Below are 53,330 nucleotides of genomic sequence, written 5' to 3'. Positions count from 1 at the left end.
ATCCTGTGCACGGTCTTCGCGATGATCCGTTGGGCACGGGTCGAGCGGGCGATGCGGGAACGGCGGCCGCTGCCCGCCTTCTCCGCGGGGTTCATCCTCGCCGGGGCACTCCTGATCATCGGCGTGCTCCTGGGGTTCACACTGGTGCTCTGAGCGGCTCGACAGGGCAGACTTCACCTATGACTGAGCTCAAGCCTGTCCCTCACGGGCTGCTGCAGGCCTTCCGGGCGTACGAGAGCGCCCTGATGTCCGACGACGTCGCCGCTCTCGACGCGCTCGTCGCCGACTCCCCGACCACGCTGCACGGCGATGCCGCCGGACTCCTCATCGGCCACGAGCAGATCGCGGCCTCCCACGGGACGCGCGGCGGCGCGCCGAAGCGGCGCATCGTGCAGACCCACGTGCAGGTGATCGACGAGGACCATGCGCTGATCGTGGCCGTCACCGAGCTCGACCGCGGTGGCCGCGGGCTGCAGACGCAGCTGTGGGCACGAGACCCGGTGCGGATCGAGTACGGCGGCTGGCAGGTCACCGCGGCCCACGTCTCGGTGCCCGCCCCTGCCTTCGACAGCCGGATCTGGCGGGTCGTCGGCGACCCGCTGGTCTCCTCCCACACCGCCGACGGCGCGCTCTCGGGCGAGACCGTGGCGGTCAAGGACCTCTTCGCGGTGGCCGGCTTCGCGGTCGGCGCCGGAAGCCCGTCGTGGCTCGAGCAGGCACCGGTGGCCTCGTCCCACGCCGCCGCGGTGGCCTCGCTGCTGGACGCGGGGGCGTCGGTCCGTGGGATCGCCCGCACCGAGGAGTTCGCCTACTCGCTGTCCGGGCTCAACGCCCACTACGGCGCGCCGCCCAACCCGAAGGCGCCCGGCCGCATCCCCGGCGGCTCCTCGTCGGGGCCGGCGACCGCGGTCGCGCTCGGCCAGGCCTCGATCGGGCTCGGCACCGACACCGGCGGCTCGATCCGGGTCCCCGCCGCCTACCAGGGCCTCTACGGCATCCGTACGTCCCACGGGGCCGTCTCCCGGGAGGGTCTGCTCCCGCTCGCCAAGGCCTTCGACACCGTCGGCTGGATGACGCGCTCGGCCTTCCTGCTGCAGGCGGTGGGTGACGTACTGCTGCCGGAGTCGCCCGCGCCGGTTCCCGTCGAGGAGATCCACCTGGTGCCGTCGCTGGTCGGCCTCGCCGCGGAGGACGTCGCCACCGCGGTGAGCGAGGCCCTGCCCGAGGCCAAGCCGTTGGAGTGGGATCCGGCCAGACTGGACGAGTGGCGTCAGGCCTTCATCACCGGCCAGGCCTACCAGGCGTGGCAGGCCCACGGAGCCTGGCTCGAGACCCGCCTGGACACGCTCGGCGAGGCCGTGCGCGGGCGGTTCGAGATGGCTCGGACCGTGACCCGGGCGCAGGCCGACGAGGCTCGCGCCGTGCTCTCCCAGGCCCGCGCGGAGATCCTCGAGGTCGTCGGCGACCGGGTCCTCGCCTATCCCAGCGCCTCGACCGTGGCGCCGACCGCGGCCGATGCCGTCGGCGTCCGCGACGACACCCTGCGGCTCACCTGCATCGCCGGTATCGCCGGACTCCCGGCCGTCTCGATACCGGTGCGCACTCCCACCAACCTCCCCGCCGGTCTCTGCCTGGTCGCCGCGCCCGGCCGTGACCGCGACCTGCTCGCCCTGGCTCAGCGGCTGGCCGAGTAGTCGTCCGGGCCGTTACACAACGGCAACCTGTGTTTCGGCCACCGAAACGCTCGTTTCATAGGCTGTCGGGGTGACGACGCTCGCCGATTTCAACGCCCTGCCGGCCGCCGAGGCGGAAGCCTTCGTCGCGCCGTGTGTCGCCATCCCTTCCTGGGCGACCGGTCTGGCCGCGGGTCGTCCCTACACAGACGTCGATGACCTTCTCACGACCGCCGAACGGCTGGGCGCTGCCTGGACCGACGAGGAGGTCGAGGGGGCGCTGGCCGACCATCCCCGGATCGGTGAGCGCCACGCCGGCGACGGCGCGAGCGCGGCGCTCTCGGCCCGGGAGCAGGCCGGGGTCGACCCGGCCGACGTCGGGGTGCAGGCCCGGCTGAGGGTGGGCAACGCGGCCTACGAGGAGAAGTTCGGACGGATCTACCTGGTGCGGGCCGCGGGTCGGAGCGCCGAGGAGATGCTCGCGCTGCTCGAGGAGCGGCTGGAGAACGACCCGGCTACCGAAATCGCGGTGACCAAGGATCAACTCGCCGAGATCGCGTTGCTGCGGCTGCGAGGCTTGGTCACATGACCACCGTCTCCACGCACGTCCTCGACGCCGCGCTCGGCCGGCCTGCCGCCGGGCTCGCGGTGATCCTCATCCTTCCCGACGACAGCGCACGTACCGCGACGACCGACTCCGACGGCCGGGTGCGGTTCGAGGGCGAGGTGCCACCCGGACCGCACACGCTCACCTTCACGACCGGCCCCTGGTTCGCCGAGCAGGACCGCGAGACCTTCTTCCCGGAGGTGAGCGTCGGGTTCACCGTCACCGCCGGCGAGCACCACCACGTCGCCCTCCTGCTCAGCCCGTTCTCCTACACGACCTATCGAGGAAGCTGATGTCGATCACTCTTGGCCCCAACCAGCACGGCAAGGCGGAGGTACGCCTGGTCAAGGTCGACCGGGACGGCGCACGACACACCATCCACGACCTGAACGTGACCACCCAGCTCCGCGGTGACTTCGCGGCCGCCTTCACCGAGGGCGACAACGTGCACGTGCACGCCACCGACACCCAGAAGAACGTCGTCTACGCGAAGGCCAAGGAGCTCGGCATCACCTCCCCGGAAGGGTTCCTGCTCGACCTCACCGCCCACTGGGCCGCGCAGCCCTGGGTCACCGGGTCGGTGATGAAGGCGGAGTCGTACGCCTGGGACCGCATCTCGGCGAACGACTTCTCGTTCGCCCGGCGCGGGCAGGAGACGCGTACGGCGGCCGTGAACCGCTTCGACGAGCGGACCTTCGTCCTGTCCGGCCTGAGCGACCTGGTGGTACTCAAGTCGACCGGGTCGGAGTTCCACGGCTTCCCGCGCGACCGCTACACCACCCTCGCCGAGACGACCGACCGGATCCTGGCGACCTCGATCACCGCGTGGTGGCGCTGGGAGGCCCACCCGGAGGACTGGAACGCGGCGTACGACCGGATCCGCACGATCATGCTCCAGACGTTCGCGGAGGTGCACTCGCTCGCGCTGCAGCAGACCATCTACGAGATGGGCAAGGCGGTCATGGAAGCGTTCGAGGGGATCGCGGAGTTCAAGATCTCCTGCCCCAACAAGCACCACTTCCTCGTCGACCTCTCCCCCTTCGACCTGGAGAATCCGAACGAGGTCTTCTTCGCCGCCGATCGTCCCTACGGCCTGATCGAGGCGGCCCTGCAGCGCGACGGTTCGACGGAGCCGGACGCGTGGGCGTCGGTGCCCGGCTTCGCATGAGCGCGGACCAGCGGATCGACCGGCGGATCGCCCTGACCTACCCGTCGCTCTCGCCCCAGGAACGCAAGGCTGCCGACACGCTCCTCGAGCACCTCGACGACCTGGCGACCTACCGCGCGGCCGAGCTGGCCTCGCTCGCCGAGGTCTCCAAGGCGACGATGAGCCGGCTCTTCCGGTCCTTGGGGTTCGACGGGTTCGACGAGGTACGCGACCACCTGCGGGGGCTGCGTACGGCTGGTGAGCCGCGGCGCGTCGAGGGCGCCCCCGACCTGAGCGCGCACGCCGAGAACGAGGCGGCCGCGATCGCGCGCGCGGTGACGCAGGCCGGCATCGCCGAGGCGGTCGCGGCCATCTCCGGGGCGAGCGACGTGATGATCGCCGGCTGGCGCAACTCCTACCCGGTCGCGCTCCATCTGCGCCAGCAGCTCACCCAGACCCGCGAGCGGGTCACCCTCGCCCCGGCGCCCGGCCAGGTCATCGGCGAGGAGCTGGCCGAGCTCGGCGACGGTTCGGTGGTGATCGCGGTCGGGCTCCGGCGCCGGCCACCTGGCTTCGGCGAGTTCGTCGACGCCGCCGCGGCCTCCGGGAGCACGGTGATCGTGATCGCCGACCCGACCGGGACGGTCCACCTGGGGCGCGCCGACATCGGGCTGGAGTGCCCGGTCCAGGGCGGCCTCGCCTTCGACTCCCTGGCGGCGCCGATGTCGCTGGCGAGCGTGCTCGCCGACGGTGTGCTCCACCAGCGCGGCCGCTCCGGACGCGACCGCGTGTCCGCGATCAGCGCCACCTACGATCGGCTCCACGAGGTCGAGTGACAACGGGAGCACAATGACAGTAGAGACATCGATTCTCGGGCCTGTGCGAGGGGGAATCATGACCGACACCATGTGGCTGGAGCAGGCGGTCGCGCTGGCCGTCCGCAACGTCAACAACGGCGGTGGCCCGTTCGGTGCCATCATCCTCCGCGACGGCATCCTGCTCGGCACCGGCCAGAACCGCGTCACCCGCGACCTGGACCCGAGCGCCCACGCCGAGATCGTCGCGATCCGCTCGGCGTGCAAGGAGGCCGACAGCTTCTCGCTGGCCGGCTGCACCCTCTACACCTCGTGCGAACCCTGCCCGATGTGCCTGGCGACCGCGCTGTGGGCACGCCTGGACCGCGTCGTCTACGCGGCCGACCGTGACGACGCGGCCAAGGGCGGGTTCGACGACCGCGCCTTCTACGACCTGTTCGGCACCGGGCGCGCCAACGAGCACCACGACTGGCCGACCAAGGTCGACGAGCTGCGGATCCCCCAGGCGTACGACCCGTTCGACGCGTGGCTCGCCAAACAGGACCGCACCGACTACTGACCTGCCGAGGCGTCACCCGCGCAGGCCGAGGCGTCACGTACGTCGGCCGAGTGGGCACCAGAGTGCCCACTCGGCCGACGGGAGTGACGCCTCGCGCGACGGGGGTGACGCTTCGGCGCTAGCGGGTTGTCATCCCCATCCGCTCCAGCGCAACCGACTCCAGGAGCTGGACGAGGTTGTAGAGCACGAGCGTGACCACGGTGATGATCGCGACGGCGGCCCACAGGTCGTCGAAGCGGGCGGCGGCGGGGAACTTCTGGATGTTGCCGCCGATGCCCTTCCCGGTCGAGAGCCACTCGGCCAGGAGCGCACCGGTCACTGCGCCGGGCACCGAGACCCGGGCGGCGGCGAAGACCGACGGGAGCGCGCCGGGCAGCGACACCTTGCGGATCGCGGTGAGCCGCGAGCCGCCGTAGACGGCGACCAGGTCCAACGACTGGGGCGACGCCTGCGAGAGCCCGAACAGGACGGCCGCCAGCGCCGGGAAGAGCACCACGATGATCCCGAGCACCACGACCGAAGCGGCAGAGGCGCGACCGGTGATCAGCATGACCACAGGCGCGATCGCGACCAGCGGGATCGAGCGCAGCAGCAGCGCCAGCGGCATCACGCCGGCCTCGACCGTACGCGACAGGTTGAACAGCACCGCCGCGACCACCGCGAGCGCCATCCCGGCGACGAAGCCGAGCCCGGCGTCCTTCAACGTCACCCAGGTCAGCGGGAACAGCTCTGCCCGGTGGGCGGCGGCGTCCGGACCCGTGAAGAGATGGTCCACGACGTCCAGCGGACCCTTCGCGACGAACTCCGAGACGCTGGAGAACGACACGAACGCCTGCCAGAGCACGGCCACGATCGCCAGCGCGGCGAGGGTGTGCAGCACCGGCCCGATAACGGCGCGTGACAGTGATCCAGCACCCGATCTCATCCGGACCTCCCTGCGACCCATGGCGTCACCAGACGCGAGACCAGCCCCAGCAGCAGATAGCCGGTCAGGGCGACCAGGGCACAGACCAGGAAGACGGCCCAGAGCCGCTCCGGGTCGGGTTTGCCCTGCAGCACGATCAGCGTGCGCCCGACCCCACGGTCGGTGGAGCCGAGATACTCACCGAGGACCGCTCCCAGGATCGCCGTCGGCACCGCGATCTGCAGCGCGTTGAGGATCGCCGGGACGGCCGCGACGAGACGTACCTTCACCAGCTGCGTCCACACCGACCCGCCGTAGACCCGGACGACATCGAGCGAGGCGCGGTCGGCCGACTTGAAGCCCAGCACGGCGCCGACGACGGTCGTGAAGAAGACCATCAGCGCAGCCAGGAAGATCGAGGTCTTCGAGGGGTCCCCCGGCTGCTCGGCGCCACCCAGGACGACGATCGAGATGCCGCCGACGGCGACCACGGGCAGGCAGTACGTCGTCACCGCGATCTGCATGACGACCGGCTCCAGCCACGGCACCAGCAGCACCAGCGAGGCCAGCAGCAGCGCGATCAGGTTGCCCCACAGGAAGCCGATCGACGCCTCCATCAGCGTCTCCCGGAGCACACCGTCCCAGAACGCAGACGGGCCGGCGGCCGCCATCTCGGAGAGCACCGTCCACGGCGGTGGCACCGGCGTGAACCCGGTCCCGGCATCGGGCGGGAACCCGAGCACGGCCACGACCGCCCAGAGCACGAAGAGGGTGACCACGCCGACGATCCCGGCGAGCCAGCCCGGCACCCGCATCAAGACTCCGCCTCGGCGCGCCCGTCGTCCCCGAAGAGCAGCTCGGAGGCCCGGTCGGCGAGCGCGTGGAACTCCGGCGTACGCATCATCTCGGGCGTGCGCGGCCGGGGAAGGTCGACCTCGATGATCTCCTTGATCCGGCCCGGTCGCGGCGACATCACCGCGACCCGGTCGGAGAGGAAGATCGCCTCGTTCACGCCGTGAGTGACCAGCAGCGTCGTCGCCGGCTTCTCGGTCCAGATCCGGAGCAGCTCGAGGTTGAGGTTCTGCCGGGTCATGTCGTCGAGCGCACCGAACGGCTCGTCGAGCAGGAGCACGGACGGCTTGAGCGCGAGCGCCCGGGCGATCGAGACACGCTGGCGCATCCCGCCGGAGAGCTGCGCGGGACGGGCCTTCTCGAAGCCCTCCAGTCCGACGAGCTTGATCAGCTCGTGGATGTAGTCCATGTCGGGACGCCGTCCGGCGACCTCGAAGACGAGCTTGATGTTGCCCACCACCGAGCGCCACGGCAGCAGCGCGTGGTCCTGGAACGCGATCCCCAGCTCGGAGTCACGCCGCAGGTCGGCGGGGGCCTTCCCGTCGACGTACGCCTCTCCGCTGGTCGGAGTCTCCAGGCCCGCGAGGATCCGCAGGATCGTCGACTTGCCGCAGCCGGAGGGGCCCAGCAGGGCGAGGAACGAGCCCTGGTCGGTGTGGAGCTCGGTGTCCTTCAGCGCGGTGACAGCCTTGTTCCCCGAGCCGAAGACCTTGCTGATTCCTGAGAGTTGGATGCCGTCAGCCATGACTACTTCTGGTAGGCCTTCAGCTCGGGGTTCTCCTCGTAGATCTCGTCGATGATCGAGGTGTCGAACAGGTCCTCGACGGTCACCTCCCAGCCGGCGGCGGCGAGCGAGTCGACGGTCTGCTGCTGGAGCTCCTCGGAGATGGTGAACAGGCCGTTCTTCTCGGTCTCCGGGGTCGAGATCAGCTTCTGCGACTCCTCCAGGCCGCGCTTGGTCTTGACCGGGTCGAGCTCACCGAAGCTGGCCTCGAGACCGTCGGAGTCGGTGGCCGCCTCGTTGTAGTGGGTCGTGACGACCTTGACCACCTCCTCGGCCGGGTTCTTGAAGGTCTCGGTCCAGCCCTTGATCTCCGCGGTCAGCAGCGCCTTGAGGAGGTCGCGGTTCTCGGCGAGGTACTGGTCGGTGACGGTGTAGGTCTCGGCGACGTACGGCACGCCGTTCTCGGCGTAGGGCAGGTTGGTGACCTCATGGCCGGCGAGCTCGACGGTGATCGACTCGTTGGTCAGGTAGGCCATGAAGCCGTCGACCTGGCCCTCCATCAGCGGCGTCGGGTCGAACTCGACCGGGACGACGGTGATGTTGTCCTTCTTCTCCTCGAGGCCGTTGGCCGCGAGGATCGCCTTGAAGACGTTGACGTTGGAGTCCTGGACGCCGATCTTCTTGCCCTTGAGGTCGGCCGGCGTCGCGATGTTGCCGCCGTCCTTGAGGGAGAGGATGGTGAACGGGTTCTTCTGGAAGGTGGCGCCGATGATCTTCAGCGGCGCGTCCTGCTCGGCGATCGCGGAGCCGACCGAGGCGGCGTCGTTGATGGCCACCTGGACCTTGCCGGAGAGCAGCTTGGCGACACCGGTGTCGGGGCCGGAGATGCCGTTGACCGCGTCGAAGCCGGCTTCCTTGTAGTAGCCCTTGTCCTCGGCGTAGTACTCGCCGGCGAACTCCTCGTTCTTGATCCAGGAGTACTGCATCGAGATCGTCCCGAAGCCCTCCTCCTTGCCGCCATCGTCGGAGTCGGATCCACAGGCGGCCAGCGTGGTGGCGGCCATGACGGACATGAGGGCCGCAGCGGCCCGGAGTCGTACTGACTTACGTCGCGAGGTCCGAGAGGCGGGGGTAGACATCGAAACGAGTTCCCTTCGAGGAGTTTCACGCACAGGTCCCGGGGACCGTAGCGACCGGAGGTTTCAGGTGCTGGCACCAGCGTTTCGGCGTTGTAACGACCCTTTCAGGAAGAACTGTCAAACGTAGTGTTCGTTCCAGGGCGATCCCGAGCCACGGCGTCCGCTGGACAAGAATGCCGTGGCTGTTGTCTAGTTACCCAACGCGCGTACGCCGCAGCCGCTGTGCTGTGCGACACACCAGATCGGGCCGTTATCGGTTCGTGATCGCGCCGAGACCATTCGGTGACCGCTCTAGGTCGTACGTCGCAGCAGCGGCGGGTGCAGGTGCTCGGCCGAGCCCCGGCGGAAGAGCTGGGCCGGACGGCCGCCGTCCCGGGTCGTGGTGGCACCGGTCGGCTCGAGGAACGCCTCGGTCTTGGTGACCTTGCGGTGGAAGTTGCGGGGGTCGAGCCGCGCACCCCAGACGATCTCGTAGACCCGGCGCAGCTCGGCGACGGTGAACTCCTCGGCGCAGAACGCCGCGCCCAGCGGTGAGTACTCCAGCTTCGAGCGGGCGCGCTCGACGCCGTCGCGGAGGATCTCCGCGTGGTCGAAGGCGAGCCCGTCGCCGGCGAGCAGGTCGTCGACCGGACACCACTGCGCGTCCGCAGCGTCCGATCCCGCGGCCGGCACCGGGAGGTCGGGGGCCAGCGCGAGGTAGGCGACGGTGACCACCCGCGCCCGCGGGTCCCGCCCCGGAGAGCCGTACGTCGCCAGCTGCTCGACATGCACGCTGCCCGGCCGCAGGCCGGTCTCCTCGGCCAGCTCACGCGCCGCCGCCTCCTCGAGGCCCTCGTCCTCGAGGACGAACCCGCCCGGAAGCGCCCACGCGCCTCGAAAAGGCTCGATGCCGCGGCGTACGACCAGGGCGCAGAGCGCCTCGTCACGGACGGTGAGCACGACGAGGTCGACGGTGACGGCGACTTTGCCCACGTGGCCTTGGAGGTGCTCCATGGGCCGATCTTGCACCAATCGTCATCTTGACGACAAGCGCGCCACGCCTTATCGTCATTCTGACGCTAATAATCCGCATGCACAGACAGGGAGTCTGAGATGGCCGACATCGCCCGCTACCCGTTCCTCCGCCACCTGCGCGGGAGCACCACGACCCACGTCCAGCACCTGCACAACGGCACCGTCCGCCACAGCGGCGTCGGCGCCTCGTTCTGGTACCGCCCGCTCTCCGCGGTCCTCTCCGAGGTGCCCGTCGACGACCGCGAGCTGCCGCTGCTCTTCCACGCACGCACCGCGGACTTCCAGGACCTGACCACGCAGGCCACGGTCAGCTTCCGCATCGTCGACCCGGCGGCGGTCGCCGGCCGCATCGACTTCTCCATCGACCCCGAGAACGGTCGCTGGCGCGGCAGCCCCCTCGATCAGGTCGCCGGACTGCTGACCGAGACCGCGCAGCAGTACGCCCTCAACCTCATCGCCGGGCGCAGCCTGGCGGACGTGCTCGCCGGCGGCGTCGGACCGGTGCGCGACGCGATCGCGGCCGGACTCGGTGGCGACGAGCGCCTCGCCGCCACCGGCCTCGCGATCCTGGGCGTGCGGGTCGTCGCGCTGCGGCCCGAGCCCGAGGTGGAGAAGGCGCTCCTCACCCCGACGCGCGAGCGCGTGCAGGCGGACGCCGACAAGGCGACGTACGAACGGCGCGCGACAGCGGTCGAGCGCGAGCGGGCCATCTCCGAGAACGAGCTGCAGAACAAGATCGAGCTCGCCCGCCGCGAGGAGCAGCTGGTCAGCCAGCAGGGTGCCAACGCGCGGCGCAGCGCCGAGGAGAAGGCCGCCGCGGCCCGGATCGCAACCGCGGCCGAAGCCGAGCGCACCCAGGTGCTGGCCGAGGCGAACGCCCAGGCCACCCGGGCCACCGGGCTGGCGAAGGCCGACGCCGAGGCCGCCGCACTGGCCGCCTACCGCGACCTGCCGGAGGCGGTCCTGCTCGGCCTCGCGCTCAAGGAGCTGGCCGCCAACCTGCCCCAGATCGAGCACCTGGCGCTCACCCCGGACCTGCTCGCGCCGGTCCTCGCCAAGCTCGGCGCGCGGAGCGACGCATGAGCGTCGCCCCTCGCGTGGTGCTGGTCCACCGGGCCACCGAGCTGGAGGAGCTCGTCGCGCGTCACGGCACCCTCGGCCAGGTCGGCTTCTTCCTCTCCACACGAGGCCGCGACCTGGCCGAGGTGCAGGGTCGCCACGAGGCGCTGAAGTCGGCGATCGCGCAGGTCAGCGCCGCGATCCCGCTCGACTGGCGACAGGGATCGGTCGAGCGGGGCGATCTCGACCGGTTCCTCTTCGCCCCCGAGGACATCGTGGTCGTGGTCGGCCAGGACGGCCTGGTCGCCAACGTCGCGAAGTACCTCGACGGGCAGCCGGTGATCGGGATCGACCCCGAGCCCGGCCGCAACGCCGGCGTGCTCGTCCGCTACCCGCCCCGCGCCGCCGCCGACCTGATCCGCTCCACCGGCACCTGCGAGGAGCGGACCATGGTCGAGGCGCTCGCCGACGACGGCCAGTCGCTGGTCGCGCTCAACGAGGTGTACGTCGGCCAGGCCACCCACCAGACCGCCCGCTACCGGCTCACCGTGGGCGGCCGGACCGAGTCGCAGGCCTCCTCCGGCCTGATCGTCGCGACCGGCACGGGTGCCACCGGCTGGGCTCGCTCGGCCTGGGTCGAGCGACACAGCACGCTCACGCTTCCCGCGCCGACATCGCCGGACCTGGCCTGGTTCGTGCGGGAGGCGTGGCCCTCGCCCGCCACCGGGACGACCCAGACCGAGGGAACCCTGGCGGACGCAAGGCAGACAGGTGACTGCCTCACGATCGAGGTGGAGTCCGACCGTCTGGTCGCCTTCGGCGACGGCATCGAGACCGACACGCTCGCGTTGTCCTGGGGCCAGCAGGTCGTCGTACGCCGCGCCGAGCGGAGACTGCGCCTGGTCTCAGGCTGAGGCGATCGCTCCGGCGGCTGCGGCGAGATCGGCCACCCCCGCAGCGAGCTCGTCGGGCCGGTCCGTGGCCAGGTCCAGGTGGAACCCGAACAGCGAGGAGTCGACGAGGGTGACGATCCGGCCGGCTCGCTCGGGTGGCGCACCACAGGCGGTGATGTAGTCGCGCAGCGCGGCGTACCAGAGCTCATTGGTCTCCCGGACGACCGAGCGGTAGGGCTCCATCCCGATCAGCCCGGTCGCGGCCGCCTGCAGGTAGATCTGCAGGCAGCTGTGCAACGGGTCGGTGCGGTAGGCCCGCCACAGCGCCTCCACCCCGGCGCGTACGTCCTCGGCCGGCTCCAGCGCGGCGACCGCCGCCACGGAGAGCTCGTTGGTGCGCGCCACCACCGCGGCGACGAGCTCGTCGCGGCCGCCGAAGTGGTAGATCAGCATCCGGTCGCTGGTGCCGATCGCGGCCGCCAGCGGACGCAGGGTCAGCCCGATCAGCCCGTGCTTGTGAACGTGCTCGACCACCTGCTCGAGGAGCTCCTCCTTGCGGTCCATGGAAAGCATTATGCCGAACATGTAGCGACTGCTACATTTCTGTCTGATGTAGCGGTCGCTACACGCGCCTCAGGAGGACCCCACCCATGTACGCCGCAACCCTGCTCGTCGTCGCGATCGCGATCGAGGTCGCCAGCACCGCGCTGCTCCCCCGCACCGAGGGATTCCGCAACCTGCCCTGGTCGATCGCCGTCCTGGCCGGCTACGGGGCCTCGATCTGGCTGCTGTCTGTGGTCGTCGAGCGGATGCCGGTCTCGGTGGCGTACGCCATCTGGTCAGGCCTCGGCACCGCCCTGGTCGCGGGCATCGGCGTGATGTTCCTCGGTGAGCACCTCACCGCGGCGAAGGCCGGCTTCCTGGCGATGATCGTCGTGGGCGTCGTCGGCCTGAACCTCTCCGGCGCCCACTGATCCCCGGGTCAGATCGCCGCTGCCGCGGCCCGGCCCGCCGCACGCCCCGAGAACAGGCAGCCGCCGAGGAACGTGCCCTCGAGCGCGTTGTAGCCCATCATCCCGCCGCCGCCGAAGCCGGAGACCTCGCCGGCCGCGTAGAGCCCGGGCAGCGGGGTGCCGGCCGAGGTCAGGCAGCGGCCCGACAGGTCGGTCTCCAGCCCGCCGAGGGTCTTGCGGGAGAGGATGTGGAGCTTGACCGCGATCAGCGGGCCGGCCTCGGGGTCGAGGATCCGGTGGGGCCTGGCGGTGCGCTGCAGCTTGTCGCCGCGGTAGTGGCGGGCGGCGTACAGCGCGGTGATCTGGGCGTCCTTGGTGAAGTTGTTGGCGATCTCGCGGTCGCGGGCCTCGATGATCCGGCGCAGCTCGGCCTCGTCGATCTGCGGGCCGGTCGGGTCCTTCTCGGCGAGGCCGTTCATGCCGTGGACAAGGGCGGTGAGGTTCTCGGCGACGACGAAGTCCTCGCCGTGCTCCATGAAGCTCCTCACCGGGCCGGGCCCCTTGCGCGCGCGCTCGGCGAGCAGCTTGAGGTCCTTGCCGGTCAGGTCGGGGTTCTGCTCCGAGCCGGAGAGCGCGAACTCCTTCTTTATGATCTTCTCGGTCAGCACGAACCAGGAGTAGTCGTAGCCGGTCTGGCGCAGGTGCTTGAGCGTGCCGAGGGTGTCGAAGCCGGGGAAGAACGGCGCCGGCAGTCGCTTGCCGGTCGCGTCCAGCCACAGCGAGGACGGGCCGGGCAGGATCCGGATGCCGTGGTTGGCCCAGATCGAGTCCCAGTTGCGGATGCCCTCGACGTAGTGCCACATCCGGTCGTCGTTGATGATCCGGGCGCCGGTCGCGCCGGTGATGGCGAGCATCCGGCCGTCCACGTGGGCGGGTACGCCGGACACCATCGACTTCGGAGGGGTGCCGAGCCGGGCCGGCCAGTGCTTGCGGACCAGGTCGTGGTCTCCGCCGATGCCGCCGGAGGTGACGATCACCGCCTGGCCACCGAGCTCGAAGTCCTCGACCTCCGTGCGGGAGGACGCCTGCCCGCGCTCGACGTCGCTGGGCTCGAGCACCTTGCCGCGTACGCCGACGACGGCCCCGTCCTCGACCACGAGGTGGTCCACGCGGTGCCGGAAGGCGAAGGTGATCCGGCCGGTGTCGGCGTGGGCACGCACCCGCCGCTCGAACGGCTCGACCACGCCGGGACCCGTCCCCCAGGTGATGTGGAAGCGGGGCACCGAGTTGCCGTGACCGTCGGCGCGGCCGTCACCGCGCTCGGCCCAGCCGACGACCGGGAAGATCCGGTGGCCCATCTGGTGCAGCCACGACCGTTTCTCGCCCGCCGCGAAGTCGAGGTACGCCTCCGCCCACCGCCGCGGCCACAGGTCCTCATCACGGTCGAACTGGGCGGATCCCATCCAGTCCTGGAGCGCCAGCTCGGGTGAGTCCTTGATCCCCATCCGGCGCTGTTCGGGGCTGTCGACGAGGAAGAGACCACCCAGGCTCCAGAAGGCCTGGCCTCCGAGCGACTGCTCGGGCTCCTGGTCGACGAGCAGAACACTCTTACCCGCGTCGGCGGCCTCAGCCGCTGCCACCAGGCCGGCGAGGCCGGCTCCCACCACGATCACGTCGGCGTGCCGTTGAATGTCCGCAGTCATGTCGGCAGATCCTGCCACCTCAGATACCGGTGGGTACATGGAATCTGTCGCCCGACCGTTCCGCCAGGTGGACAGATGTCGGACTCGCACCCCGAAGCCGCCGCCGATCGGTGTCGGAACGGATAGGTTTTTTGCTCGTGATCGACCCCAAGGTGACCGCGCGCAGGCAGCAGAAGTGGGTCCAACGCGGCATCGACCGCACCGAGACCTGGCTGGCCCGCAGCGGCAGCAGCCTGGGTCCGCTGATCCCGCACATCGCCTCGTCGATGGTGCTCACCGGGGACGAGGACCACGGCTGGATCCCGCAGGGTCTGGCGTACTCGCCGGAAGCTGACCTGCTCCTGCAGGGCTACTACGGCGACAAGCTCGGCTCGGCCCTCGCCCTGGTCGACAAGCCGTCGGGCGAGCTCATCAACGCGGTCTACCTGGGCGGCCCGAAGGGCAGCGTCAGCGGCCCGGTCAAAGCCGGCGGCGTCGCGGTCATCGGCGACGAGGTCTACGTGTGCCGCGAGGGCAACCCGCCCCGCCTCTACCGCTACTCACTGACCGAGATCATCCACGCCGAACCGCTCTCCACCGTCTCCACGGTCTCCCCGCTGGTCGCCCTCGCCGCCGGCTCCTACCTCGCCGCCGGCAAGGACCTGCTCTACGTCGGCTCCCACGCCAACAACCGCCTCTACAAGTACATCCGCAAGGACGACTCCTGGCAGATCAAGACCCCGATCGGCGTACGCACCCCCGTCGGCACCCAGGGCGTCGTGGTCCGCGAGGAGGAGTACGTCTTCAGCGTCTCCCGCGGCCCGACCAGGCGCAGCCAGCTGATCGTGCAGGACCGGGTCACGATCCGTCCCCGCGCTCTGCAGTGGCTCCCCACCCTGGCCGAGGGCGTCGCCGAGGTCGGCGACGAGTTCTACGTGACGTACCAGTCGGGCGCCCGGCCCTACTCCCGCGGCAACTCGGCCCGGGGCCAGGCCTGGCCCTCCGCCCACATGACCCGGACACCCCTGGCCAAGCTCGGTCTGGAGCCGCGGAAGCCGGCCGACTCCTGACCGGCTTCGTCGTCAGGCCGGCCAGTCGGTGATATCGGCGTACTCCTCGCCATGCCGCTTCAGCCACCCCGCGACGTACGGGCAATGCGGAATGATCCGCTTCCCCTTCGCCTTCACGTCGGCCAGCGCGAACGCCACCAGCTTCGACGCGAGCCCCTGCCCGTTGTAGGCCTCCCCCACCTCGGTGTGCACGAAGTCGACGTGCTCGTCGTCGGGCAGCCGGTAGGCCGCGAGCCCCGCGACGGTCTCGCCGTCGAGGATCTCGTAGCGGTGCCTGGACGGGTTGTCTACGTACTTGATGTCGGTCACAGTCCTCATTCTTCACTGGGCTGTCAAAAGGGTTGCCAGGGGTTGGTCATTCTCTTGGGCTGGTGGCCGCCGACCCGTTACGGAGGGTGTTCTCGACGAACCCCGGAGTCAAGGACGGCCTTCGGCCGCCGGCTTCGCCGGCCGCTTCGCGGTCCTGGACACCGGGCTCCGCCGAGAAATTTTGGCTGGCTATCGGGTCGGCGGCGGCAGTTTGGCGCAGCAGAATTCAGGTTGGGCGCGGGCTTGGGGACCGGGGCCAGCGGCTCCTGGCAGGCAGAAGCGTTCTCGTGCCTTTACTAGACGATGACACCTTGTGAAGGATTCACAAGGGACGAGCCAGTGCCCTCAGTACCTCAGGTACGTCGGGTGAACCGGATCCGACCGTCCGGGAGCCGTTCATAGCCGTAGTTGGGGTCGTGGATCCGGCGATGGTCCCTCGAACACAACAGCACCATGTGGCCAGGTCGATGCGGCCGCCTTCGGACCACGGTTTCAGGTGATGGGCCTCGGTCCACGCGGCTGGTGCGTCGCAGTCTTCGGCCTGACAACACTTGTCACGTAGCCGGAGTGCGCGGTGTTGGATCGGATGCGCCAACCGGGCCGTCCTTCCGAAGTCGAGGATCTCGGAGTCGGTGCCCAGCACCACCGGGACGAGGTCGGCGTTGCACGCCAACCTTCGAGCCTCCGCCGCGGTGATCTGGTCGCCGTCGAACCCGAGGGCGGCGGTGCCGAGGTCGGCACGCAGCTGGTCCAAGGTCATGGTGATGAACACCGTGGTGCCGTGGCCACCATGCCTGGGGAGCTGGTCGACGTCGTAAGTCTCAACCACCCGGCCGAACGCCTGGCCCAGCAGCCGGTCATACGGGGCTTTGACGCCCTTGTCCTCGGCCGAGAGCTTCCGCGGCTGAGCGAGGGAGTCCAGGATCGTCCGCAGCCGGACCCCAACCGCGCGAGAGACCCTTGCGTGGATGTCGATGGTGCCGTCGCCGTTGTCCCGCGATTGGAAGAAGGTGCGCCGCTGCGCCCGCTCCTCCTCCCGCTGAAGAGTTTTCGCCTCAGCGGCCTCGAACCGTTCCGGGTCGATCTCGGCGAGGATCCGCTTCCCGACGATCTTGAGTTCGTTGGCGGTCAGCCGGGTGGCGTAGTCGACCAGCAGCTTCTCGGCGAGGGCCAAGTCCTCTGTGCTGGCGGCCGGGTCGGCTCGATCGCGTCGAGAGCCTTGGTGATCACCCGGGCCTTGTCGTGCGAGACCACACCCTCAGCCAAACCGGCGGCCACGAGGTCGTACTTCGCCACCCCGGCAGCGAGCTTGACCTGCGACCGGGCCACGGCCTTGTCGACCAACAGCTCAGCACGCATCCAGCCGGAGGCGTCCTTGGCGCCGGTCTCCTCGGCGATATCACCCGCGGTCGCGAGCACCCGCAGCTTCAACGCAGCCTGTTGAGCCTGCAGCTTCTCGAGCCGCTCGAGGAGGTCCTTCTTCTGCCCGGTCCGCCAATACGCCGGATCACTGGCGAGCAGGTCCTGAACCGAGGATTCGATGGCCGTCAGGGCAGCGTCGACCATGTCGCCGGGGTTGGTGCCCCAGTGGTCGATCCCGCTCCCGAGACTCATCGCTTCCTGCCCTTCAAGGGTGTGCTGTGATAGTCCCTATTCTACTCCGGAACCACCCCTGGGAGAACCTGTTTTCCCAGGTCAACCCCGATTTTCGCGGTCAGCGAAACAACCTCATCTGCTGCGCCACACCCGGGCCGCCGCCCCGATAGCCAGCCAAATCTTTTCTCGCCGGGCCCCGGTGTCAAGGACCGCGTAAGCGGCCGGCGAAGCCGGCGGCCGAAGGCCGTCCTTTACTCCGGGGTCCGGCGAGAACACCCTCAAGGAAAGGGTCGGCGGCCCACATCAACCACGAGTAACAACCAGGGCCGCGACCGACATCAGCCCCGCAACCCCACCCACCGAGGCGTAACACCCCGATAAGCCTCGTACGCCTCCCCGAACCCCATCGCCAGAGCCCGCTCCTCCGCAGGAATCTGAGTGCGATCGATGACAGCGACGAACGCCGCGACAGGCACGAACGACACCAGACCACCCCGATAAACCGCGTGGGCGGCGAGAAGACCGGCCATGCCGACGTACATCGGATTGCGGGTGTAGCGGAACGGCCCGTCGGTGACGACCGCGGTGGCACGCTCGGGCTCGAGCGGGTTGAAGGTGGTGTCCTTGTGCTTGAACGCACGAGCCGCGCTGCCGGCGAGATACACCGACCCGGCAGCCACGAGCCCCGCCCCCACGGACCGCACGACCGTCGGCCGGCGACCACGGGAGAGCAGATGCTGGGCGACCAGGCCCACGACGACATAGACGGGCGGCGGCACCTTCGGCATGCCTCCACCGTAGCCCCGCACCAGGCGCCCGGACCCCCTCTTTCTTGGGTAAGGAGAGGTCAGTGCAGCAGCGCCCGCACCAGCCGCTCGGCGACGTCCGGGGCGGGCTCGGTGCGCTCGAGGGAGTAGAGGACGAAGCCACCGACCAGGGCGCGTACGAACTCCGTGACCGGGAGGTCGGCAGGCAGCTGGCCGGCCGCGACGGCGGCCTCGATGCGGGTGGAGACGGTCGCGGTGATGCCGAGGGCGTCGTTGAGACGGGTGCCGATGTCGGGGCTCTCGCACGCCGCCGCGACGAGCGAGCGGACGAGGCCGTCGTTGCCGGGCTCGGCGACGAGGTCGACGAGGCTCTGCATCCACGCGATCAGGTCGGCACGGATGTCACCGGTGTCGGGCACCACCGGGTGGTCCGGCAGCAGCTTGTCCTCGATCAGGGCGTCCGCGACGACCGCGCTCTTCGAGGACCACCAGCGGTAGATCGTCTGCTTGGAGACACCCGCCTGGGCCGCGATGCCCTCGATGGTGAGGTGGTCATAGCCTTGGGTCGCGAAGAGCCGCCCGGTCGCGTCGAGGACCGCCATGCGAGCCTCTTCGCTGCGTACGGCACCTCGACGGCGCACTCCTGCTGACGCTGGCATGAACGGCATCTTAAGAGCCCGCACGACCTCATGGCCAAGGCACAGGTGTGACCCAGGACTCGCTCAGCGACTCTTGTCCAGCGGCGATCAGGTGATTAACTGGACGCACCGTTGCGAATTACCGGAGGGATGCCGCCATGGCGGAGCTGTTGTATCGACTGGGCAAGACGGCCGCGCGCCGCGCCTGGCTTGTGATCCTTGCCTGGGTGCTGGCGCTGTCCGGCGCCGCCGGGGCGTACGTCGCCTGGTCCGGCGAGCTCACCACCAGCTTCGACATCCCGGGGCTGCCCTCGTCGAAGGTCGTCGACGAGCTCCAGAAGGACCTGCCCGATCTCGCCGGCGGCTCCGGCACGATCGCCTTCCAGACCGAGGACGGCACCCCGCTCAGCGAGACCCAGAAGGAGGAGATCCAGGCGCTCATCACCAGCGCCGAGGACCTCCCCGACGTCGCCGCGGTCACCGACCCCTTCCAGACCGAGGCCCAGCGCGAGGCGCAGGCCGAGAAGGTCGCCGAGGGCCAGGCCCAGTTCGAGGCCGGCCGCACCCGCCTCGACGCCGCTCAGGCGAAGCTCGACAAGGCGCAGACCGACATCGACAAGGCCCGCGCCCAGCTCCAGGCCGCCGGGATGCCGACCACCCAGATCGACGCCCGGCAGGCCGCTCTCGACAAGCAGCAGGCCAAGCTCGACGACAGCGCCGCCGATCTCGAGGCCAACACCGCCAAGGCCGAGAACGGCGCCGAGCTGCTCGAGCTCTCCGAGGAGATCCGGATGGTCTCCGCCGACGGCTCGGCCGCCCTGGTCAACGTCGCCTACTCCGTCGGCCGCCTGGAGATCTCAGAGGGGACCAAGAAGGCCACCGTCGACCACTTCACCGACACCCCGATCGACGGCGTCGAGGTCGGCGTCTCCTCCGACATCTCCCAGGAGGCGCCCAACCCGATGGGACCGGGTGAGATCGTCGGCGTCGGCGTCGCCGCCATCGTCCTGCTGGTCATGCTCGGCACCATCATCGGCGCCGGGGTCCCGCTCGTCACCGCGCTGACCGGCGTCGGCATCGGAGCACTCGGCGCCCTCTCCCTCTCCGGCGTCGTCCAGATGGCCTCGATGACCCCGATCCTGGGGCTGATGCTCGGCCTGGCGGTCGGCATCGACTACTCGCTCTTCATCCTCAACCGCCACCGCAAGCAGCTGCTCCACGGCTCCGACGTCGCCGAGTCGATCGCGCTCGCCAACGGCACCGCCGGCACCGCCGTCGTATTCGCCGGCTCCACCGTGATCGTGGCCCTGGTCGCGCTCAACATGACCGGCATCCCCTTCCTCGGCCTGATGGGCTCGGTCGGCGCCGCCTGCGTCGCGATCGCAGTCCTGGTCGCGATCACCCTGACCCCGGCCGTCCTCGGCCTGGTCGGCGGCCGCATCGTCTCCAAGCGCGCCCGGAAGAAGATCGCGAAGCAGGACGCCGCCGAGGCCCACGCCAAGCCGATGCCCATCTGGCGCGCGCTGGTCACCGTCGTCGCCTCCGTGGTCGTCCTGCTCGCCCTCGCGGTCCCCGCGCTCGACATGCGCCTCGGCCTGCCCGACGGCGGCTCCGAGCCCGAGGGCTCGCTGGCCAAGACCGCCTACACGATCACCGAGGACAGCTTCGGTCCCGGCGCCAACGGTCCGCTGCTGGTCGCCGCCGAGCTGCCCGAGGGGCTCGACGAGGCCGGCGTCCAGCAGGCCCAGCTGACCGTCGCCAAGGCGCTGGCGGACCTCGACGACGTACGTGCCGTGGCTCCGGCCGCGGTCTCCGAGAACGGTCGCACGGCCGCCTTCCAGGTCGTCCCCGAGGAGGGCCCCAACAGCGTCTCCACCAACGAGCTGGTCGACGCGATCCGCGACCTGCCGCCGGTGAACGGCGACATCACCCTCGGCGTCGCCGGGGCCACCGCGGTCGCCATCGACGTGTCGCAGGGGCTCAACGACGTACTCCTCCCCTACCTCGGCGTCGTCGTCGGCCTCTCCCTGCTGATCCTGATCCTGGTCTTCCGCTCGATCCTGGTCCCGCTCATCGCGACCGGTGGCTTCGTGCTCTCGCTGCTGGCGACGTACGGCGTGGTGGTCGCGGTCTTCCAGAAGGGCATCGGCGCGGAGTGGATCGGCATCGACAGCACCGGCCCCATCCTGAGCTTCCTGCCGATCCTGCTCGTCGGGATCCTCTTCGGCCTGGCGATGGACTACCAGCTGTTCCTCGCCTCCGGCATGCGGGAGGCGTACGTCCACGGCGCCCCGCCCCGCGTCGCGGTTGCCCAGGGCTTCCGTGCCGGGCGTTCGGTCGTGATCGCCGCCGGCCTGATCATGGTCTCGGTCTTCGGCGGGTTCATCTTCGCCGAGTCGGTGATGATCCGCTCGATGGGCTTCGGGCTCGCGCTCGGGGTGCTGCTGGACGCGTTCATCGTCCGGATGCTGCTGATGCCCGCGCTGATGCACCTGCTCGGCCGCTCGGCCTGGTGGCTGCCGACGTGGCTCGACCGCATCCTCCCGAACGTCGACGTCGAGGGTGCTGCGCTCGAGCGCGCCCACGGCCCCGTCGAGGCCGACGGGGCCACGGTCAGGCGCGAGAAGATCTCGGTCTGAGCGACCGTCGGTGGTCGCCGGTAGGGTCGCTCACGTGATGGAGTTGACCCCGGAGCTGGAAGTCCTGCGCCGCGTCTTCGGCTACGACGAGTTCCGCGGCGACCAAGCCGAGATCGTCGCGCACGTGGCCACGGGCGGCGACGCCCTCGTCCTGATGCCGACCGGCGGCGGCAAGTCGCTGTGCTACCAGATCCCGTCCCTGGTCAGGCCCGGGACCGGGGTGGTCATCTCGCCGCTGATCGCGCTCATGCAGGACCAGGTCGACGCGCTCTCCGCCCTCGGCGTGCGCGCCGGATTCCTCAACTCCACCCAGATGCCTCACGAGCGGCAGCAGGTGGAGCAGGCCCTGCTCGCCGGCGAGCTGGACCTCCTCTACCTCGCCCCCGAGCGGCTCCGGGTCCCCGACACCGGCCGGCTGCTCGACCAGGCCAAGATCTCGCTGTTCGCGATCGACGAGGCCCACTGCGTCTCCCAGTGGGGCCACGACTTCCGCCCCGACTACCTGCAGCTCTCCCACCTCCACGAGCGCTGGCCGGAGGTGCCGCGGATCGCGCTGACCGCGACCGCCACCGCGGAGACCCGCCGGGAGATCGCCTCCCGGCTCGACCTGGAGGACGCCCGCCACTTCGTGGCCTCCTTCGACCGGCCCAACATCCAGTACCGGATCGCCCCGAAGGACAAGCCGGCCAAGCAGCTCGTCGACCTGATCCGCACCGAGCACCCGGGCGAGGCCGGCATCGTCTACTGCCTCTCCCGCGCCTCGGTCGAGCGCACCGCCGCCTCCCTGGTCGGCCAGGGCATCCCGGCGCTCCCCTACCACGCGGGGCTCGACGCCCGGACCCGCGCGGACAACCAGTCCCGCTTCCTGCGCGAGGACGGCATCGTCATGGTCGCCACCATCGCCTTCGGGATGGGCATCGACAAGCCCGACGTACGCTTCGTGGCCCATCTCGACCTGCCCAAGTCGGTCGAGGGCTACTACCAGGAGACCGGCCGGGCCGGGCGTGACGGGCTGCCCTCGACCGCGTGGCTGGCCTACGGGCTGGCCGACGTCGTCCAGCAGCGGCAGATGATCGAGACCTCCGAGGGCGACCGCGCCCACAAGCACCGGCTCGGCCAGCACCTCAACGCGATGCTCGCGCTGTGCGAGACCGTCGACTGCCGGCGGGTGCAGCTGCTGCGCTACTTCGGCCAGTCCGCCGAGCGCTGCGGCAACTGCGACACCTGCCTGACGCCGCCGGAGTCGTGGGACGGCACGGTCCCCGCCCAGAAGGTGCTGTCCACGGTCATCCGGCTCGACCGTGAGCGCAACGGCCAGCGGTTCGGCGCCGGCCAGATCGTCGACATCCTGCGCGGCAAGGAGACCGAGAAGGTCCGCCAGTTCCGCCACGACGAGCTCTCCGTCTTCGGGATCGGCACCGATCTGGCCGAGTCCGACTGGCACTCGGTCATCCGCCAACTGCTGGCCCGCGAGATGCTCACGGTCGACACCCGCTACGGCGTCTTCTCGGTCGCCGAGGCGGCCGGCCCGGTGCTGCGCGGCGAGCAGCAGCTCATGCTCCGCAAGGAACCGCCCCGACAGGCCCGCCGCAGCGGCTCCGGCGAGCGGAAGCCGAAGGTGGCGGCGGCCGACCTGTCGCCCGAGGCCGCCGAGGTCTTCGAGCGCCTGCGGGCGTGGCGCGGCGAGGTCGCCAAGGAGCAGGGGGTCCCGGCGTACGTCGTCTTCCACGACGCCACCCTGCGCGAGATCGCCACCCGGCTGCCGGCCAGCCGCGAGGAGCTCGGGACGATCAGCGGGATCGGCGAGGCGAAGCTGGAGAAGTACGCCGACGGCGTGCTCGGCGTGCTCTAGGCGGCCAGCTTCTCGGTCCGTTCGTAACTGGCGGGCACGAGCGTGCGTTCGGCCGCCAGCTCCTGCTCGGCACGTTCTCGCGCGATCGCCTCGGTATCCCACCAGACCAGCAACCGCAGCAGCAGACCGCCGGTGAGCAGGCCCGCGAACAGGTCGCTGGCCCAGTGCCAACCGAGGGTGTAGGAGACGGCGACCGCGTTCAGCGCGATCACGCCGACCCCGGCGGCGAGGACACGCACGGTGGTCCGCGAGACCGCGGTGTAGCGCGCGATCAGGTAGACGGCGGTGCCGTAGATCAGGACCGCCTCGGCCGCGTGGCCGGAGGGGTAGCTGATGCCGTGCCAGCCGTCCTTCAGGATCCCGCCGGCGAAGAACTCCGCGTCCCGCTCCGTCGGGGCGGGGCGCGCAAGGAGCACCTTCGTGCCGCCGACGCCCAGGTAGAACGCCGCCTCGGCGGCCGCGGCGCAGATGATCGGCCGCAGGCTGCGACGCCGGACGGCGATCGCGACCGCGACCGCGATGAGCACCGGCAGACAGACCGCCTGCCCCGCGATCGGGTCGAGGACGTGCTGGAGGACGTAGTGCACCTCGGGCGGAAGCATCCGGGCCCAGTATTCGTGGCCGTGGACGTCGAGGTCCTGCAGCGGTCCGGCGGCGAGGACGGTGAGGAGCACCAGCGCGCCGCCCAGCACTGATACCGATATGAGCCTCCGAGATCGGTTCACAGTCACACGACGCTAGTTGCCCCCGGCAACCTGCGCCCGAGCCGGTTTCCCTACGGGTGGCCTGGGTCACGTCGGTAGGCTCCGCGCGGTGAGTTCAGAGGTCTGGTACGTCAGCTACGGGTCGAACATGTGTCGCGACCGCCTCAGCGCCTACCTCCTCGGCGGCCAGCCGGTAGGAGCCCGGCAGTCCTACGTCGGGGCGCGTACGCCGTCGATGCCGCTCGAGGACGTCGCCGTCGACCTTCCCGGACGGCTCTATTTCGCGGGCGAGTCGCGCACCTGGACGGGCGGCGTGGCGTTCTACGACCACGACGCCCCCGGCTCCTGGACCGCGGCCCGCGCCTACCGGATGACCGCCGAGCAGTTCGCCGACATCGCCGCCCAGGAGATGAACCGGCTGCCGGCACCCGGCGACCCGATCGAGAAGGTCGTCATCGACGGCCTCGAGAACGGCCGCCACGAGGCCGGCCCAGGACACTACGAGACGCTGATCGAGGTCGGCCGCCGCGACGGTCTCCCCATGCTCACCTTCACCGCGCCCCACGGGTTCGACGCGGTCGAGCACACCCGGCCCGCGGAGGCGTACGTCGCGATGCTGACCCGCGGGCTCCACGAGGCCCGCGGCTGGGACCGGCACCGGGCCGAGGCGTACGTGTGGGAGCGCTGCTGACGGCCACCCGCATGCGGCCCGCTAGCCTGCCCGCATGAAGATCGGACAGGCGGACGAGCGCGCGCTCCTCGAGGGCATGGTCGACATCCAGCGCGAGCAGGTCAGCGGCATCCTCGCGGACCTCGACGACGAGGAGGCGCGCCGGAAGCTGGTCCCGTCGCTGACCACGCCGCTCGGGTTGGTCAAGCACGCGACGTTCGTCGAGAAGGTGTGGTTCCACGCGCGGGTCGCGGGCGTCTCCCGCAAGGAGATCGGGCTGCCCGACACCATCGACGAGAGCTTCGTCCTCGACGACGAGGACACGGTCGAGTCGATCCGGTCCGCCTACGAAGCCGCCTGCGCCCACTCGCGCGAGGTCGCGGCCGAGCACGAGCTCGACGAGGAGTTCGACTGGCACGGCAACAAGGTGTCGCTGCGGTTCATCTACGCCCACATGATCCAGGAGCTGGCCCGCCACGCCGGCCACGGCGACATCCTCGTCGAGCAGATCCAGGCCGCCCGGAACGCCTGACCCTTCCGCCAGGCAAAATGGTTCGTACGCCGCCGCCACCCTGCCCGAGAATGGGACGGTGCCGACCCTTAGCCAGTTCGCCGCCTTCGCGCTCGCGTCCGTCATCTTCATCCTGATCCCCGGCCCGAGCGTGCTCTTCGCCCTCGGCCGTGCCCTGACCGCAGGCCGCCGCGAGGCCGTGCTCGCCGTCGGCGGCAACGCGCTCGGCCAGTTCGGTCAGGTCCTGGCGGTGGCCGTCGGGCTCGGCGCGCTCGTGGCGGCCTCCGCGACCGCGTTCACCGTGGTGAAGCTGGTGGGGGCGGCGTACGTCGTCTATCTCGGCATCCAGGCGATCCGTCACCGTGCCGACGCCCGGGCGGCCCTCGATGGCGAGGACGTCGCGCGGACGACCGCCTGGGGCGCGATCCGCACCGGGATGATCGTCGGGGCGACCAACCCGAAGACGATCGTCTTCCACCTGGCCTTCCTGCCGCAGTTCATCGACACCTCCGCGCCGGCGATGCCCCAGATCCTGCTGCTCGGCGCGATCTTCTCGGCGATGGCCTTCGTCTGCGACTCCGGCTGGGTGGTGGCCGCCAGCCGGGCCAAGGCCTGGTTCGCCCGCAAGCCCAAGCGGCTCGACAGCCTCGGTGCCGGTGGTGGCGTCCTCATGATCGGCCTCGGGGCGACCATGGCCACCGCCTCCCACGGGGCCTGACGAATTCCGAGACAGGAGCGCCCCGGTCGCAGAGACTGGGACCCATGCGGACTCCATGGAGAATCTCGGGCTTCATCGCGGCTGCGATCGCCTCACTCGTCATCACCACAGGGACCTCGGTCACCACGGCCCACGCCGAGGAGGAGCGCCAGGATCCGCTCCTCGCGTTCAACCACGCATGGGCGATGGTCGACCGGGAGACCGCCGATGCGATCGAGCACTCCGAGTATCTGGGCCAGTTCGCCGACCGCCGGATCAGCACCGGCAACGACGGCACCTCGAGTTGGACCGGTCGCTACCTGCTCGGCAAGGAGACCTATCTCGAGTTCTTCGGGCCGGGCGACGCCCCCGACGCGGTCGCGGGTGACACCGGGCTCGCCGTCTCGGCGGACGACGACGGCGACCTGGCCGTCGCGACCGACAACCTGCACGACCTCGGCGTCGACCCGGTCGAGTTCACCCAGGTGACCGACCTCGGTGACGGCAAGCCGATCCCGTGGTTCGACGTCACCTACACGACCGCGACCCACGACACCTTCTTCTCCTGGGCGATGGAGTATCGCGACGAGTTCCTCAGCGACCCGCGGCTCTCCTTCCCGCCGCCCGCCTACGAGGGCGACGTCAGTCGCGACCGCTACAACCGCGACCGCTACCTCGACCACCAGATGCGCGATGTCATCGGCATCCAGATCGCCACGACCGAGGCCGACATCGAGAAGATGGTCCCGCTGTGGCGCGCCGCCGGGATCACCATCCGGGTGCTGAAGGACGGCGGCGTCCTCGCCTTCGACGGCATGACCACGATCCGCCTGCTCCCCGTGCCGGCCGAGGAGGCGGGCGTACGCCACATCGTCCTCGCCCTCAACGAGCCGGCCGAGGAGCCCCACACCGAGACCATCGGCAACTCGACGCTGCACGTCGGGCCGGGGGCGTACGCGCTGTGGACCTTCGACCCGATCGAGGCCGAGCCGGCCACCCGGTCCAGCGGCGCCGGCGAACCGCTCCATCCCGCCTTCGGCGGCTGAGCGCCGCTCCCCGTCGGGGCGACGCTGTCGGCTCATGCCCGGGAAGGGCATGATGGCGTCGGATCCGACGGGATGAAGGCAGACGACGATGGCGGGCAACAGCCGACAGGCCGGCACGAGCGTGACCAGTCGCGCCCTGGCGATCCTGAGCGCCTTCGACGAGCAGCACCGGACGCTGTCGCTCAGCGACATCGCCACTCGCGCAGACCTTCCGCTCGCCACGACGCACCGGCTCCTGGGCGAGCTTCACCGCTGGGGCGCGCTGGACCGGCTGCCGTCGGGTGAGTACGTCATCGGCCGCAGGATCTGGGACATCGGCCACCTCGCACCGACCGAGACCGGGCTCCGTCAGGTGGCCGAGCCCTTCCTCCACGACCTCTACGGCGCGACCCTCGCGACCGTGCACCTGGCCGTACGCGAGGGGACCGAGGTGGTCTACCTCGACCGCCTGCGTGGCAACCAGTCGGTCCCGGTCGTGAGCAAGGTCGGCGGGCGCCTGCCGCTGCACACCACCGGGGTCGGCAAGGTCCTCCTCGCCCACGCTCCGGCCGAGGTCCAGGACGCGGTGCTGGCGTCCCTCACCCGGATCACGCCCTACACGATCACCCAGCCCGGAGCGCTCCGCAGGCAGCTGCGGCAGGTGCTCGACAAGGGCTACGCCACCACCCACGAGGAGATGAGCCTCGGCGCCTGCTCGATCGCCGTCCCGGTCCACCGGCACGACGAGGTGGTGGCCTCTCTGGGTCTGGTGGTCCCCACGCTCAAGGGGAGCGAGCAGCGGCTGTACGGCGCGCTGCACGTCGCCGCGCAGTCGATCGGACGCCGGCTCTGACAAAAATCGCCCGACCTTCCACTGAACGGAAGCTGTGCGGACGGTCACAGGGGCCATGCGGCGTACGTTCCTCCCATGAATGTGTCCCCTACCACATCCGCCGCCGTCACCGGCGGTGACAACCGCAACCTGTGGCCGGTCGTGCTCTGCTGGCTCGCCGTCGCTCTCGATGGCTACGACCTCGTGGTGCTCGGCGCTGTGATCCCCACGCTGGCCGGGACCGGCGCGCTCGGATTCACCGGCCCCTCATTGACCACGGCGGCCACGGTCGGCCTCGTCGGGGTCGGCATCGGTGCCGTGGCCATCGGTCCGCTCGCCGACCGGTTCGGCCGGCGCAAGACGCTGATCAGCAGCATCGCCCTGTTCTCCCTCCTCACCCTGGCCGTCGCCTTCGCGCCGAACGCGACGGTGTTCATCGCACTGCGCTTCCTGGCGGGGCTCGGCCTGGGCGCCTGCCTGCCGACCGCGCTGGCGTTCATGAGCGAGCACGCCCGGCCGGGACGCTCGGGAACGGCCATGACGCGGATGATGACCGGCTACCACGTCGGAGCCGTGCTCACCGCGCTGCTCGCCCTGTGGGTGATCCCGCACCTGGGCTGGGAGGCGATGTTCGTGATCGGCGGCGTCGCAGGTCTGCTGACGGTCCCGGTGATGTGGGCGAAGCTGCCGGAGTCGCAGGTCTACCTGGAGACGGTCGAGACCGAGAAGGTACGCCCCTCCGAGGTCGTACGCGGCCGGCTGCTGTGGGTCAGCCTGGGATTGTGGGCGGCGTCGTTCTGCGGGCTGCTGCTGGTCTACGGCCTCAACACCTGGCTGCCGACGATCATGGGTGAGGCCGGCTACTCCCTCAACGCCGGGCTCGGCCTGCTCCTCACCCTCAACATCGGTGCCGTGATCGGACTCGTCCTCGCCGGCCAGATCTCCGACGCCAGGGGCAACAAGCAGACGGTCGTGATGTGGTTCGGCATCGCTGCGGTGATGCTGGCCCTGCTGTCGATCAAGATGGAGAGCAGCATCGTGGTGTACGCCGCGGTCCTGGCCGCCGGCGTCTTCGTCTTCAGCGCGCAGGTGCTGGTCTACGCCTTCGTCAGCCACCTCTATCCCGCCCGCATCCGGGGCACGGCGCTCGGCATGTCCGCAGGCGTCGGCCGGGTCGGTGCCATCGTCGGGCCGTTCCTCGGAGGCGCACTCCTCACCGCCGGCATCGCCTATCCGTGGGGCTTCTACGCCTTCGCCGGCGCAGCGGTGATCGCCCTGCTGGCCCTGCTGACGGTCCCGGCGCACCCGGACGAGGCGATGACGGACTAGCTCGGCGTCTCCACCCGGCGCACGAGCGCCGGGTGGAGGTGTTCGGTCTCGATCGCGACCCTGGCCTGCTCCGAGGCCGCTCGCAGGGCGGCGTCGACCGGCTCCTCACGCAACCGCGCCGCCAGGAAGCCGGCCATGAAGGCGTCGCCGGCACCGTTCGTGTCGACCACCGCGGCGGGCACCGCGGCCACCTCGTGCCGAGTCCCGTCCGCCGCGAGCGCGATCGCGCCCTTCGCGCCGAGGGTGCAGACGGCGAGGCGGGGACCGCGGTCGAGACAGGAGGCCATCAGTGCCCAGGGGTCCTCGGTGCCGTCGTCGTTCATGAACACGCCCTCGGCCGCCCGCAGGAACGGCTCGTGGAACGCCGAAGTGCCGTCGTAGTCGTGCAGGTCCATCCACAGCGGCGCCCGCCGCGCGGGAAGCGCCTCGAGCACCAGCCGACCCAGCTCGCTCAGGTCGATGACCGCGAGATCCGCCTCGGCGACCGCCTGCGCAGCCGCCTCGACCGCATCGGCGGACGGGGTCGACGGGGTCGAGACGTACAGCGAGACCCGGCCGCCGTCGGCCATCAGGTTGACGTGGCGCTCGGTCTGCTCGCTGGCGATCGCCTCGACGACGACCCCTGCCTGCTCGATCCGCTCGCGCAGCACGGCTCCGTCCTCGTCGTCGCCGATCGGGGACCACAGGCGTACGTCGATGCCCAGCCCGGCCAGGTGCAGCGCCTTGCCCGCAGAGGTGCCGCCGATCGTGTGCCAGGAGCGGCGCGCGAACTGCATGTGCGGCACCGGCTCGGGCAGGCGATCGAGCGCGATCAGGTGGTTCCAGGAAGCGGGGCCGCACACCACGACCCGGGGACGGGAAGGCATGCGACCATTCAGCACCATCGGTCGACGTCACGCACCCGGATTCGAGCCCTCGAGCCCGGCGATCTTGACCAGGGCCGCGAAGCCGTCCTCGGTGCCCGGCCAGCGCGCCCGCACCGCGTCGATCCCGGCTCGACGGACGATGCTGCGCAGGACGGCGGCGACGATGATGGCGTCGTCGGCGTAGCCCAGCACCGGGATGAAGTCGGGCACCAGGTCGATCGGCAGGGCCAGGTAGACCATCAGCAACCCGAGCCGGACCCGTACGCCGCGGGGCATCGTCTTGTCGGCCGCCAGCCGGCGCAGCAGCCGGATCACGTCAGGCAGGATCCGCAGCGCCTCGCGCAGCAGGTCGCCGCGCGGGCGGACGACGAGCAGCGCCACCACGAGGCAGATCCAGGTGAGCAGCAGAGCCGCGGCGATCCCGATCGCCAGGTCCCACCAGAACGAGCCGGTCATCCTCACCCTTCCGCAGCCGGCCCCGCTGTGGCACCGCGACGCCGATTCCATGACGGCACCGCAGCGGAGCGGACGCTCAGGCCCCCGCGACGACCGCCACCCCGGTGCGCCCGCCGTCCACGTCCAGCACGGTCCCGTGGACGAACTCGGCCTCGTCGGAGGCGAGGTACGCGACGGCCGCGGCGATCGCCTCCGGACCGCCCGAGCCGCCCGCGGGAGTACCGGCCATGAAACGGTCACCGTAGCCGGGGCCGTCCAGAGCCGGGTCGCGGATGACTCCGGGCGAGACCGCGTTGACCCGGATCCCGCTGTCGGCGAACTCCGCTGACCAGGCACGGGTGAGGGTCTCCATGGCCGCCTTGGTCGAGGCGTACAGGGCACCGAGCGGGAGGCTCAGCCGGGCGACCCAGCTCCCGAGGTTGATGATGACGCCTTCCCCGGCCGCCTGCATCTGCGGCGCGAGCGCCTGCATAAGGAAGAAGGGCGCCTTGACGTTGACGCCGTAGACCTGGTCGAACATGTCGGCGTCGGCCGTGAGGGTCGTGGCCGCCGGGAAGATCCCGGCGTTGTTGACGAGGATGTCGAGCCGCCCGCCGAGCGCGGCGAGGGCGCGCTCGGCGAGCGCCCGGCTCACCTCGGCGCTGCCGTCGAGGTCGGCGGCGACGAAGTCGGCGCGACCGCCGGCCGAACGGATCGCCTCGACGACCGCGGCTCCCCGCTCCTCGTTACGGCCGGACACGATCACGTGCGCGCCTTCCGCGGCCAGACGCTGCGCGATCGCGCGCCCGATGTTGCTGGTGGAGCCGGTGACGAGAGCTGTCTTCCCAGAGAATCTGTGTGTCATGCCGACGACGCTAGGGACCACAAATTGGACTCACAAGTCCAGTCTTTCGTTCGCCCGGCCTGGATCGAGCCGCCTGTGGAGGTACCCCCTAGCCTGCTGGCATGGGTGAGCCACTGGACGAGGGGCCGTTCTACCACGGCACGAAGGCCGACCTTCAGGTCGGCGACCATCTCACCGCGGGGTTCCGGTCGAACTACCGCCCCGAGGTCGTGATGAACCACATCTACTTCACCGCGCTCCGCGATGGCGCCGGGCTCGCCGCCGAGCTCGCGGCGGGCGACGGGCGCCCCGGGTGTATGTCGTCGAACCGACCGGGGAGTTCGAGAACGATCCGAACGTCACGGACAAGAAGTTTCCCGGCAACCCGACCCGCTCCTACCGCAGCACGGAGCCGCTTCGGATCGTCGCCGAGGTCGCCGACTGGACGCGACAGACTCCGGAGGCCCTGAAGATGTGGCGCGACCGCCTGGCCGCGATGGGCGACGACGCCGAGATCATCAACTAGCCCGGCTACGCACTGGCTCTGCCCGCGCGATACTGCTGCGGGCTCACCCCGTAGACCCGCTTGAACGCGGCACTGAACGAGAACGGGCTGCCGTAGCCGACCTGACGGGCGAGCGCGGCGATCGTGGTGTCGGAGGAGACCAGCAGGTCGGCGGCGAGCGCGAGCCGCCAGCCGGTGAGATAGCTCATCGGCGGCTCACCGAGGAGCGCCGTGAACCGCCGGCCGAGCGCGGCACGGGACAGACCGACCTGCGCGGCCAGCTCGTCGACGGTCCACGGACGGGCGACCTGCTGGTGCAGGAGCGAGAGCGCCTCGCCGATCGCCGGGTCGTGCTGGGCGCGGAACCAGCCCGGAGCCTCGTCCCGGCGACTCGCGAACCAGGTACGCAGCGTCGAGATGAGGAGCACGTCGAGCAGCCGGTCCAGCAGCGCCCGCTGGCCGGGGGCCTCGATCTGCATCTCGTCGGCCAGCACGCTCAGCAGCGCCGTCGGGGCCTCCTCGTGGTCGAGGAGGACGACGCCCGGGAGCGCCGACAGCAGGGGGCGACTGGCCTCGCCGTCGCCCTCGTAGGTGCCGACGAGCAGCACGCAGTCGCCGTCCGGGTCTCCCCAGGTGCGGATACCGAGGGACCGTTCGTCCCACAGCGCGCGACCGTCGTCGGCGCTGGTGCAGCGGCCTCCGGGGTAGATCACGACGTCGGGAGGCGTGGCAGGGTCGTCCGCGACCGTGTAGTGGTCCGGGCCGAGCACGACCGCCACCTGGCCGCCGTCCATCCGCATCGGCGACCGACCCTCGGCGCAGATCCAGGCGGACCCCCGGAGCGCCGCGAGCACGGTGAGCGGCGCTTCGTCCTCGATGCGCAGCGACCAGGGCGGGTCCAGCAGCGCACGGAGCAGGAACGCACCCCGTGCACGCGGACCGTCGAGCAGCGCCTCCAGGACATCCACACCATGCAGGCTATCGGCGTGGACGGGTGCCGGAGGGGTCATGCCGAGACCGACACCGCACGACGCACGTACGTCTCGTCCTCGACCTGAGCGAGCACGAAGGCGGCGACGTCGGCGCGAGCGATCTTCAGACGCAGCCCGCTCTCGGTTCCGTCGAAACCGTGCCGAACCGGCCCCGGGCTCTGGTCGGCGAAGGCCGAGGGACGCACGGTCGTCCAGGCCAGGCCACTCTCCTCGACCACCGCCTCCTGACGTACGTGGTCGGCGTAGGCGGGCCGCAGCAGCGCTCCGAACATGACGTACTTCCAGAACAGGTCGAGGTTGGCTCGGCTGGACCCGACGCCGAGGGTGCTCTGGCACACCAGGCGCTGGACGCCGGCCTGCTTCATCGCGGCGACGACCGCGCGGGTGCCGGCCTCGCGGACCTCGCCCTTGCGGCCGGCGCCGAGCGTGACGATGACGGCGTCGGCGCCTTTGACCGCCGGCAGGCACGCGGCCGGATCCGTGACGTCGCCCTCGACCACGTGCAGCCGGTCGTGCGCTGCGGTGACGCGGGCCGCGTCCCGGGTGAATGCGGTGACGTGGTGGCCCGCGGCGAGCGCCTGCTCGACCACGTGGCGGCCGATCGTTCCGGTGGCGCCGAAGACGGTGATGTTCATGAGGGCTCCTTCGTTGGGTGGATGCCTCCATTCGACCGCGACGCCCGGGCGTTCAGCCATGGCCGTGACGCTCGACGACATACGTCAGACGCTCAGTGGCGCTCCTCCAGGCCCACGGCCTCGCGCAGGATGCGCACCGACTCGGTGAGGTCCTCGTCGTCGCGAGCCCGCGACTCCATGAGGTCGGAGAGGGCCGAGGCGATGACGTTGAGCTTCTCGTGCGAAGCCTCCTCCGAGCGCCGCCCGGCGTTCTGGAGCAGAACCAGCAACAGCAGCGAGAGCACCGACGAGCCGGTGTGGACGGCCAGCTCCCACTTGGTGCTCGAGGACCAGAAGGGAAAGCTGAACGCCCACAGCAGCAGGACACCGATGATGACGTAGAAGAACGGCGCCCGGCTCACCACCGAGTTGACCACCTCGACGAAGCGCTCGAACCTGTTGCGCCCGTCGCCTCGCTGGCGTGACTTCCTGGCCTCGTTCTCTACGGTCATGTCGTCACGGTAGCCCGATCCCACACCACGATCTCAGCCTTCGCGGATGGTCATCCGCTTGATCAGGTCGCCCTCGACGTCGAAGACGAACCGCGAGCGGCCGTTGGCGTGGGTGGAGCGCCAGTCGCCGATGACAGTGACCGCCCCGCCGGCGACCTCGACCTCCTCGACCGCGAGGGTGCCGTGAGCACCGATGAACTCGTTGTCGCTCCACCCCTTGATCTGCTCGCGTCCGGTGAAGACGCGACCCCAGTCGTCGACGGCACCGTCCTGGGTGAAGGCATCGAGGAAAGCCGACTCGTCGTGCCGGTTGACCGCTTCGACGAACGCCGCGACCGGTTCAGGAATCGTCTGGTCTGTCATGGTGCACTCCTTCTCAGCGAGTGGTGTAGCCGCCGTTGGCGAAGATCGTCTGGCCGGTGATCCACCAGCCCTCCGATGCCAGGAATCGTACGATCGGGGCGATGTCCTCGATCTTGGTCAGCTGGTTGCCCATCGCCTGCGACTTGTGGAACTCGACGCGCTCCGGGGTCTCCTGACCGTAGAAGAACGGGGTGTCCATCGGGCCGGGAGCGACGGCCGAGACGGAGATCCCACGGCTCGCGAACTCCTTGGCCGCGGCCCGGGTGAAGTGCTCGACCGGGCTCTTGCCGCCGGCGTAGGTGGAGTAGCCGTCGGTGAAGGCGCCGAGCAGCGAGGTCACGATGGTGATGATCTTGCCGCCGTCGGCGAGGTTCTTGCCGGCCTCTTGGATGAAGAAGTACGCGGCCTTGGCGTTGATGTCGAACATCGAGTCGTACTCGTCCTCGGTGGTCTCCGCGATCGGCTTGCGCAGCACCTTGCCGACGGTGTTCACGGCGACGTCGATGGTGCCGAGCGCGGCCTCGGCGTCGGCGAACAGACGGGCCACGTTGGCCGGCACGGTCAGGTCGCCCTGAAGGACGACGGCCTTGCTCCCCGCCGCCTCGACGGCGGCGAGCGTGCGCTCGGCATCGGCGCGGGTCGACTCGGAGTTGAAGTGGATCGCGACGTTCGCGCCCGCCTCGGCCGCCTGCCGGGCGATCAGGCCGCCCAGGTTCTTCGCTCCCCCGGCGATGAGGACGTTCTTGCCCGCGAGCGTGTGCTCAGTCATGTATCTCTCCCCTGTATCACTGATATTGATTCATATAGCACTGCTACATCCGGTAATGTAGCACTATGACAGGGACGGCAACAAGCGATACACGGGTGCGGCTGATCGACGCGGCCGCCGACCTCATCGCGGCAGCACCCGGCGAGGACTTCTCGCTGCGCGCGGTCTGCGACGCGGTCGGGGTCAAGATGCCGACGCTGTATCACTTCTTCGGCTCCAAGCAGGGCCTGATCGACGCCGTCGTGGAGCGCGGCTTCGACCTCTACCTCGGTGAGAAGGCCGCGATGGAGTCGTCCGGCGACCCGATCCAGGACATCCGCGCAGGCTGGGACGCCCACGTCGCCTTCGGCCTGGCGAACCCGGGGTTCTACACCCTGATGTACGGCAAGGTACGCCCCGGCTACTCCCCCGCGGCCCAGTCACGCCCCAGCGAGATCCTCCTCGCCCTCACCACCCGGGCGGCGGACCAGGGACGCCTCGTGGTGGCGCCGGAGCAGGCGGCAGCCCACGTCCTCGTCACCAACGTCGGCGTCACGCTTCGGCAGATCGTCCTGGCAGCCGCCGACCCCGAGCTCTCAGCAGCCGTCCGCGAGGGCACGATCGCCGCCATCACCGGCACCGGAGCCCAGCCGCGCAACCCGCTCGCCGCCGCTGTCGAGATCGCGGCCGCCCACCCGGACGTCCTGGGCAGGGCCGAGACCCAGCTCCTCGTCGAATGGCTGACGAAGCTCGGCGAGCAGAGCCCTGCGGCGCCGACCGCCTGAGCGAGGAGCGGCTCAGGCCGCGATGACCGAGGTGACCAGGACGTACGCGGCGGTGCCGGCGAAGATGCTCAGCGTCATGCTGCCTCGCCACAGGTGCAGGCCGATGGTGAGCGCTAGGGCCAGGACGGCCGCACCGGCGGACGCGAGCGCGACGGGATCGGTGTCGCGGAGCGTGTAGACGGCGAGGATGACCATCATCCCGACGGGCATCCGCTCACCGATGTGGGCCATCAGCGCGCTGTGCCGCAACGGGGCCAGCATGGCGAACGGGGCCGCGCGGAGCGCCCAGGTGACGGCCGCGGAGACGGCGATGGCGGACAGGACGTACCAGGGGTCAGACACGGCGGCGCCTCCGGGCGGTGAGGACGTACGACGCGACGATCGCTGCGACGAACATCCCCATCGCGATCAGCAGCATGTTCTCCCGCGAGATCAGGGCGGCGACGATCGCGCAGCCCAGCGCCAGCACCGGGATCGGCAGCGACCGACGTACCTTGTACGCCTCGAGCCCGAGCACCACGAACAGCGCGGTCACCGCGAACTCGAGACCGACGACCTGCGGCGGGATGAGCGAGCCGAGCCCTGCGCCGGCGGCCACGCAGATCACCCAGGCCGCGTGGAAGAACGCCTGGATGGCGATGATCCTCGCGCGCGACCATCCGGCCGACTCGGGCGTGACGGTGAGCGCATAGGCCTCGTCGGTGAGCGCAAAGGTGCTGTAGGCCTTCCAGCCGGCGCCGTGCACCCGGTGCAGCGGGAACGAGATCGCGTAGAAGACGTGGCGGAAGTTCACCAGCAGGGCGCTGACGGCGATCTGCGCCAGCGGCGCCGCCGCGGCCAGCAGGCCGACCAGGAGAAACTCCATGGTGCCCGCGAACACGATCGCGCCGAGCACCGGGGCCCACCACCAGGCGAGCCCGGAGTGGACCACGAGCACGCCGAGAGCGAGCCCCAACGGCACCACCGCGACACACGCGGGCAGCACCGCCCGCCACCCGGCGAGGACCTCCTCGTGGGTCCCGGCGGGCTCCGCGCCCGCCGTCTCCGTCTCCATGACCTGCATATCCGCAAGCGTAGGAAAGTTCAGACGTCCTTGGGTTGCCCGTTGGCACTGCTAAAGTGCGGCTGTGCGCAACGATCATTCGATCGACGACCTGGATCGAGCAATCATTGCCGAGCTCGAGGAGGACGCCCGGCTGAGCAACGCCGAGCTGGCCCGACGTGTCGGCCTCACCCCGGCTCCGTGCCTGCGCCGCGTGCAGCGCCTGGAGAGCGAGGGCGTGATCAAGGGCTACCACGCGCGCATCGACCCGAAGAGCGGCGGGCGCGGGTTCGAGGTCATCGTCGCGATCGACATCGCCGTCAACGACGGCAAGACGATCGAGGACTTCGAGACCGCCGCCGTTGCCATCCCCGAGGTCACCGAGATGCGCCGCATGCTCGGTCAGCCCGACTACTACCTGCGTGTCCAGGTCGCCGACCCCGAGGCGTACGAAGCGCTCGTCCTCGGGACGATCTCCCGGCTGCCCGCGGTGAGCCGGGTGCTGTCGCACCAGACGATGCGACTGGTCAAGGGCTGAGCAGCCGCCGCGTGCGGTCGTCGGCGGGGACGAAGGTCTCCAGATGGAGGCCGTTGATGGTCACGTCAGCGGCACTCTCGACCTGGCTGGCGACGCTGAAGAAGCGGAGCGCGTCGCCGCCCATCTCGATCTCCAGCGGAACGACCGGATCGGCCAGCGGCCGGGCGGACGGCTCATCCTCGGAGGCGTAGGCGCTGACCTCGTCCCGGAGCGCGACCAGAACCGGGTCGCCGCCGGTGTGGGTGATCCGCCGACCGAGCTGATGAAGCAGGTGGGCCCGCCAGACGGGGAGATTGCGGATGCGCGGCGCGACCCCACGCGGGTGCAGGCAGAGCCGGATCACGTTCAGCGGCGGCTCGAGCAGACGGGGGTCGCAGCCCTCGATCAGCGCGTCGACCGGCGCGTTGGCATCGACGATGTCCCAGTGGTCGTCGAGGAGGAGAGCCGGGTACGGCGCATGGGCGTCGAGCAGGCTGCGAAGCCCGGCCATCACCGGCGCGAGCGCGTCGTCGTCGGTGGCACGGTGCGGGTAGCGAGGGGCGAACCCGCCGGCCAGCAGGAGCCGGTTCTGCTCGGCCATCGGCACCCGCAGGACCTCGGCCAGCCGGACGATCATCTCCGGCGTCGGCCGGGAGCGGCCGTTCTCGACGTAGCTCACGTGCCGGGTGCTCACCTCGGCCTGGGTGGCGAGCGCGAGCTGACTCAGCGAGCGCAGCTCGCGCCAGCGACGAAGCTCGCTCCCGACGGATGCTGACGGTGACGTCGCGGTTGAGATCACGGCCCGAGGCTAGCCAAGCCCGCCTCGCGGCGGCCATGACCTCAGAGGTTATCGACCGATGCACCTGCCGGCGGCGAACCTTCTTCCACGATCCCCATCGAACGAAGGAAGACACCATGACCGACATCGTGACGCGCTACCTGGACACCTGGAACACCACCGGCGAGGAGCTCACCGACCTGCTCGCCGAGCACTGGTCCGACGACTGCGTCTACGTCGACCCGCTCGCCGAGGTCCAGGGCCGCGAGGCGGTCGGCGCGACCATCCGGGCCGTACACGCCCAGTTCCCGGGCTTCGTGTTCACCCAGGTCGGCGAGGTCGACGCCCATCACCAGCAGGCCCGCTTCCAGTGGGGTCTGGGCCCGGCCGGCGAGGAGCCGCTCATCATCGGCTTCGACGTCGTCGTGGTCGACGCGGACCAGCGGATCCGCGACGTACGCGGGTTCCTGGACAAGGTGCCCGCCTGACCTCACGCCGGGCCCGGGGCCAGCGGTGAGAGCGGGCGCTCGAAGAAGGTCTCCAGGACGACCGTCGCCTGCGTCCCGCTGACCCCGTCGATGGCGTAGATCCGGCGCAGCACGTCCTGCAGCTGCTCGGTGGTCGAGGTCCGGACCTTCACCAGCACCGAGGCGCTGCCCGCGATGATGTGCGCCTCCACGATCTCCGGCAGCGAGGCGAACGCCTGCGCCGAGTCCCCCATCCAGGACGTCGACTCGACCATGACGTACGCCAGGACGCCGCTGCCGACGGCAGTCGGATCCACCTCGGCGCTGGTGCGCCGGATGACGCCGGCCTCGCGCAGCTTGCGGACGCGCTCGTGAGCCGCGCCGGCGGAGAGGCCGACGGCCTGGCCGAGCGCGGCGTAGGACTGGGTGGCGTCGCGCTGGAGCTCGGCCAGCAGCTCGCGATCTATCTGATCCACAGCAGCTCCGTTCGGAAATGTCTTGCCACCACCGTACCTCGTCTTGCAGTCTTGGGTTGTAGCCGATTCACGTTCGGTGCAGCTGACGAAGAGGAGCAGGTTCGATGAGCGGTGAGCGCCCCAGCCTGTACGAGATGCTCGACGAACGGTTCCGCACCGGACGGTGCATGAACGGTGATGAGGCGCTGGAGGTCCTGTTCACCGGGTGCCGCTGGGCCGAGGGGCCGATCTACATCCCAGCCTGGCGCCAGGTGGTCTGGAGCGACATCCCCAACGACCGGATGCTGCGCTGGGACGAGGAGACCGGGAACGTCAGCGTCTTCCGCCGAGCCGCCGGACACACCAACGGCAACACCCTCGACCGCGAGGGCCGGCTGATCACCTGCGAGCAGGGCAACCGCCGGGTCACCAGGACCGAGCACGACGGCACGATCACCGTCCTGGCCGAGCGCTGGCAGGGCAAGCGCCTGAACAGCCCCAACGACGCGACCGTGAAGTCCGACGGCTCGATCTGGTTCTCCGACCCCGACTTCGGCATCACCAGCGACTACGAGGGCTACCGCGCCGAGAGCGAGATCGGCTCCAACAACGTCTACCGCATCGACCCCGCCACCGACGACGTACGCCTGGTCGCGGACTGCTTCGGCGCTCCGAACGGGCTGGTCTTCTCCCCCGACGAGCGCCAGCTCTTCGTCTCCGACACCCGCGCCGGCAAGATCTGGCGCTTCGACGTACGCGAGGACGACACCCTCTCCGAGGGCGCGGTCTTCGCCGAGGCCGGTGCCCGCAACGACGCCCGCTTCGACAACCTCCGCTTCGACGACGGCGGCCGCCTCTGGGTCGCCGCGATGAACGACGGCGTGCACTGCTACGACCCCGACGGCACCCTCATCGGCCGCCTGAACGTCCCCGAAGCCGTCTCGAACATCTCCTGGGGCAGCGCCAAGCGCAACCGCCTCTTCATCACCGCCGAGACCAGCCTGTACTCCGCCGTCATGGGCGTCACCGGCACCCACCCGACCGGACCCGGACGGCGACCCTGGCTGTAGCCACCACCAGCCGGCGCGGTCCGGGTGCAACGTTTGGGGCCACTGGAACAACTGAAGGGTGTGATGACAACGGAAGGGCCGGCGCCCAAGGTGGGGTTCGAGGAGACGTATCGCGAGCATCGGATCGCGCTCCTTCGACTGGCATACCTGATGTCCGGCTCCCACGAGGTGAGCGAGGACGTGGTCCAGTCCGTGTTCACGTCGGCGCACGAGCGCTGGGACCAGATCGAGACTCCGCTGCCGTACCTCAAGAGGGCCGTGGTCAATCTCGTCAAGGATGGCCAGCGGCGACATCTACGTCGCCTTGCCAGACCGGCGGAACGACCACCTGTGGCACTCCCGCAGGAGGTCGACGAGACATGGACACAGATAGCGCGGTTGCCGTGGGTGCAACGCGCCGTCGTCGTCCTCCACTACTACGAGGACCTTCCCCTCGCTGAGATCGCAGACATCCTCGACCGCCCCGCAGCAACCGTCCGCTCGGACCACCGACGCGCGCTCGACAAGCTCCGAAAGGCACTCGCATGAACGACGCCAAGACCCCGGAGAGCCTCGGACTGCTCCTGCGCCACACCCTGCACACCGTTGCCGACACGCTCACCGAGGACGAGTTCACCACGACCCGGGCCGACAATTCGCGCAAGCCGCACCGCAGGCGGCGGATCCTGGTCGGCCTCGGCGCGGTGGCCATCCCCGTGGTGCTGGCGGCCGGTGCGGGAGCTGCGATCCTCCGTGAGGGACCGGAGTACGTCGACACGATTCCTCCGCAGGACATCGTCATGCGCGGAAGCGTGGACGGCAGCCGCTACCTGCTGAGGGAGTCCGACCGAACCGACGAGTGCGGCCGGCCCGTCACCGGGGTGGAACTGGTCGAGGAGAAGAAGAACCTGCTCGGGAGCGAGTGGAACACCACCGGCCATGAGTACGGCGAGTACGCCGAAACGGAGTGCGGCCTCGTCAACGACACTTCCCGCTATCTGAAGAATCCGGCGCTCTTCAACGATTCTGGCGCTGAGGTCGGCGACTCGTTCGTCTGGGTCTACGCCGTTCACCCCGACGTCACCGCAGTACGCATCACCTCAGACGGCTACACCAAGGACCTGAAGGTCTACGAGATCGATGGAGCCGGATATGCCCCGTTCGAGGTCCCCGAAGACATGAACGAGTACACCGCCGAACTGCTCATCGACGGCAGGGTCTTCCCGGGGTCCGAGGAGGTCCAAAAGGTGCCGCGGCCTTGAACTGCGCGTCCACCAGCCAGGCGTTCCGTTGCTTCAACAGCTTCGTCATGTACCGAGTCAGCACGAGGGCGTTGACCAACCGCCCGGCCGATCCAGCCGGTGAATCGAACTCCACGACATCCGTCATCGACGTACCGCCGGCGTCCGCTTCGAGTCGGTGCTCATGCCAACACCGCCGAAACGGACCTGGCTCCTGCTCGTCCACGAACCGGTGCGGAGCATCTGATTCTGCGCGGACGCATCGGTTGCCTCCCGCGGCGGCTCAAACTGCTGGGTGGCTCTCGGCGAGGTCCTGCGCTGCGGCGATCACCTCGGCAGAGTTGGTGATCATGGGTAGGTGCGCGCTGGCGATCTCGGTCACGACGCTTGCACCGAACTGCGCTGCGTAGCCTCGCTGCATGCTGGCGGTCAGCTCGGCATCGTCGGTGGTGACGACGTACTTCTTGAGCGGCACCGCATGCATCGCTTCGTGCCCCGTCGTGCGGGTGAGGCCGACAGGCTGGCGTCGGCATTAGGGTCGGGTTGTGGCGTTCTCCAGATCGGCCGATCCGCATCTGACCCTCCGTCGGATCGAGCGGCAGCACGCTCTCATCGAGCAACTGCGATGGCAGCGCGGCGTACCGAAGTCGGCACTCGCCTTGGCCCAAGCTCTCGAGGTGACCGCACGGACCGTCGAGCGCGATATCGCCCGGATGCGCGCGAGCGGCATCCCCATCCGCGTCCAGCGGGGTCCGGGCGGCGGCTATCTCTTGGATGTGCGGTCGAAGCTGGACCCCATCTCGCTCGAACCCGACGAGGTGGCGGCGCTGATCGTTGCCCTGGTTGCGCTCGGCCCCACGGCGACCGACTCCGCGCGGACAAGCATGAACAAGCTGACCCGGGCGCTGCTGCCGTCGGTCTAGCTGCGGCTCCGTTGCGCGTCGTTGACGATCGCGTCGGCCTGACAGGGTGCGCGTACGATCGAGGCAGGAGCTGACCCTGGTTCCCCAATGATGGGAGTCCGGATGTCCGGCGCTGTTCCACCCTCCACCGTCCCCAGTTCGTCGAGCAGCACACTGCTCACGCTCGGGATGCTCGCCGCCTCCTCGATGGAGAACGAGCACCGGCTGCCGATCCATCCTCATCACCTCGATCTGATCGACCCGGATCTCCGTGCGCGGATGATCGTCGAGCGTGGCTACGGCGCTGACTTCCAGCTGGAGCCCGGCTACGTCGAGTCGCGGGTCGGCAGAGTCGCGGATCGCTCCACGGTGATCGAGACGGCTGACGTGCTGCTGCTTCCGAAGCCGCAGATGGCCGACGTGGCCGCGATCCCCGAGGGCCGCGTGCTGTGGGGATGGCCGCACTGCGTGCAGGACCCCGCCCTGACGCAGACGGCGATCGACCGCCGGCTCACGCTCATCGCATTCGAGACGATGAACCACTGGAGCAGCCGCGGTGACTTCAGCCTGCATGTGTTCCACAAGAACAACGAGCTCGCCGGCTATTGCTCGGTGCTCCACGCCCTGAGCCTCACCGGATCCACGGGCATGTACGGGCCTCGTCGCAGCGCAGTCGTCATCGGGTTCGGGGCGACGGCACGGGGTGCGGTGACTGCGCTCACGGCGCAAGGCATCCACGACATCCAGGTCCTCACCCAGCGCGGCGCCGCGGCGGTCGGCTCCCCGATCCACGGCGCTCACATCGCCCAACTCCACACCGGCGACGGCGAGACCCACCTCAGCGAGGTGCTCACGAAGGACGGCAACGTCCTGCTCCCCGAGTTCCTGGCATCGCACGACATCGTCGTCAACTGCACGCTCCAGGACGTCGCCGCACCGTTGACCTATCTGCGGACCGAGGACCTGGCGGGGTTCGCCCCAGGGAGCCTCATCGTCGACGTCTCGTGCGACGAGGGGATGGGGTTCGAGTGGGCGAAGCCCACCACGTTCGACGAGCCGATGTTCACGGTCGGCAACGGCGTCAACTACTACGCGGTCGACCACACCCCGTCGTACCTGTGGAACTCGGCCACCTGGGTGATCAGCGAGGCGCTGCTGCCGTTCCTGCGCACGGTCATGGAGGGGCCGACCGCTTGGGCGACCGACCTGACCGTCTCCCGGGCGGTCGAGATCGATCACGGCGTGATCAGCAACCCGAGCATCCTGAGCTTCCAGGGCCGCGACCCGGCCTATCCGCACATTCGCGCTGCCGAGGCGCTCAGTCGTTGAAGCGGAACTCCACCGTTCTGTCGCTGGCCAACGTTTCGAACCGAGGCCGCTGAATATGATCGGATTGTTGCATGGAGATCGAGCGCATCGCCCCGATCCTGACCGTCGATGATCTCGCGACCGCCATCACCGAGCACACCGGCGTGCTCGGCATGCGGGTGGTCATGAACATGGGGTGGATTGCCTTCCTTGCCGACGACGCCGGCCACCAGATCGGATTGATGACCACTGACGTAACGGCGTCGGTCAACCTGGACGTCTCGATCTTCGTCGACGATGTCGAAGCTGCCCACGCCGCGGCAGTGACTGCGGGCGTTGAGATCGTGCACCCCCTGTCCACGGAAGAGTGGGGCGTGCGCCGATTCTTCTACCGCGACTCGTCCGGGCGGGTGATCAACGTCGGCACCCACACCTGACCGCGGAGGACTGCGGAGATGCTGCCCCTACGACTCATCCGAGCCGAAGCCCGGTCCTACGTCCGGTCCGAGCTTTGGGGTACGACAGGTGGCGGGTGCCGTCGCGGCGACTTCATGGCTCCGGGTCACTCGGGCCCGAGGGAGTCGGACGCCTCGATCCGGTGTGCGTGCCGCACCGACACCGAACCGGCGTACCCCTCGACGAAGCCGACCACTACGTCGTACTCATCCCCCGCGGTGGAGCGCAAGGTGAGCGTCCAGGAGTCGTCGGCCAGGTGGTGCTCCTCCGCGCGGAGCGACAGGGCGTCCGGGTCCACGGCGTACGCCGTCGCGGCCGCGCGCCGGGTGCGCTGGACCGCCGACTCCCGCGAAATCGGCGTCCGCTCCGGCTGGCCGACCACCTCCATCACGTCACGAAAGGCGCGGGACACACCGTCGTACGACGCCTCCGAGACGGCCGTGGTCCGGGGCCCGGTGTTCACCAGCAGCCCGATCTCGAGGGCGCCCGGACTGGCGCCCCAACTGGTGTGCCATCGGTGCTGGTGCAGCGAGTAGTGCCGCCGCGCGTCGGCCCCGGCGTACAAGACTGGCTCCAGTGCGGCGAGGATGCCCCGCTCGTCGAGGACATCCTCGCCTCCCCCGCCGTCCGGCTCTGGGACCGACAGGTCGAGCAAGTACTGCCGATCCACCTGCTCGTCCGGGCTGGCCCGATAGCCGACCTGGACCCGCACCGAGTCCACCCGGCCGAGAGTCAGCAGCGAACGCGAGTCATCGATCGCACGGTTAGTCATCTCTCCAGACTTCTCCTGGTCCCCACCAGGGTCAAGCGCCAGACCGTGCGCCGAGTGCTTCGCGAAGCTGTCTCGAGGCGGATCGCGGGGTAGCGCCCGCCCGCCAGATGGCGAGCAGCAGATCCGCCCGCGGCCGGCCAGGCTCGGTCCAACTCGGCCCGAGTCCTGCCTGGCGGAGCACGTCGATCAGGTCGTCGTCGGCTGCCGTACGCGCTTCGGCCCAGGCCAGCGCGTACGCCTCATCGACCCCGTTCAAGGTCGTCTCGGTCTCCACGATCGCAGGCGACACCGCGACCACGGCTCGGGACTCCTGTCGGTGACGCAGGAACGCGATGAGGAAGTAGACCAAGGCACCTGCCCAGCTGAAGACCAGCACCATCACGATGTCGAGGACGTCCAGCCCACTCATGCGTCCCCGGGCAGAGATACTGCGGACGATCAGCACCAGCGCGACGATCGTCGGCACCCACCACAGCGCCACAAGCCCGACGATCCACATCACCTCAACCTGGCCAACCATCGCAACTCCACTCCGTCAGCCGAGACCTCAGCCGAGCCTAGCGGTGGCCAGCAGGCGGCTGCAGACGTTGACGCGGAACTCCACGACATGGACGAGTACGCCTCTGAGCTGGCCATCGACGGCCAGATCGTCCCGGGTCCAAGCAGAAGCAGAAGGTGCCGCGACCTTGACTCGCAAGCAACGTGGGAGCCCTGAGGTCACCGGGTGACTTCGGGACTCCCACGTCGCTGCTGCATCAGCACGGGGAGACGAGTGCTCGCGCCACGAGAGCCATCAGACCACAGGCGCAGAGAGAGCGTCGACCAACCACGCGTTCCGTTGCTCCAGCAGCTTCGTCATGTACCGAGTCAGCACGAGGGCGTTCACCAACCGCCCGACCGACCCGGCAGGCGACTCGAACTCGACGACGTCCGTCATCAGCGTGCCGCCGGCGACTGGTTCGAATCGGTGCTCATGCCACCACCGCCGAAACGGGCCCGATTCCTGCTCGTCCACGAAACGGTGCGGAGCGTCGTACTGAACGATCACCGAGGTCATCGTGAACGGAATCCCGAAATGGCGGGCTCTCCAGGTCACCGAGTCATCCAGACGCATCGCGCCGGAAGTGACACCGGCGATGGCGCGCTCCCCCGAGTCCGACATCGACGACTGGTGCGCGTCCACAGACAGGCTCAGCTCGAAACACCGTTCCGGCGCCGCCGGGATCTCGGTACTGAGCTCGATTCGTGGCACTTGAAGATCCTGGACTTCGGTCAGTCGAGGCCTTCGACTATGCGGAAGTCCCGCTCGACGCCGTCGGAGAGGGCGGCCAGCGCCTCCTGGTAGGCCGCGCTCTCGTGCGCGGCGACGGCCTGCTCGAAGCTGTCGAACTCGATCAGGACGGTGCGCTCGGCGATTCCGGCGTCGTGCGCCACGACCCGACTGCCACGGCTGAGGACCCGACCGCCCCCGGCCTTGACGGCCAGCGGGGCAAGCTTGTTGTAAGCGGCCAGCTTCTCAGGGTCTGAAATGGTGCGATAGGCGCTGACCCAGTAAGCCTTGGGCATGGAACCTCCAGTGTTGGGATGAGTGCATCTGACGTACGGGTTGCTCAGCATGCCACCCCGGCGACCGGTCCGGGGCGTGGCTCAGACGTTGAACCTGAACTCCACCACGTCACCGCACATACCAACCTCTAGACGCACATCGCAGACGGTTAGGCCAGCGGCCGGATCTGAGGGCCAGCCTACTGCGGCAGATCCCGGTCGCGGCGTGCATCAATGTTCTCGACGCACTCCGCGGCGTTGGCCTGGAAGTGGCCAAACGCGCCCACTGAACGCCATCTGGCACGACCGGCAGCCATGCTCGCCGCGCGGACTCTCGCGCACCGCGACGCGAACCGCCGTCACCCACAGCTGCGCCACCCTGCCGGCACCCGACGCCTGTCTGGACATCTCGTCGGCCGGAGTGTGGATATCTGTTCGCAGATCTGTGTACAGTTGTTCGCACTTGAGGTGGTGACATGAGTACACGACGGGTTCCGAACGACCCAGGCCGGAAGCTGCGGATCTTGGATGCGGCGCTGGAGGTAGCCTCCGAGGAAGGCACGCGGCGCGTGAATCACCGGCGGGTGGCTGCGCAGGCCGGAGTCCCCTTGGGATCGGTGACGTACTACTACCCGACGGCGGAGAACCTGGTGGTGGAGATGTTCCGCCACCTGTCGACGACACGGGTGACGCCGACGGAAGATCTGGCACGACCCATGTCTCGGCGGCAACTGGTCGAAGCGATCACCTCGATCGTCGCGGGCGAGGAGAAGGTGAGCTCCTTCTACCAGGCGCTCGACTACGAGATGGTGGTGTACGGGTTCGGGCACGCCGAGGTGGCTGCGTTGGCCAGCGAGTGGCACGACCGATGGCGAGCAGCTCTGGCGGTCAACATGTCGCGCGAGTCGGCTCGCACCGTCGTCGCTCTCATCGACGGCTGGCTGCTGCAGGACGGCGTCGAGAAGGTCCGACTGACTGCCGACGACATCCGGCCTCAGGTAGCTGCTGTCCTGCGCGGGCTCGAGGGCCCAGGACCTGAAGGCGAGGATTCATGACCTCCGTGACCTCAGACGCCCCGGTTGCGATCGAGGTGCGCGGAGCTCGCGTGCACAACCTCAAGAACGTCGACGTGTCCGTACCGCTCAACAAACTTGTGTCGATCTCCGGCGTCTCCGGCTCTGGCAAGTCGTCCCTCGCTCTCGGTGTGCTGTATGCGGAGGGCTCCAGCCGGTACCTCGAGGCGCTGTCGAGCTACACCCGACGACGGATGAGCCAGGCCGCTCGTCCGTCCGTCGACTCGGTCGAGCACGTTCCCGCTGCGCTCGCTCTGCGTCAGCGCCCTGGCTTCGCCGGGATCCGGTCGACGTTCGGGACCTCGACGGAGCTGCTCAACGGCCTGCGGCTGATCTATTCCCGTCTCGGCGCGCATCAGTGCCCGAACGGGCATCGGCACGACCCCGACATCAAGGTCGCCGTCGGCGCTCAGCTGACGTGCTCCGTGTGCCATGCGTCCTTCGATCCACCGGAGGCCGAGGACTTCGCCTTCAACAGCGCAGGGGCGTGCGAGAACTGCCAGGGAACGGGCTTCGTGCGGGAGGTCGACGACGCGTCGCTCGTGCCAGACGAGTCGAAGAGCATCGAGGACGGCGCGGTCGCCGCGTGGGCCGGGTTCGGACTCCTCGGCAACGCACAGGTCGCCGAAGCACTCGGGGTCCGTGTCGATGTGCCCTTCTCCGAGCTGACGGAGAACGAACGACGCATCGTGTTCGACGGCCCTCCCGAGACCCGGACGATTCCTTTCCGTTCGAAGAACGGCAAGGTCTTCGACGTCAACCTGACGTACCGCAATGCTCGGGTCGCCATCACCGAGTCCCTGAAGAAGGCAGACTCCGAGAAGAGCCTCGACCGGCTAGAGCGATTCCTGAACACCCACACCTGCCCGGCCTGTCAGGGGACCCGGTTGAACGACCGCGCCCGCTCCACGCTTGTCGACGGCCTGAGGATCGACGAGGCGTCCGCGATGCCTCTGGACGACCTGTCTGCCTGGGCAGGCGCGCTCCCGGCGAAGGTGCCGAGCACGATGACGTCGATGGCGGAGAGCATCGTTTCGAGCCTGACGGGCATCGCCCGGATGCTGCAGAAACTCGGCCTCGGCTACCTCGCGCTCGACCGCGCCGCCTCGACGCTGTCGACGGGTGAGCGACAGCGGGTGCAGCTCTCCCGAGCAGTGAGGAGCCGCGCGACGGGCGTGCTCTACGTCCTCGACGAGCCGTCCATCGGCCTGCACCCCTCGAACATCGAAGGGCTGCTCGAGGTCGTCCGCGGCCTTCTCGCCGACGGCAACTCCGTCGTCGTCGTCGACCACGACGTCCAGGTCCTGCGCGACGCCGAGTGGATGATCGAGATCGGGCCGGGCTCCGGGCGGCATGGCGGACAGGTCATCGCCTCCGGCCCGCTTTCAGACCTCGTGACGGAGCCCCGCTCTCGGATCGCGCCCTTCATCGAGGCCACGGTTCCCGGCATCGTGCGCCCCCGGGCATCGACAGAGGAGGTGTTCTCCTCCGGGAAGGTGCATCTCGAGACGGCGCCGCTGCACACGGTGCACGCGCTTGGACTCGACATCCCGAAGGGCCGGCTGACGGCAGTCACCGGAGTGTCTGGATCAGGCAAGAGCACCCTCGTGCTCGACAGCCTCGTCCCCGCATTGCGCGCGGACGCATCGAACACTCCCCTGCCAGGACACGTCGCTGCAATCGACCGAGGCCGTATCGAGAAGGTCCACGTCGTCGATTCGACCCCCATCGGCACGAACATCCGCTCAACCATCGGCACCTACAGCGGAGTTCTCGATCAGCTGCGCCGGGTCTATGCAGCGCTCCCGGCGTCGAAAGAACGTGGATTCAAGACCGGCGACTTCTCCTACAACACCGGGAAGCTCCGGTGCACGGAATGCGACGGGACCGGTCAGATCTCGCTGGACATCCAGTTCCTCCCCGATGTCGACATCGTCTGTCCGGCGTGCGAAGGCTCCCGCTACGCCTCCGACGCGCTCGGGATCACCCGGCCCCGCCCCGACACGGGCGAAGCGCTCAGTCTCCCCGAGGCGCTTCGGCTCACGGTCTCCGAAGCGATTCCTGCTCTCGGCGACCTCAAGAAGGTGCGCCAGCGCCTCCAGCTGCTCGACGAGCTCGGGCTCGGCTACCTGACGCTCGGCGAATCCACCACGGCGCTGTCCGGCGGGGAGGCGCAGAGGCTGAAGCTCGCCTCCGACATCGACCGCGATCAGCACGACAGCCTCTTCGTGCTCGACGAGCCCTCCATCGGGCTCCACCCCCTCGACGTGCAGGTGCTGCTGCGAGTGCTGCAGCGCCTGATCGACAACGGAGCCACGGTCGTAATCATCGAGCACGACCTCGACATGATCGCCAACGCCGACTACATCGTCGACCTCGGCCCCGGAGGCGGAGAGGCTGGCGGACGCATCGTCGCCACCGGCACGCCGGAACAGGTTGCCGCCAACCAGCGCAGCATCACCGGGCGCTACCTGAATCCTTGACCAACCCGATCAAGACCAACCCATCCCAGAAGGAGAAACCCATGACCACCGAGCCCCGCAACGTCATCATCACCGGCGCAGGCAGCGGAATCGGGGCAGCCGTCGCCGAGGCCTTCGCCGCCAGCGGCGACCGCGTGCACCTGTTCGACCTGTCTGAGAAGCGACTCGCCTCCGTTGCTGCGAACCTCGACCTCGTCACGACCCACGTCGTCGACGTCGTCGACGCCCCGAAGGTTCGCACCGCCATCGAAGGCATCGAGAAGGAGTACGGATCCATCGACGTGCTCGTCAGCAACGCAGGCGTGTTCGACGGTCTCGCAGGCATTCAGGAGACCACCTACGAGCTCTGGGACCGCATCATCGCCGTCAACCTCACCGGCGCGTTCAACCTCATCAAGCCCGCGTCCGAGGCCATGGTCCGCCAGAAGTCCGGCCGCATCGTCACCATCAGCTCCATCGCCGCTACCCGCACGTCGCCCGACGGCCTCTCCTACGACGCCGCGAAGGCCGGGCTCGAAGGAATGACCCGACGCCTCGCCGTCGACCTCGGCCAGTACGGAATCACCGCCAACACCGTCGCCCCCGGTGTGATCGAGACCTCGATCCTGGCCACCTCGCAGGAAATCCTCGGTGACATGACCCCTCCCACCGATGGCGACAACAACGCCGCAAACGCGAGCTACGTCGACACGGTGGTCCCCGCGCGACGCGGCGGGCAGCCCGCGGAAGTCGCTGCCGCCATCCACTTCCTCGCCAGCACCGGAGCCGCCTACATCAACGGAGACACCCTCCACGTCGACGGAGGCTGGATCGCCAGCTGAGCGATGCCTGCACCTGCACCACAGCCCCTGACCGAACGAGTTCGGCCGGGGGCTGTGGTGTGCGAGCGGCGCTACGTCCCCAGTTTCCCCATCGGCCGCGAGACCAGGTGATGTCGAAGAGCGCCAATAACCGCCAGAGGTTAAAGCGAAAAACGAAACTCCACCACGTCGCCGTCAGCCATGACGTAGTCCTTGCCCTCCATGCGGACCTTGCCAAGGTCGCGGGCCTTGGCTACGGAGCCGGCGGCGATGAGGTCGTCGTAGGAGACGATCTCGGCCTTGATGAAGCCCTTCTGGAAGTCGGTGTGGATGACACCGGCGGCCTCGGGGGCGGTGGCGCCCTTGGGGATCTCCCACGCGCGGACCTCCTTGGGGCCGGCGGTGAGGTAGGTCTGCAGGCCGAGGGTGTCGAAGCCGACGCGGGCCAGGATGTCCAGGCCGGGCTCCTCGACGCCGGCGTCGGCCAGGAACTCGCGGGCCTCGTCCTCGTCGAGCTCGACGAGCTCGGACTCGAACTTCGCGTCCAGGAAGATCGCCTCGGCAGGGGCGACGAGCTCGCGCATCGAGTCCTTCAAAGCCTCGTCGGCGAGCTCGTCGGAGTCGCAGTTGAAGACGAAGATGTAGGGCTTCGCGGTGAGCAGCATCAGGTCGCGGATCAGGGCTCGGTCGATCTTCGTGGCGATGATCGGGGTGCCGGCCTCAAGGGCCTCCTTGGCCTCGACCGCAGCGGCGAGGTTGGCCTTGAGGTCAGGAGCCTTGCGCGACTCCTTCTCCAGCCGCGGGATCGCCTTCTCGACCGTCTCCAGGTCGGCGAGGATCAGCTCGGTCTGGATGGTGGAGATGTCGTTGGCCGGCTCGACCTTGCCGTCGACGTGGGTGACGTCGTCATCACGGAACACCCGCGTGACCTGGCAGATCGCGTCGGACTCGCGGATGTGGGAGAGGAACTTGTTGCCCAGCCCCTCACCCTGACTCGCGCCGCGCACGATGCCGGCGATGTCGACGAACTGCACCGTGGCCGGCAGCAGCTTCTGGGACCCGTAGATCTTCGCCAGCTCTGGCAGCCGCTCGTCGGGCACCCCGACGACGCCGACGTTGGGCTCGATGGTGGCGAAGGGGTAGTTCGCCGCGAGTACGTCGTTCTTGGTCAGAGCGTTGAAGAGGGTCGACTTGCCCGCGTTGGGAAGTCCCACGATGCCGATGGTGAGTGCCACGATCGACAATCCTAGGGTCGTACGCCGACCACGACCGAAACGCGGACGGGGTGGTGCACGTCGACGACGACACCCTGGTGCGTAATCGCCGACCACGATTTCCGACGGCAAAGGGACCCCACCCAATAGGCTCGCGCCCGTGAACGCCCCCGACGCACCACAGCGACTGCGCGAACCCGCACATCAGGTCTCCGAGCGCGCACCGGCCTACTGGCGTACGGCTGAGGCGATCGGCGCCGTGATCTGGCTGGCCCTCGCGGTGGGTGCGATCGTGGCGGCGGTACTCGTCCCGGAGGGCTTCTGGACCTGGATCCTGTGGCTCGCCGCGGTGGTCTTCGTGCTTGCGCCCGTGCCGGGGCTGACCTTCGTGCCCTCGATCCGGTTCCGGATCCACCGGTGGGAGGTGACCGACATCGCCGTCCACGTACGCCACGGGTGGCTCACCGTCGTCGACGAGGTCGTGCCGCTCTCCCGGGTGCAGACGGTCGACTCCACCCAGGGGCCGCTGATGCGGCAGTTCGGGCTGCGTACGGTCAAGGTCTCCACCGCCTCCTCGGCGGGCATCGTCCAGATCGCCTGCCTCGACGACGCGCTGGCGCTCGAAGTCGTCGCGAAGCTGGTGGCGATCACCGCCGCGACGCCTGAGGACGCGACGTGAGCACACCCGAGGTCCCTGAAGTTCCTGAGGCCCCTGCCGTTCCAGACGCGGAATGGCAGCGGCTGGCCGGCTGGACCGCGGTCGTCAGCCCGCTCTCGACGCTGCGCCAGGCGATCATCCCGGCCGCGATCGGTGCCTTCGGCGCCGGCCAGGCGAACGTTTTCATCGGTCTGCTGGTCGCGGCCGGCATCGCGGTTGTCGCCGCCCTGGCCGGTCTGGTCCCGTGGCTGACCACGACCTATCGGGTGACGCCGACACACCTGGAGGTGCGCAAGGGTCTGCTCAACCGCACCACCCTGACCGCCCGGCTCGACCGGGTGCGCAGCGTCGACCTGAGCTCGACCCTCGTCCACCGTGCCCTTGGGGTCACCAAGGTCAACGTCGGCACCGGGGTCGACGAGGGCCAGATCACCCTGGACTCGCTGACCAAGGACGCGGCCGCCCGGCTGCGGCGCGAGCTCCTGCACGCGGCCCCCGCGCCATCCGCGTCCGACGTACCCTCAAGTGAAGGCTCCTCGCCAGAGATCGAGCCAGTCGCGGCCTCGCCCGAAGGCGAGATCATCGCCAAGCTCGACTGGTCCTGGATCAGGTACGCCCCGCTCAACCTCAAGAACCTCGCGATCGCGCTGGGTGGCCTGGGCGCGGTCTTCGGTGCGTTCTCCGACCTCATCCCGTGGGAGTCCTTCGGTGTCCGGGTCACCAACGGCGAGATCAACGGCGTCCCGGTCGAGGAAGTCGGGCGCATGCTGTTCATCGCCGTGCCGATCGCGATCGTCGGGGCGGCCGCGGTGTGGGCGATCGGGTCGTGCGTGGGCTATGCGGTGCGCTGGTGGGATCTCCAGGTCGTGCGCGAGCAGGGCCGGGAAGGCACCACGCTGCGGCGCAGCTTCGGCCTGACCAGCACCCGCGCGACGACGGTGGAAGAGGCGAAGGTACGCGGCGCCACCTCCACCGTCGGCCCGCTGATCGGACTGGCAGGCGGCGCCGACCTCAACCTGCTGACGACCGGGCTCGACGACAACTTCCCCGCGGTCCTGCCGACGGCGCCGGAGCAGGTCGTCTCCGAGGTCGGCACCGACATCCTCGGCGAGGACGCGTTCTCGGCGGCCCTCACCGGCCACGGGCCGCGGCCACGCCGGCGCTACTGGTTCCGGGCGGCCGTCGCCACTGTCGTGTGGACGCTCATCGCGCTCGTCCCGACCGTGCTGATCGGCGTCTTCGGCGA

The 53,330-nt window shown here is 69.5% G+C and carries 64 protein-coding genes and 1 pseudogene (2 of these 65 cut by a window edge); 34 read left to right on the top strand and 31 right to left on the bottom strand.

The genetic code is table 11. The annotated features are described in order from the left end of the window. The 7 genes from G5C66_RS17125 to G5C66_RS17095 form a co-directional block, all read left to right on the top strand. Positions 1 to 153, top strand: the 3' portion of a protein-coding gene (locus G5C66_RS17125; RefSeq protein ID WP_165112171.1) for a YidH family protein. It extends 228 nt beyond the left edge of the window; the window shows 153 of its 381 coding nt (coding positions 229-381); its start codon lies off the left edge, out of view; its stop codon occupies positions 151 to 153. 26 nt (positions 154 to 179) lie between these two features. Beyond that, positions 180 to 1,694, top strand: coding sequence for an AtzH-like domain-containing protein (locus G5C66_RS17120; RefSeq protein WP_165112170.1), 1,515 nt, complete (start codon positions 180 to 182; stop codon positions 1,692 to 1,694). A gap of 70 nt (positions 1,695 to 1,764) precedes the next feature. Next, the gene (uraD, locus tag G5C66_RS17115; protein WP_165112169.1) at positions 1,765 to 2,262 is read left to right on the top strand and encodes a 2-oxo-4-hydroxy-4-carboxy-5-ureidoimidazoline decarboxylase; all 498 of its coding nucleotides are present in this window, start codon (positions 1,765 to 1,767) and stop codon (positions 2,260 to 2,262) included. Further along, positions 2,259 to 2,573: a hydroxyisourate hydrolase gene (uraH, locus tag G5C66_RS17110; protein ID WP_165112168.1), complete on the top strand. Its 315-nt coding sequence runs from the start codon at positions 2,259 to 2,261 to the stop codon at positions 2,571 to 2,573. The genes uraD and uraH overlap by 4 nt, the downstream gene beginning before the upstream one ends. After that, positions 2,573 to 3,448 (top strand): factor-independent urate hydroxylase, encoded by an 876-nt coding sequence (pucL, locus tag G5C66_RS17105; protein WP_165112167.1) that lies wholly within the window; start codon positions 2,573 to 2,575, stop codon positions 3,446 to 3,448. The genes uraH and pucL overlap by 1 nt, the downstream gene beginning before the upstream one ends. Then, entirely contained in the window at positions 3,445 to 4,263 is an 819-nt protein-coding gene (locus tag G5C66_RS17100) for a MurR/RpiR family transcriptional regulator (RefSeq protein WP_165112166.1), read from the top strand. Before pucL ends, G5C66_RS17100 begins: the two co-directional genes overlap by 4 nt. A 58-nt stretch (positions 4,264 to 4,321) precedes the next feature. Beyond that, on the top strand, positions 4,322 to 4,801 hold the full coding sequence (locus G5C66_RS17095; RefSeq protein ID WP_045551128.1) for a nucleoside deaminase: 480 nt from the start codon (positions 4,322 to 4,324) through the stop codon (positions 4,799 to 4,801). A gap of 118 nt (positions 4,802 to 4,919) precedes the next feature. Here the strand turns inward: G5C66_RS17095 and G5C66_RS17090 are convergent, their stop codons facing one another. From G5C66_RS17090 to G5C66_RS17070, 5 genes are all read right to left on the bottom strand, one after another. Beyond that, positions 4,920 to 5,681 (bottom strand): ABC transporter permease, encoded by a 762-nt coding sequence (locus tag G5C66_RS17090; protein WP_338144209.1) that lies wholly within the window; start codon positions 5,679 to 5,681, stop codon positions 4,920 to 4,922. A gap of 41 nt (positions 5,682 to 5,722) precedes the next feature. Next, entirely contained in the window at positions 5,723 to 6,520 is a 798-nt protein-coding gene (locus G5C66_RS17085) for an ABC transporter permease (RefSeq protein ID WP_165112164.1), read from the bottom strand. Continuing rightward, positions 6,520 to 7,302 (bottom strand): ABC transporter ATP-binding protein, encoded by a 783-nt coding sequence (locus G5C66_RS17080; protein ID WP_165112163.1) that lies wholly within the window; start codon positions 7,300 to 7,302, stop codon positions 6,520 to 6,522. Before G5C66_RS17080 ends, G5C66_RS17085 begins: the two co-directional genes overlap by 1 nt. A gap of 2 nt (positions 7,303 to 7,304) precedes the next feature. After that, on the bottom strand, positions 7,305 to 8,345 hold the full coding sequence (locus G5C66_RS17075; RefSeq protein WP_165112162.1) for an ABC transporter substrate-binding protein: 1,041 nt from the start codon (positions 8,343 to 8,345) through the stop codon (positions 7,305 to 7,307). 366 nt (positions 8,346 to 8,711) lie between these two features. Next, a complete protein-coding gene (locus G5C66_RS17070) occupies positions 8,712 to 9,413 on the bottom strand; it encodes an NUDIX hydrolase (RefSeq protein WP_165112161.1) in 702 nt (233 codons plus the stop codon). 99 nt (positions 9,414 to 9,512) lie between these two features. Between G5C66_RS17070 and G5C66_RS17065 the strand changes: the two genes are divergently transcribed. Together G5C66_RS17065 and G5C66_RS17060 are read left to right on the top strand one after the other, a co-directional pair. Then, positions 9,513 to 10,517 (top strand): SPFH domain-containing protein, encoded by a 1,005-nt coding sequence (locus G5C66_RS17065; protein ID WP_165112160.1) that lies wholly within the window; start codon positions 9,513 to 9,515, stop codon positions 10,515 to 10,517. Next, positions 10,514 to 11,407 (top strand): NAD(+)/NADH kinase, encoded by an 894-nt coding sequence (locus G5C66_RS17060; RefSeq protein WP_165112159.1) that lies wholly within the window; start codon positions 10,514 to 10,516, stop codon positions 11,405 to 11,407. Before G5C66_RS17065 ends, G5C66_RS17060 begins: the two co-directional genes overlap by 4 nt. On the opposite strand, the gene G5C66_RS17055 is transcribed toward G5C66_RS17060, so the two are convergent. Next, positions 11,399 to 11,950 (bottom strand): TetR/AcrR family transcriptional regulator, encoded by a 552-nt coding sequence (locus G5C66_RS17055; protein ID WP_165112158.1) that lies wholly within the window; start codon positions 11,948 to 11,950, stop codon positions 11,399 to 11,401. The genes G5C66_RS17060 and G5C66_RS17055 overlap by 9 nt on opposite strands. A gap of 86 nt (positions 11,951 to 12,036) precedes the next feature. On the opposite strand from G5C66_RS17055, the gene G5C66_RS17050 reads away from it, so the two are divergent. Next, positions 12,037 to 12,360, top strand: coding sequence for a DMT family transporter (locus G5C66_RS17050; RefSeq protein ID WP_165112157.1), 324 nt, complete (start codon positions 12,037 to 12,039; stop codon positions 12,358 to 12,360). Between the two features lie 8 nt (positions 12,361 to 12,368). On the opposite strand, the gene G5C66_RS17045 is transcribed toward G5C66_RS17050, so the two are convergent. Next, positions 12,369 to 14,042, bottom strand: coding sequence for an FAD-binding dehydrogenase (locus G5C66_RS17045; RefSeq protein WP_165112156.1), 1,674 nt, complete (start codon positions 14,040 to 14,042; stop codon positions 12,369 to 12,371). 137 nt (positions 14,043 to 14,179) lie between these two features. Between G5C66_RS17045 and G5C66_RS17040 the strand changes: the two genes are divergently transcribed. Continuing rightward, positions 14,180 to 15,091: a hypothetical protein gene (locus G5C66_RS17040; RefSeq protein WP_165112155.1), complete on the top strand. Its 912-nt coding sequence runs from the start codon at positions 14,180 to 14,182 to the stop codon at positions 15,089 to 15,091. 12 nt (positions 15,092 to 15,103) lie between these two features. On the opposite strand, the gene G5C66_RS17035 is transcribed toward G5C66_RS17040, so the two are convergent. The 5 genes from G5C66_RS17035 to G5C66_RS17020 all read right to left on the bottom strand — a co-directional run bounded on the left by G5C66_RS17035 (position 15,104) and on the right by G5C66_RS17020 (position 18,422). Beyond that, a complete protein-coding gene (locus G5C66_RS17035) occupies positions 15,104 to 15,409 on the bottom strand; it encodes a GNAT family N-acetyltransferase (protein ID WP_165112154.1) in 306 nt (101 codons plus the stop codon). Between the two features lie 313 nt (positions 15,410 to 15,722). Continuing rightward, entirely contained in the window at positions 15,723 to 16,574 is an 852-nt protein-coding gene (locus tag G5C66_RS17030) for an HNH endonuclease signature motif containing protein (protein ID WP_277602179.1), read from the bottom strand. Further along, complete coding sequence (locus tag G5C66_RS26550; protein ID WP_277602178.1) at positions 16,529 to 17,014, bottom strand: DUF222 domain-containing protein; 486 nt, start codon at positions 17,012 to 17,014, stop codon at positions 16,529 to 16,531. The genes G5C66_RS17030 and G5C66_RS26550 overlap by 46 nt, the downstream gene beginning before the upstream one ends. A gap of 320 nt (positions 17,015 to 17,334) precedes the next feature. Beyond that, complete coding sequence (locus G5C66_RS17025; RefSeq protein WP_165112153.1) at positions 17,335 to 17,784, bottom strand: methyltransferase family protein; 450 nt, start codon at positions 17,782 to 17,784, stop codon at positions 17,335 to 17,337. A 59-nt stretch (positions 17,785 to 17,843) separates the two neighbouring features. Further along, positions 17,844 to 18,422, bottom strand: a complete 579-nt coding sequence (locus tag G5C66_RS17020; protein ID WP_165112152.1) for a TetR/AcrR family transcriptional regulator — start codon at positions 18,420 to 18,422, stop codon at positions 17,844 to 17,846. Between the two features lie 137 nt (positions 18,423 to 18,559). On the opposite strand from G5C66_RS17020, the gene G5C66_RS17015 reads away from it, so the two are divergent. After that, on the top strand, positions 18,560 to 21,040 hold the full coding sequence (locus G5C66_RS17015) for an MMPL family transporter (RefSeq protein ID WP_165112151.1): 2,481 nt from the start codon (positions 18,560 to 18,562) through the stop codon (positions 21,038 to 21,040). A gap of 37 nt (positions 21,041 to 21,077) precedes the next feature. Then, positions 21,078 to 22,892: a DNA helicase RecQ gene (recQ, locus tag G5C66_RS17010; protein ID WP_165112211.1), complete on the top strand. Its 1,815-nt coding sequence runs from the start codon at positions 21,078 to 21,080 to the stop codon at positions 22,890 to 22,892. Here the strand turns inward: recQ and G5C66_RS17005 are convergent. Beyond that, the gene (locus G5C66_RS17005; RefSeq protein WP_165112150.1) at positions 22,889 to 23,584 is read right to left on the bottom strand and encodes a phosphatase PAP2 family protein; all 696 of its coding nucleotides are present in this window, start codon (positions 23,582 to 23,584) and stop codon (positions 22,889 to 22,891) included. The two genes, recQ and G5C66_RS17005, sit on opposite strands and share 4 nt — an antisense overlap. 121 nt (positions 23,585 to 23,705) lie before the next feature. Between G5C66_RS17005 and G5C66_RS17000 the strand changes: the two genes are divergently transcribed. The 6 genes from G5C66_RS17000 (at position 23,706) to G5C66_RS16975 (ending at position 28,660) form a co-directional block, all read left to right on the top strand. After that, positions 23,706 to 24,287 (top strand): histone deacetylase, encoded by a 582-nt coding sequence (locus G5C66_RS17000; RefSeq protein ID WP_165112149.1) that lies wholly within the window; start codon positions 23,706 to 23,708, stop codon positions 24,285 to 24,287. Between the two features lie 34 nt (positions 24,288 to 24,321). Further along, the gene (locus G5C66_RS16995; protein WP_165112148.1) at positions 24,322 to 24,798 is read left to right on the top strand and encodes a DinB family protein; all 477 of its coding nucleotides are present in this window, start codon (positions 24,322 to 24,324) and stop codon (positions 24,796 to 24,798) included. Positions 24,799 to 24,856: 58 nt separating this feature from the next. Beyond that, positions 24,857 to 25,495 (top strand): LysE family transporter, encoded by a 639-nt coding sequence (locus G5C66_RS16990; RefSeq protein WP_165112147.1) that lies wholly within the window; start codon positions 24,857 to 24,859, stop codon positions 25,493 to 25,495. A 44-nt stretch (positions 25,496 to 25,539) separates the two neighbouring features. Next, positions 25,540 to 26,520: a DUF5829 family protein gene (locus G5C66_RS16985; RefSeq protein ID WP_206444209.1), complete on the top strand. Its 981-nt coding sequence runs from the start codon at positions 25,540 to 25,542 to the stop codon at positions 26,518 to 26,520. Between the two features lie 88 nt (positions 26,521 to 26,608). Then, complete coding sequence (locus G5C66_RS16980) at positions 26,609 to 27,352, top strand: IclR family transcriptional regulator (protein ID WP_165112146.1); 744 nt, start codon at positions 26,609 to 26,611, stop codon at positions 27,350 to 27,352. 75 nt (positions 27,353 to 27,427) lie between these two features. After that, entirely contained in the window at positions 27,428 to 28,660 is a 1,233-nt protein-coding gene (locus G5C66_RS16975) for an MFS transporter (protein ID WP_165112145.1), read from the top strand. Here the strand turns inward: G5C66_RS16975 and G5C66_RS16970 are convergent. The 3 genes from G5C66_RS16970 to G5C66_RS16960 all read right to left on the bottom strand — a co-directional run bounded on the left by G5C66_RS16970 (position 28,657) and on the right by G5C66_RS16960 (position 30,826). Continuing rightward, entirely contained in the window at positions 28,657 to 29,526 is an 870-nt protein-coding gene (locus G5C66_RS16970) for a carbohydrate kinase family protein (protein WP_165112144.1), read from the bottom strand. The genes G5C66_RS16975 and G5C66_RS16970 overlap by 4 nt on opposite strands. A 27-nt stretch (positions 29,527 to 29,553) precedes the next feature. Beyond that, positions 29,554 to 29,982, bottom strand: a complete 429-nt coding sequence (locus G5C66_RS16965) for a YkvA family protein (RefSeq protein ID WP_165112143.1) — start codon at positions 29,980 to 29,982, stop codon at positions 29,554 to 29,556. Between the two features lie 76 nt (positions 29,983 to 30,058). Next, on the bottom strand, positions 30,059 to 30,826 hold the full coding sequence (locus G5C66_RS16960) for an SDR family NAD(P)-dependent oxidoreductase (protein WP_165112142.1): 768 nt from the start codon (positions 30,824 to 30,826) through the stop codon (positions 30,059 to 30,061). A 101-nt stretch (positions 30,827 to 30,927) separates the two neighbouring features. Here G5C66_RS16960 and arr point away from each other — a divergent pair. Next, a pseudogene (gene arr / locus G5C66_RS26545) lies at positions 30,928 to 31,331 on the top strand (NAD(+)--rifampin ADP-ribosyltransferase). Between the two features lie 5 nt (positions 31,332 to 31,336). Here arr and G5C66_RS16950 read toward each other — a convergent pair. From G5C66_RS16950 to G5C66_RS16930, 5 genes are all read right to left on the bottom strand, one after another. Then, positions 31,337 to 32,278 carry a cupin domain-containing protein gene (locus tag G5C66_RS16950; protein ID WP_165112141.1) on the bottom strand — a complete coding sequence of 314 codons (942 nt, stop codon included), beginning with the start codon at positions 32,276 to 32,278 and terminating at the stop codon, positions 31,337 to 31,339. A 38-nt stretch (positions 32,279 to 32,316) separates the two neighbouring features. Beyond that, entirely contained in the window at positions 32,317 to 32,937 is a 621-nt protein-coding gene (locus G5C66_RS16945; protein WP_165112140.1) for an NAD(P)-dependent oxidoreductase, read from the bottom strand. A 92-nt stretch (positions 32,938 to 33,029) separates the two neighbouring features. Further along, on the bottom strand, positions 33,030 to 33,428 hold the full coding sequence (locus G5C66_RS16940) for a low affinity iron permease family protein (RefSeq protein ID WP_165112139.1): 399 nt from the start codon (positions 33,426 to 33,428) through the stop codon (positions 33,030 to 33,032). Between the two features lie 33 nt (positions 33,429 to 33,461). Continuing rightward, complete coding sequence (locus tag G5C66_RS16935; protein WP_165112138.1) at positions 33,462 to 33,791, bottom strand: nuclear transport factor 2 family protein; 330 nt, start codon at positions 33,789 to 33,791, stop codon at positions 33,462 to 33,464. Positions 33,792 to 33,804: 13 nt separating this feature from the next. Next, positions 33,805 to 34,560 (bottom strand): SDR family oxidoreductase, encoded by a 756-nt coding sequence (locus G5C66_RS16930; RefSeq protein WP_165112137.1) that lies wholly within the window; start codon positions 34,558 to 34,560, stop codon positions 33,805 to 33,807. 65 nt (positions 34,561 to 34,625) lie between these two features. On the opposite strand from G5C66_RS16930, the gene G5C66_RS16925 reads away from it, so the two are divergent. Then, the gene (locus G5C66_RS16925) at positions 34,626 to 35,324 is read left to right on the top strand and encodes a TetR/AcrR family transcriptional regulator (RefSeq protein WP_165112136.1); all 699 of its coding nucleotides are present in this window, start codon (positions 34,626 to 34,628) and stop codon (positions 35,322 to 35,324) included. A gap of 12 nt (positions 35,325 to 35,336) precedes the next feature. Here G5C66_RS16925 and G5C66_RS16920 read toward each other — a convergent pair whose 3' ends face one another. Both G5C66_RS16920 and G5C66_RS16915 read right to left on the bottom strand, forming a co-directional pair. Next, positions 35,337 to 35,666: an AzlD domain-containing protein gene (locus tag G5C66_RS16920; RefSeq protein ID WP_165112135.1), complete on the bottom strand. Its 330-nt coding sequence runs from the start codon at positions 35,664 to 35,666 to the stop codon at positions 35,337 to 35,339. Further along, positions 35,659 to 36,387 carry an AzlC family ABC transporter permease gene (locus tag G5C66_RS16915; RefSeq protein WP_165112134.1) on the bottom strand — a complete coding sequence of 243 codons (729 nt, stop codon included), beginning with the start codon at positions 36,385 to 36,387 and terminating at the stop codon, positions 35,659 to 35,661. The genes G5C66_RS16920 and G5C66_RS16915 overlap by 8 nt, the downstream gene beginning before the upstream one ends. A gap of 64 nt (positions 36,388 to 36,451) precedes the next feature. Between G5C66_RS16915 and G5C66_RS16910 the strand changes: the two genes are divergently transcribed. Continuing rightward, entirely contained in the window at positions 36,452 to 36,904 is a 453-nt protein-coding gene (locus G5C66_RS16910) for a winged helix-turn-helix transcriptional regulator (RefSeq protein WP_165112133.1), read from the top strand. Here the strand turns inward: G5C66_RS16910 and G5C66_RS26895 are convergent. Beyond that, on the bottom strand, positions 36,894 to 37,682 hold the full coding sequence (locus tag G5C66_RS26895) for a helix-turn-helix domain-containing protein (RefSeq protein ID WP_338144208.1): 789 nt from the start codon (positions 37,680 to 37,682) through the stop codon (positions 36,894 to 36,896). The two genes, G5C66_RS16910 and G5C66_RS26895, sit on opposite strands and share 11 nt — an antisense overlap. A 116-nt stretch (positions 37,683 to 37,798) precedes the next feature. Here G5C66_RS26895 and G5C66_RS16900 point away from each other — a divergent pair, with 116 nt between their 5' ends. Further along, on the top strand, positions 37,799 to 38,149 hold the full coding sequence (locus G5C66_RS16900; protein ID WP_165112132.1) for a nuclear transport factor 2 family protein: 351 nt from the start codon (positions 37,799 to 37,801) through the stop codon (positions 38,147 to 38,149). Positions 38,150 to 38,151: 2 nt separating this feature from the next. Here G5C66_RS16900 and G5C66_RS16895 read toward each other — a convergent pair whose 3' ends face one another. Further along, on the bottom strand, positions 38,152 to 38,604 hold the full coding sequence (locus tag G5C66_RS16895) for an AsnC family transcriptional regulator (RefSeq protein WP_165112131.1): 453 nt from the start codon (positions 38,602 to 38,604) through the stop codon (positions 38,152 to 38,154). 104 nt (positions 38,605 to 38,708) lie between these two features. On the opposite strand from G5C66_RS16895, the gene G5C66_RS16890 reads away from it, so the two are divergent. From G5C66_RS16890 to G5C66_RS16880, 3 genes are all read left to right on the top strand, one after another. After that, positions 38,709 to 39,653 carry an SMP-30/gluconolactonase/LRE family protein gene (locus G5C66_RS16890; RefSeq protein ID WP_165112130.1) on the top strand — a complete coding sequence of 315 codons (945 nt, stop codon included), beginning with the start codon at positions 38,709 to 38,711 and terminating at the stop codon, positions 39,651 to 39,653. 63 nt (positions 39,654 to 39,716) lie between these two features. Beyond that, on the top strand, positions 39,717 to 40,181 hold the full coding sequence (locus tag G5C66_RS16885) for a sigma-70 family RNA polymerase sigma factor (RefSeq protein WP_165112129.1): 465 nt from the start codon (positions 39,717 to 39,719) through the stop codon (positions 40,179 to 40,181). Continuing rightward, the gene (locus tag G5C66_RS16880; RefSeq protein ID WP_165112128.1) at positions 40,178 to 40,894 is read left to right on the top strand and encodes a hypothetical protein; all 717 of its coding nucleotides are present in this window, start codon (positions 40,178 to 40,180) and stop codon (positions 40,892 to 40,894) included. The genes G5C66_RS16885 and G5C66_RS16880 overlap by 4 nt, the downstream gene beginning before the upstream one ends. Positions 40,895 to 41,156: 262 nt before the next feature. Here the strand turns inward: G5C66_RS16880 and G5C66_RS16875 are convergent, their stop codons facing one another. Further along, positions 41,157 to 41,348, bottom strand: a complete 192-nt coding sequence (locus tag G5C66_RS16875; RefSeq protein WP_165112127.1) for a hypothetical protein — start codon at positions 41,346 to 41,348, stop codon at positions 41,157 to 41,159. Positions 41,349 to 41,418: 70 nt separating this feature from the next. On the opposite strand from G5C66_RS16875, the gene G5C66_RS16870 reads away from it, so the two are divergent. The 3 genes from G5C66_RS16870 (at position 41,419) to G5C66_RS16860 (ending at position 43,520) form a co-directional block, all read left to right on the top strand. Then, positions 41,419 to 41,796, top strand: a complete 378-nt coding sequence (locus G5C66_RS16870) for an HTH domain-containing protein (protein WP_206444207.1) — start codon at positions 41,419 to 41,421, stop codon at positions 41,794 to 41,796. A gap of 102 nt (positions 41,797 to 41,898) precedes the next feature. Continuing rightward, positions 41,899 to 43,104, top strand: coding sequence for a N(5)-(carboxyethyl)ornithine synthase (locus tag G5C66_RS16865; protein WP_165112126.1), 1,206 nt, complete (start codon positions 41,899 to 41,901; stop codon positions 43,102 to 43,104). A 71-nt stretch (positions 43,105 to 43,175) separates the two neighbouring features. Then, entirely contained in the window at positions 43,176 to 43,520 is a 345-nt protein-coding gene (locus G5C66_RS16860) for a VOC family protein (RefSeq protein ID WP_165112125.1), read from the top strand. A gap of 125 nt (positions 43,521 to 43,645) precedes the next feature. Here G5C66_RS16860 and G5C66_RS16855 read toward each other — a convergent pair whose 3' ends face one another. From G5C66_RS16855 to G5C66_RS16840, 4 genes are all read right to left on the bottom strand, one after another. Next, complete coding sequence (locus G5C66_RS16855) at positions 43,646 to 44,311, bottom strand: hypothetical protein (protein WP_165112124.1); 666 nt, start codon at positions 44,309 to 44,311, stop codon at positions 43,646 to 43,648. Positions 44,312 to 44,342: 31 nt separating this feature from the next. After that, positions 44,343 to 44,831 carry a hypothetical protein gene (locus tag G5C66_RS16850; protein ID WP_165112123.1) on the bottom strand — a complete coding sequence of 163 codons (489 nt, stop codon included), beginning with the start codon at positions 44,829 to 44,831 and terminating at the stop codon, positions 44,343 to 44,345. A 273-nt stretch (positions 44,832 to 45,104) separates the two neighbouring features. Further along, entirely contained in the window at positions 45,105 to 45,563 is a 459-nt protein-coding gene (locus tag G5C66_RS16845; protein ID WP_165112122.1) for an SRPBCC family protein, read from the bottom strand. Positions 45,564 to 45,583: 20 nt separating this feature from the next. Then, entirely contained in the window at positions 45,584 to 45,877 is a 294-nt protein-coding gene (locus G5C66_RS16840) for a DUF1330 domain-containing protein (protein ID WP_165112121.1), read from the bottom strand. Between the two features lie 503 nt (positions 45,878 to 46,380). Between G5C66_RS16840 and G5C66_RS16835 the strand changes: the two genes are divergently transcribed. From G5C66_RS16835 to G5C66_RS16825, 3 genes are read left to right on the top strand one after another with little or no spacing between them, the layout of a single operon-like run. Then, positions 46,381 to 46,911: a TetR/AcrR family transcriptional regulator gene (locus tag G5C66_RS16835; protein ID WP_165112120.1), complete on the top strand. Its 531-nt coding sequence runs from the start codon at positions 46,381 to 46,383 to the stop codon at positions 46,909 to 46,911. Beyond that, positions 46,908 to 49,412 carry an excinuclease ABC subunit UvrA gene (locus G5C66_RS16830; protein ID WP_165112119.1) on the top strand — a complete coding sequence of 835 codons (2,505 nt, stop codon included), beginning with the start codon at positions 46,908 to 46,910 and terminating at the stop codon, positions 49,410 to 49,412. The genes G5C66_RS16835 and G5C66_RS16830 overlap by 4 nt, the downstream gene beginning before the upstream one ends. Before the next feature lie 41 nt (positions 49,413 to 49,453). Further along, positions 49,454 to 50,233 carry an SDR family NAD(P)-dependent oxidoreductase gene (locus G5C66_RS16825; RefSeq protein ID WP_165112118.1) on the top strand — a complete coding sequence of 260 codons (780 nt, stop codon included), beginning with the start codon at positions 49,454 to 49,456 and terminating at the stop codon, positions 50,231 to 50,233. 140 nt (positions 50,234 to 50,373) lie between these two features. Here G5C66_RS16825 and ychF read toward each other — a convergent pair whose 3' ends face one another. Continuing rightward, positions 50,374 to 51,447 carry a redox-regulated ATPase YchF gene (gene ychF / locus G5C66_RS16820; RefSeq protein ID WP_165112117.1) on the bottom strand — a complete coding sequence of 358 codons (1,074 nt, stop codon included), beginning with the start codon at positions 51,445 to 51,447 and terminating at the stop codon, positions 50,374 to 50,376. 139 nt (positions 51,448 to 51,586) lie between these two features. Here ychF and G5C66_RS16815 point away from each other — a divergent pair, with 139 nt between their 5' ends. Together G5C66_RS16815 and G5C66_RS16810 are read left to right on the top strand one after the other, a co-directional pair. Then, entirely contained in the window at positions 51,587 to 52,105 is a 519-nt protein-coding gene (locus tag G5C66_RS16815) for a PH domain-containing protein (protein ID WP_165112116.1), read from the top strand. Further along, positions 52,102 to 53,330, top strand: partial view of a PH domain-containing protein gene (locus tag G5C66_RS16810; protein WP_165112115.1) — the 5' portion only. Its footprint extends 346 nt past the window's final position; the window shows 1,229 of its 1,575 coding nt (coding positions 1-1,229); it begins with the start codon at positions 52,102 to 52,104; its stop codon lies off the right edge, out of view. Before G5C66_RS16815 ends, G5C66_RS16810 begins: the two co-directional genes overlap by 4 nt.

It is taken from the genome of Nocardioides turkmenicus, from assembly GCF_011045035.1.
In the GTDB taxonomy this organism is placed as follows: Bacteria; Actinomycetota; Actinomycetes; order Propionibacteriales; family Nocardioidaceae; genus Nocardioides; species Nocardioides turkmenicus.
The sequence above is the reverse complement of the archived record's forward strand: the minus strand, read 5'-3'. Positions and strand labels throughout refer to the sequence as shown.

What these genes read in the sequence shown, in the direction of transcription:
- G5C66_RS17120 (WP_165112170.1), top strand. Translation starts at nt 180, where the DNA reads ATGACTGAGCTCAAGCCTGTCCCTCACGGGCTGCTGCAGGCCTTCCGG.
- uraH (WP_165112168.1), top strand. Translation starts at nt 2,259, where the DNA reads ATGACCACCGTCTCCACGCACGTCCTCGACGCCGCGCTCGGCCGGCCT.
- pucL (WP_165112167.1), top strand. Translation starts at nt 2,573, where the DNA reads ATGTCGATCACTCTTGGCCCCAACCAGCACGGCAAGGCGGAGGTACGC.
- G5C66_RS17100 (WP_165112166.1), top strand. Translation starts at nt 3,445, where the DNA reads ATGAGCGCGGACCAGCGGATCGACCGGCGGATCGCCCTGACCTACCCG.
- G5C66_RS17095 (WP_045551128.1), top strand. Translation starts at nt 4,322, where the DNA reads ATGACCGACACCATGTGGCTGGAGCAGGCGGTCGCGCTGGCCGTCCGC.
- G5C66_RS17085 (WP_165112164.1), bottom strand. Translation starts at nt 6,520, where the DNA reads ATGCGGGTGCCGGGCTGGCTCGCCGGGATCGTCGGCGTGGTCACCCTC.
- G5C66_RS17080 (WP_165112163.1), bottom strand. Translation starts at nt 7,302, where the DNA reads ATGGCTGACGGCATCCAACTCTCAGGAATCAGCAAGGTCTTCGGCTCG.
- G5C66_RS17075 (WP_165112162.1), bottom strand. Translation starts at nt 8,345, where the DNA reads ATGGCCGCCACCACGCTGGCCGCCTGTGGATCCGACTCCGACGATGGC.
- G5C66_RS17070 (WP_165112161.1), bottom strand. Translation starts at nt 9,413, where the DNA reads ATGGAGCACCTCCAAGGCCACGTGGGCAAAGTCGCCGTCACCGTCGAC.
- G5C66_RS17065 (WP_165112160.1), top strand. Translation starts at nt 9,513, where the DNA reads ATGGCCGACATCGCCCGCTACCCGTTCCTCCGCCACCTGCGCGGGAGC.
- G5C66_RS17060 (WP_165112159.1), top strand. Translation starts at nt 10,514, where the DNA reads ATGAGCGTCGCCCCTCGCGTGGTGCTGGTCCACCGGGCCACCGAGCTG.
- G5C66_RS17055 (WP_165112158.1), bottom strand. Translation starts at nt 11,950, where the DNA reads ATGGACCGCAAGGAGGAGCTCCTCGAGCAGGTGGTCGAGCACGTTCAC.
- G5C66_RS17050 (WP_165112157.1), top strand. Translation starts at nt 12,037, where the DNA reads ATGTACGCCGCAACCCTGCTCGTCGTCGCGATCGCGATCGAGGTCGCC.
- G5C66_RS17045 (WP_165112156.1), bottom strand. Translation starts at nt 14,042, where the DNA reads ATGACTGCGGACATTCAACGGCACGCCGACGTGATCGTGGTGGGAGCC.
- G5C66_RS17035 (WP_165112154.1), bottom strand. Translation starts at nt 15,409, where the DNA reads ATGAGGACTGTGACCGACATCAAGTACGTAGACAACCCGTCCAGGCAC.
- G5C66_RS26550 (WP_277602178.1), bottom strand. Translation starts at nt 17,014, where the DNA reads ATGAGTCTCGGGAGCGGGATCGACCACTGGGGCACCAACCCCGGCGAC.
- G5C66_RS17025 (WP_165112153.1), bottom strand. Translation starts at nt 17,784, where the DNA reads ATGCCGAAGGTGCCGCCGCCCGTCTATGTCGTCGTGGGCCTGGTCGCC.
- G5C66_RS17020 (WP_165112152.1), bottom strand. Translation starts at nt 18,422, where the DNA reads ATGCCAGCGTCAGCAGGAGTGCGCCGTCGAGGTGCCGTACGCAGCGAA.
- G5C66_RS17015 (WP_165112151.1), top strand. Translation starts at nt 18,560, where the DNA reads ATGGCGGAGCTGTTGTATCGACTGGGCAAGACGGCCGCGCGCCGCGCC.
- recQ (WP_165112211.1), top strand. Translation starts at nt 21,078, where the DNA reads ATGGAGTTGACCCCGGAGCTGGAAGTCCTGCGCCGCGTCTTCGGCTAC.
- G5C66_RS16995 (WP_165112148.1), top strand. Translation starts at nt 24,322, where the DNA reads ATGAAGATCGGACAGGCGGACGAGCGCGCGCTCCTCGAGGGCATGGTC.
- G5C66_RS16985 (WP_206444209.1), top strand. Translation starts at nt 25,540, where the DNA reads ATGCGGACTCCATGGAGAATCTCGGGCTTCATCGCGGCTGCGATCGCC.
- G5C66_RS16980 (WP_165112146.1), top strand. Translation starts at nt 26,609, where the DNA reads ATGGCGGGCAACAGCCGACAGGCCGGCACGAGCGTGACCAGTCGCGCC.
- G5C66_RS16975 (WP_165112145.1), top strand. Translation starts at nt 27,428, where the DNA reads ATGAATGTGTCCCCTACCACATCCGCCGCCGTCACCGGCGGTGACAAC.
- G5C66_RS16970 (WP_165112144.1), bottom strand. Translation starts at nt 29,526, where the DNA reads ATGCCTTCCCGTCCCCGGGTCGTGGTGTGCGGCCCCGCTTCCTGGAAC.
- G5C66_RS16965 (WP_165112143.1), bottom strand. Translation starts at nt 29,982, where the DNA reads ATGACCGGCTCGTTCTGGTGGGACCTGGCGATCGGGATCGCCGCGGCT.
- G5C66_RS16960 (WP_165112142.1), bottom strand. Translation starts at nt 30,826, where the DNA reads ATGACACACAGATTCTCTGGGAAGACAGCTCTCGTCACCGGCTCCACC.
- G5C66_RS16945 (WP_165112140.1), bottom strand. Translation starts at nt 32,937, where the DNA reads ATGAACATCACCGTCTTCGGCGCCACCGGAACGATCGGCCGCCACGTG.
- G5C66_RS16940 (WP_165112139.1), bottom strand. Translation starts at nt 33,428, where the DNA reads ATGACCGTAGAGAACGAGGCCAGGAAGTCACGCCAGCGAGGCGACGGG.
- G5C66_RS16935 (WP_165112138.1), bottom strand. Translation starts at nt 33,791, where the DNA reads ATGACAGACCAGACGATTCCTGAACCGGTCGCGGCGTTCGTCGAAGCG.
- G5C66_RS16930 (WP_165112137.1), bottom strand. Translation starts at nt 34,560, where the DNA reads ATGACTGAGCACACGCTCGCGGGCAAGAACGTCCTCATCGCCGGGGGA.
- G5C66_RS16925 (WP_165112136.1), top strand. Translation starts at nt 34,626, where the DNA reads ATGACAGGGACGGCAACAAGCGATACACGGGTGCGGCTGATCGACGCG.
- G5C66_RS16915 (WP_165112134.1), bottom strand. Translation starts at nt 36,387, where the DNA reads ATGCAGGTCATGGAGACGGAGACGGCGGGCGCGGAGCCCGCCGGGACC.
- G5C66_RS16900 (WP_165112132.1), top strand. Translation starts at nt 37,799, where the DNA reads ATGACCGACATCGTGACGCGCTACCTGGACACCTGGAACACCACCGGC.
- G5C66_RS16890 (WP_165112130.1), top strand. Translation starts at nt 38,709, where the DNA reads ATGAGCGGTGAGCGCCCCAGCCTGTACGAGATGCTCGACGAACGGTTC.
- G5C66_RS16885 (WP_165112129.1), top strand. Translation starts at nt 39,717, where the DNA reads ATGACAACGGAAGGGCCGGCGCCCAAGGTGGGGTTCGAGGAGACGTAT.
- G5C66_RS16880 (WP_165112128.1), top strand. Translation starts at nt 40,178, where the DNA reads ATGAACGACGCCAAGACCCCGGAGAGCCTCGGACTGCTCCTGCGCCAC.
- G5C66_RS16865 (WP_165112126.1), top strand. Translation starts at nt 41,899, where the DNA reads ATGTCCGGCGCTGTTCCACCCTCCACCGTCCCCAGTTCGTCGAGCAGC.
- G5C66_RS16860 (WP_165112125.1), top strand. Translation starts at nt 43,176, where the DNA reads ATGGAGATCGAGCGCATCGCCCCGATCCTGACCGTCGATGATCTCGCG.
- G5C66_RS16855 (WP_165112124.1), bottom strand. Translation starts at nt 44,311, where the DNA reads ATGACTAACCGTGCGATCGATGACTCGCGTTCGCTGCTGACTCTCGGC.
- G5C66_RS16850 (WP_165112123.1), bottom strand. Translation starts at nt 44,831, where the DNA reads ATGGTTGGCCAGGTTGAGGTGATGTGGATCGTCGGGCTTGTGGCGCTG.
- G5C66_RS16840 (WP_165112121.1), bottom strand. Translation starts at nt 45,877, where the DNA reads ATGCCCAAGGCTTACTGGGTCAGCGCCTATCGCACCATTTCAGACCCT.
- G5C66_RS16830 (WP_165112119.1), top strand. Translation starts at nt 46,908, where the DNA reads ATGACCTCCGTGACCTCAGACGCCCCGGTTGCGATCGAGGTGCGCGGA.
- G5C66_RS16825 (WP_165112118.1), top strand. Translation starts at nt 49,454, where the DNA reads ATGACCACCGAGCCCCGCAACGTCATCATCACCGGCGCAGGCAGCGGA.